Source organism: Sporosarcina sp. P1 (assembly GCF_002743155.1).
Lineage (GTDB): Bacteria > Bacillota > Bacilli > Bacillales_A > Planococcaceae > Sporosarcina > Sporosarcina ureae_B.
The window spans coordinates 288,358-346,028 of record NZ_PDYS01000002.1; the positions used below are offsets into that span (position 1 = coordinate 288,358).

The window sequence follows — 57,671 nt, forward strand, 5'->3', positions numbered from 1 at the left end:
GCAACGCTAAATCTGGTATCAAGATTCTGGGTAACGGAACACTTGATAAGAAGATCACAGTACGTGCTAACAAATTCTCCGCTTCTGCAAAAGAAGCAATTGAAAAAGCAGGCGGGCAAACAGAGGTGGTATAATGTTTCAGACAATCTCTAATTTCATGCGTGTGAAGGAGATCCGGTCTAAAATAATTTTCACCCTCCTAGTGCTCATCGTTTTCAGACTAGGGACATTTGTTCCGGTTCCAAACGTTGATGCAACTGCTTTGCAACAATCAGATAATCAGTTTATCGGATTCTTGAACACATTCGGTGGAGGAGCATTATCCAACTTCTCGATCTTTGCAATGGGGATAATGCCGTATATCACGGCATCCATCATTGTACAACTCTTGCAGATGGATGTTGTTCCAAAGTTTACTGAGTGGTCAAAACAAGGGGACGTCGGAAGACGAAAGCTTGCACAATTCACAAGATATTTCACGATTGTTCTTGCCTTTATTCAAGCACTTGCCATGTCATTTGGTTTCAACCAAACGTTTGGTGGTACACTGATTCAAGACAACAGCATATCCACTTATATCACAATTGCAATTGTATTGACTGCCGGTACAGCTTTCCTACTATGGCTTGGTGAACAAATTACTGCAAAAGGTGTTGGGAATGGTATTTCCATCATTATCTTTGCAGGGATTGTCGCCGGCATTCCGAATGCTGTTAACCAGTTGTATGTAACGCAAATTCAAGACGCTGGAGATGCACTATTTATTAGAATTGCAACGATGGTCTTGTTATTGATCGTAATCGTAGCCATTGTAGTCGGAGTTATTTACTTCCAAGAAGCATTGCGGAAAATTCCGATTCAATATGCGAAGCGTGTCTCAGGACGTAATCAATCTGTTGCAAGTCAACAAACACATTTACCTTTGAAATTGAATGCTGCAGGAGTTATCCCGGTAATCTTTGCGGTGGCATTCTTCATCACGCCACAACAAATCGCTCCATTTTTCGGTGAGAACAGTGTAACTAAAACTATTATTCGGATCTTCGATTATACGAATCCGATCGGTATGATTTTATATGTAACACTTATTGTCGCGTTTACGTATTTCTATGCATTCATTCAAGTGAATCCAGAAAATATGGCAGACAATCTGAAAAAGCAAGGGGCATATATCCCGGGAATTCGCCCAGGAGCAAACACTCAAAAGTACTTAACAAGTACTCTGTATAGGCTGACGTTCGTCGGCTCGATTTTTCTTGCCGTCGTAGCAGTTATGCCAATTTTCTTCATTAACTTGGCGAATTTGCCTGAATCCGCTCAAATCGGCGGAACGAGCTTGCTCATCGTAGTAGGGGTTGCCCTCGAATCAATGAAGCAATTAGAATCACAATTAGTGAAGAGACATTACAGAGGCTTTATGAAATAAAAAGCAATAGCCTGACCTATTGTAAACAAACGGAGGGCAAGGACGTATGAACATCGTATTAATGGGTCTGCCTGGTGCTGGTAAAGGTACACAAGCAGACAAAATTGTCGAGAAGTACGGAATCCCTCATATTTCTACAGGCGATATGTTCCGTGCTGCCATCAAAGATGGCACGGAACTTGGAGTTAAAGCGAAATCGTTCATGGATCAAGGAGCATTAGTTCCTGATGAAGTTACCATTGGTATCGTGCGTGAGCGTTTAAGCAAAACGGATTGTGACAATGGATTTCTTCTTGATGGTTTTCCTAGAACAGTACCTCAAGCTGAAGCACTAGATGCTTTACTTAAGGATTTAGGAAAAAGCATTGAGTACGTATTGGACATCGAAGTCGATACGCAAGAATTAGTTGCACGATTATCTGGGCGTCGTATTTGTAAAGTGTGTGGCACATCGTATCACTTGATCTTCAATCCTCCAGAGGTAGAAGATGTGTGTGATAAAGATGGTGGCGAACTTTACCAGCGTGCAGATGATAATCCGGATACTGTCATGAATCGTCTGGAAGTAAATATGAATCAGACAGCTCCTTTACTCGACTTTTATGGCGAAAAAGGTGTACTGACTAAAATTAATGGCCAACAGGACATTAATCTTGTATTCAAGGACTTGGATGCAATTTTGCAACAGCATAAAAAGTAATCAATCCTTTTCGGGCGCATCTTCATCATTGTTCGGAAAGTAATGGATGAAAACGAACTGCAAAAGCTTTAAGTTCCTGTTATAAGATAAATGAGAGTTTATCATTAATTCCTTGGTAGTTCTGACATGCATTCTATTGCCAATGGCAGTATAATATATAATTGGCACTGCAACGAGGGCAATAAAGGATCTCATTCGCAATTTATGCGAAACAGCGAAATGTGGCAGACGTCTTTCGAACATCACTCATGCTAACTGGACATATGTTGAAGGAAGCCTTTTGAAGGCAACTGATGCCGCTCGATGGTGAAAGCCTTTATTGGATATAGAAGGGAGACAGGATTGATGGCGAAGGACGACGTAATTGAGGTAGAAGGAACTGTTCTTGAAACGTTGCCGAATGCGATGTTTAAAGTGGAGTTAGAAAACGGACATACTGTGCTTGCACACGTGTCAGGTAAAATTCGTATGCACTTTATTCGTATTCTGCCAGGCGACAAGGTGACATTGGAACTTTCACCTTACGATTTAACACGTGGTCGTATCACATACCGTTTCAAATAAACTTTTGCACTCCCGAAATATTGAAGGAGGTTGGGTAGGATGAAAGTAAGACCATCTGTAAAACCGATCTGCGAAAAATGTAAAGTTATTCGTAGACGCGGCCGGGTAATGGTAATCTGTGAAAATCCAAAGCATAAACAAAGACAAGGCTAAAACACAAGGAGGTGCACAACTTATATGGCACGTATTGCTGGTGTAGACGTTCCGCGCGATAAGCGCGTTGTCATTTCATTGACATATATATTCGGTATTGGTAAAACAACTGCACAATCAATTTTAACTGCAGCTGATATTTCTCAAGAGACTCGCGTTCGTGATTTAACTGACGCTGAACTTGATAAGATTCGTGAACAAATTGACGGCTTGAAAGTAGAAGGAGATCTTCGACGTGAAACTTCTCTAAACATCAAGCGTTTGATGGAAATCGGTAGTAACCGTGGAATCCGTCACCGTCGTGGATTGCCTGTTCGTGGACAAAACACGAAAAACAATGCACGTACGCGTAAGGGTCCTAAACGCACAATGGCTAACAAGAAAAAATAATAGGTAAAGGAGGGTTCTTTCCAACATGGCACGTAAACAACAAACTCGTAAACGTCGTGTAAAAAAGAATATTGAGACTGGTATTGCACATATCCGTTCAACGTTCAATAACACTATCGTAACTATCACGGATAGCCACGGTAATGCACTTTCATGGTCTAGCGCTGGTGCACTTGGCTTTAGAGGTTCCCGTAAATCTACTCCGTTTGCTGCACAAATGGCTGCTGAAACTGCAGCGAAAACAGCAATGGAACATGGTTTGAAATCATTGGAAGTAACAGTTAAAGGCCCAGGTGCTGGTCGTGAAGCGGCTATCCGTTCACTACAAGCTGCAGGTCTTGAAGTTACTGCAATCAGAGACGTAACTCCAGTTCCACACAATGGTTGTCGCCCGCCAAAACGTCGTCGCGTATAATCGGTTTGAATCTATTGGATTAAGAAAGACAATTTTTGTTAATACTGTTGAAATAGACTATCTATTATCAGTGAATTCAATAAGGTTAAACCAATATAGAGACGTTTTGAGGAGGGTAAATAAATGATCGAGATTGAAAAACCAAAGATTGAAACAGTAACGATCGGTGAAGATTCACAGTTCGGTAAGTTTATTATCGAACCTTTAGAGCGTGGATATGGAAATACCTTAGGGAATTCCTTGCGCCGCATTCTCTTGTCTTCATTACCAGGAGCTGCTGTGACATCTATTCAAATCGATGGTGTACTTCATGAATTCGCTACAATTGAAGGTGTCGTCGAAGACGTATCTACAGTTATTTTGAATGTGAAGAAACTAGCACTCAAAATTTACTCAGATGATGAGAAAGTTATTGAGATCGATGTGAAAGGTGAAGGCGTCGTGACGGCTGCAGACATCACACATGATAGTGATGTTGAAGTATTAAATCCAGATCTCCCGATTGCTACTCTCGGTAAAAATGGACATTTACGTATGCGTATGTATGCTGTACGTGGACGCGGATATGTTCCTTCCGATCAAAACAAACGTGAGGATCTAGCGATTGGTGTGATTCCAATTGACTCGATTTACACTCCTGTATCACGCGTTAATTTCCAAGTTGAAAACACTCGCGTCGGACAAAGTACCAACTTTGATAAGTTGACACTCGATGTATGGACAGATGGAAGCATAGGTCCTAAAGAGGCAGTATCGCTTGGAGCTAAGATTCTTACAGAGCATTTGAATATATTCGTTGGTATGACTGACGAAGCACAAACTGCAGAAATCATGGTAGAAAAAGAAGAAGACCAAAAAGAAAAGGTTCTGGAAATGACGATTGAAGAACTTGATCTTTCTGTTCGATCTTATAACTGCTTGAAGCGTGCAGGCATCAATACGGTTTTAGAACTTGCTAACAAGTCTGAAGACGAAATGATGAAAGTGCGAAACTTAGGCCGTAAATCGCTTGAAGAAGTGAAGGCTAAATTGGATGAGCTAAACCTTGAGTTACGCTCTGAAGAGTAACTGACATATATTGAAGGAGGGTAACTTCAAATGGGATACAGAAAACTTGGACGCACAAGTTCACAACGTAAAGCAATGCTTCGCGACTTAACGACAGATCTTATTATTCACGAGCGCATCCAGACAACTGAAACACGTGCGAAAGAATTACGTAAAGTAGTTGAAAAGATGATCACTCTTGGAAAACGTGGAGATCTTCATGCACGTCGTCAAGCGGCTGAATATATTCGTCGTGAGAAGGTGACTGTTGAAAACGCAGAAGGCGAAGAAGCAACAGTGTTTGCACTTCAAAAACTTTTTGATACAGTAGCACCACGTTATGCAGATCGCCAAGGCGGTTATACACGTATAATGAAAATGGGACCTCGCCGTGGCGATGGCGCACCAGTAGTTATTATCGAACTGGTGTAATTCCAACACTTCGAGGGTGTGTCTGTCACGCACAGCACACCCTTTTATTACAAGTACGAGATTTATACGACATAAAAGCTGAGTGTTATGATCCGCGAGTAATCGACTGGTCTAGCTCTACGTACCTCATCTGAGATGTCGGCATGAGCACCCGGCATTTTCGTTTTCAAAGGCGCATTCCTTAGATGAGGTACGCGCTTTTTTTTTATACATAAGAATAATGGAGTACATAAGAATTATAGTGATTCATAACAACATCTAAGAGGAGGAATCCAGATGAAGGAAATAGCGTCGATGCACCACGTTGACTTTTCTTACGAGATTGAAGAAGAGGAATCTTCGCTTATGTCAACTAAAGCATTACATGATATATCTTTCACTTTGTATGAAGGAGAATGGCTGGCAGTTGTAGGACATAACGGTTCTGGTAAGTCGACGTTAGCCAAGCTATTGATTGGCTTGATGTTTCCTTCGTCAGGTGAAGTACATCTCTTTTCTGAACGACTATCAGAAGAAAATCTTTGGGAGACACGTTCCCGTATGGGCATTGTCTTTCAGAACCCTGATAACCAGTTTGTCGGTTCAACGGTGCAGGATGATGTAGCATTTGCACTTGAAAACAATGGCGTACCACACGACATGATGGTAAAACGTGTTCATGAGGCTCTGGAGCAGGTGAAGATGACAGAATACATCAATCATGAGCCGCATCATCTCTCAGGTGGGCAGAAGCAGCGTGTGGCGATTGCAGGTGCATTAGCTTTGCATCCTGAACTGCTTATTCTAGATGAAGCCACTTCCATGTTGGATCCCCAAGGACGTGAAGAAGTAATCGAGATCGTCAAGAAATTACGGTCTGAAATCGGACTGACTGTGTTATCCATTACGCATGACTTGGAAGAAGTGTTATTGGCAGATCGTATATTGGTTATGAATGAAGGACAAGTCTTGATGGTAGGTACACCGCAGGAAATCTTTCAACAAGGTACTGAACTTGAAAAGGTTGGACTCGATCTGCCGTTTGCTTTACGTGTTTCTGAGTTATTAAAAATAGCTGGCGTAGAGTTGGAAAGCAATCATATGACAGAAGAAGAGTTGGTGAATGAATTGTGGACATTTCACTTCAGCAAGTAGGCTACTTATACGCTAAAGATTCACCGTTTGAGAAACGTGCCTTGCAGGACGTGACAGCTACAATCCCTTCAGGTTCTTATACGTCAATCATTGGTCATACAGGATCAGGGAAATCGACATTATTGCTTCATTTGAATGGTTTGCTAAAGCCGTCTGAGGGTATTGTCAAAATAGGTGACACGATGATTACTGCACAGACTAAAGGTAAGCAGATGAAAGAAGTTCGACACCAAGTAGGGATTGTGTTTCAGTTTCCTGAACATCAGTTATTTGAAGAGACAGTTGAAAAAGATATTATGTTCGGTCCTATCAATTTTGGTGTGCCGAAAGAGGTAGCAAGGTCTCGCGCACATGAACTAGTAAAGCTTTTAGGTCTGCCTGAAGATGTGTTGCAAAAGTCTCCTTTTGAGCTATCAGGAGGTCAAATGCGGCGTGTTGCCATTGCAGGTGTCCTTGCGTTCAAACCGTCTGTCTTAGTCCTTGACGAGCCGACAGCAGGGCTAGACCCTAAAGGTCGTAAAGAAATTATGGAGTTGTTCCATCATTTGCATAAGACAGAGAGTTTAACGACTATCCTCGTTACACATAGTATGGAAGACGCCGCACGCTACAGTGATCGGATTCTGGTGATGCATGAGGGGACAGCCGTGATGGAAGGGACGCCTGAAGATATATATAGTCTGGAAGAGGAACTCCATTCATTTCGACTCAGCGTCCCGCGTTCTGTGCGTTTTCAACGTGAAGTAGAAAGGATGAGTGGACAGCGTTTTGATCGTATTGCACTTACGGAAGAAGTATTGGCGCAAGAACTAGCAAAAGCCATTGCAAGAAAAGGGGAGCGGCCATGTTAGAAAAAATGATTATTGGCCGTTTTATTCCCGGTACATCTATTGTGCATCGTATGGATCCGCGTTCCAAATTACTCTTTGTCTTTCTGTTTGTAGTAGCAGTGTTCTTGGCAAATAACTTAGTATCTTATGCCATTTTGCTTGGTTTCACGGCGTTTGTCATTGCACTTGCTAGAATCAGACCATATTTTCTAATCAACGGGTTGAAACCGGTCATCTTTTTAATCATTTTTACTCTTTTATTACATATTTTCTTCACACGCGAAGGACCCATTATATTTGAATGGAAGTTTATTAAAATTTATGAAGAAGGATTGCGAATGGGTATATTCATATCCATCCGATTTTTGGTCCTTGTTTTGATTACGACAGTATTGACGTTAACCACTTCACCGATCTCAATTACGGATGGATTGGAAACACTACTCAATCCGTTTAAAAAGCTGAAATTGCCCGTACATGAATTAGCGTTGATGATGTCCATTTCTCTACGTTTCATTCCAACTCTTATGGACGAAACAGATAAAATATTAAAGGCACAACTAGCAAGAGGATCTGATTTAAGTACCGGTTCCATCAAAGAACGGGTACAGGCAGTCATTCCTTTGCTTGTACCGCTATTTGTTAGTGCATTTAAGCGTGCAGAAGATTTGGCAATTGCAATGGAAGTGCGTGGTTACCGTGGTGGGGAAGGTCGCACAAGGTTCCGTCAGCTGTCTTGGCATATGAGGGATACTGCTGTCCTAATCGCTTTTGTGCTATTAGTAGGTGTATTGCTATTGGTAAGGAAGTGAATAAATTGAAACGAATGAAAGCGACTGTTTCGTATGACGGTACGAACTTTGCTGGCTATCAATCTCAGCCAGGCATGCGGACAGTTCAAGCAGAGATCGATAAGGCACTTGTTAAATTGCATAAAGATTCTACATCACACGCAGTAGCAAGCGGACGAACCGATGCTGGTGTTCATGCGTTAGGTCAGGTTATCCATTTTGACACACCTCTTGATTTAGGTGATCGATGGCTGATGGCATTAAATGTGCTTCTACCTAAAGACGTACGCATAACTGCGATTAAACAGGTGTCTGAAGAATTCCATGCGCGTTACGGTGCAAAAGGTAAAACGTATCGATATAAATGGTCCTATGGAGAATTACAAAGTCCATTCGAACGTAATTTTGCTGTCCATTTAGGTAGATGGAATCCGGATGTAGAACGAATGAATGCAGGTGCTGCCTATTTAATCGGCACACATGATTTCACAAGTTTCTGTTCGGCGAAGACTGCTACTTCGAATAAAGTCCGTACGATCCGAAAACTAACACTTGAACGTCATCAGGATGAACTGATTCTTGAAGTGGAAGGTGATGGATTTCTTTACAATATGGTCCGGACGATTGCGGGTGCTTTGCTGGCGGTCGGTATTGGTTGGGACGAGCCAGAAGATATCCAGAAAATTCTCGAGGCGAAAGATCGTCAAAGAGCAGGGAAGACAGCGGCAGCACACGGTTTGTACTTACTAGAAGTTACTTATTGAACTCATGGCAACTAATCCTGGTGTATTCATAAAAACGCTTGACTTTATTGACAATAAAGGGTAACATGATAAATGGTATTTCAATAACCCCACAAACAAGCCCCGGAAGTTTATTTGTGTTTAGGGATAGAGAAAACAAGGGAACAGATTTGATATTTTAGGAGGAAATACAATATGCGCACAACATTCATGGCTAAAGGTCACGAAGTCGAACGTAAATGGCTAGTTGTCGACGCTGAAGGACAAACGCTTGGTCGTCTTGCTTCAGAAGTTGCAACTCTTTTACGCGGTAAACATAAACCGACGTTTACACCACATGTTGATACAGGTGATCACGTCATCATCATCAACGCTGAAAAAATCCATTTGACAGGTAATAAATTGAAAGATAAATTATACCACCGTCACTCTGGTTACACAGGTAGCCTTAAGTCACGTACTGCTCTTGAGATGCGTACTAACTACCCTGTAAAAATGCTTGAACTTGCGATTAAAGGAATGCTTCCAAACGGTCCTCTAGGTCGTCAAACAATTAAGAAATTACATGTATACGCTGGTCCAGAGCATCAGCATATCGCACAAAAACCAGAAGCTTTCGAGCTTCGCGGTTAATTAAGAGGAGGAAACCCACTTGGCACAAGTACAATATATCGGCACTGGCCGTCGTAAAAGTTCAGTAGCTCGTGTACGTCTAATTCCTGGCGAAGGCAAAATTGTCGTCAATAATCGTGACGTAGAGGACTACGTACCATTCGAAACACTACGTGAAATCATTAAACAACCACTAGTTACAACGGAAACACTTGGAAGCTATGATATCCACGTTAACGTTAACGGTGGAGGTTACACAGGTCAAGCAGGCGCAATCCGTCACGGCGTTGCTCGTGCATTGCTTACTGTAGATCCTGATTTCCGTGCAGCACTTAAATCAGCAGGATTCCTAACACGTGACCCACGTATGAAGGAACGTAAGAAACCAGGTCTTCGCGGCGCTCGTCGTGCACCTCAGTTCTCAAAACGTTAATTTGTTTTTTCAAAAGCTCTTCTCATTATTTTATGAGAAGGGCTTTTTTACGTCTAGTATGCTGTATTTGGGGATGAACATTTACTACTAGTTGTGCAGTAAACACTGCAAGCTCTATGGGTATCGGTTTGCTAATTTATCATACTTCGCATCACTTATCATATGTGAATTTCTTTATACCAAATGACTATATGACGAGATGTGATTTAAGCATTTTAACTGCAATAAAATCTGTTTTAGTTGTACTTTTGTAAGTAGATAACTTGTCAGCTCCTTTCGTAAGCGGGAACACTTGAATCTTCACCGAGAAACTGTACAATAAATTAGTAGCAGTAACTCCAAATTACTTTCTAAAACTTTGTGATAAGGAAAGTAGACCACCCTTCATATCCAGTTGTTCAAGATATTTGAGAGACTCACGGATCACCCCCTGATGTAATGAGTCATTAACGATTCAACTGCGACTAGACCATTTAATAAACATCTCGTTACCAATTTATATGATACGAAATTAGAGCTAACTAGAAAGAAACCATTTCTTCAAATAACAATAATCATTTGTCAGAAAAGTGTTATACAGGTGACGTTTATGCTAACTTGCATTTGGGTAAACTGTGACAAGTTGTATTTTTCTATTCATACTCGTTTTAGTCCAATTGAACTGTATGAATGAATAAAAATGTGTGGAACGATTGAAAGTGTAAAGTAGGCTGACATAAGTTTTTACACTTTATAGAATATTCAACAGTTTTAATTTATTTGGAGATAAAAGTTTACTGCAATATATTATTTTAGGAGGTTGAACAATGCGATTACTACCGCGCGAAATTGATAAATTAATGATTGTTGTTGCTGCAGACGTTGCCAGAAGACGAAGGGAACGAGGGCTTAAATTGAATCATCCAGAAGCAATGGCTCTTATTACATATGAAGTGATGGAAGGTGCCAGAGATGGTAAAACAGTAGCAGAACTTATGGCTTATGGTGCGACAATTTTATCCCGTGAAGATGTAATGGATGGTATTCCAGAAATGATCGATGATATTCAAGTTGAGGCAACATTCCCGGATGGGACGAAGTTGGTCACAGTGCATAATCCGATAAGATAGATTATTTATAAAAAGAAAGGGGAAACAACGATGATACCAGGCGAATATATTTTAAAAGATGAACCGATCATCTGTAATGAAGGCGCAGAAAGTATACATGTACAAGTTATTAATCATGGTGACAGACCCATCCAAGTCGGTTCTCATTACCATTTCTATGAAGTAAATCTTGCCCTGAATTTTGATCGGGAAGTGACGTACGGTAAACGCCTCAATATACCGGCAGGTGCTGCTGTTCGTTTTGAACCGGGTGATGAAAAAGAAGTGCAGCTAATTGACTATGCTGGAGAAAGAGAAGTTTACGGATTTCATAATAAAGTAGACGGACCATTGGAAGGCGGGAATACGAAATGAGTTTTAAAATGGATAGAGAGCAATATGCTCAAATGTTCGGGCCGACAACTGGAGACTCTGTTCGACTAGCAGATACAAATTTATTCATCCAAATTGAAAAAGATTTTACTAAATACGGAGAAGAAGTTGTGTTTGGTGGTGGGAAAGTCATTCGTGATGGAATGGGGCAACATCCATTCATTACGCGCGAAGAAGATGAACGAGTCCCTGATACAGTCATTACGAATGTTATCGTTCTTGACTATACGGGGATATATAAAGCTGACCTAGCAATTCGTGACGGTAAAATTTCAGGTGTTGGTAAAGCAGGTAATCCGCTTGTTCAAGACAAAGTAGATATTATTATTGGAGCTTCCACTGAAATTATTTCGGGAGAAGGTAAGATTATTACGGCTGGTGCAATTGATACGCACGTACATTTCATTAATCCTGCGCAAGTAGATGTTGCACTTACGGCTGGGACAACCACATTAATCGGCGGTGGAGCTGGACCAGGAGATGGTTCTAGAGCTACGACTGCCACACCGGGTGCTTGGCATCTTCATTCAATGCTTAAGGCTTTAGATGGACAACCAATCAATATTGGTTTAACAGGTAAAGGGCATGCGGCTGCGGGAGCTCCCTTAGCGGAACAAATAATTGCTGGAGCGATTGGTTTGAAAGTCCATGAAGATTGGGGGGCGACACCATCCGTTCTTGATCATGCATTACGAATTGCTGATGAATATGATGTACAAGTCGCACTTCACGCGGATACATTAAATGAATCGGGATTTTTTGAAGATACGATTAAAGCGATTGATGGTCGTGGTATCCATATGTACCATACGGAAGGTGCAGGAGGCGGACATGCTCCCGATTTAATTAAATCTGCAGGTATGATGAATGTGTTGCCGGCTTCTACCAATCCGACATTGCCGTATACGATTAATACGATTGATGAGCATTTGGATATGGTCATGGTTGCCCATAACTTAAATCCATCTGTGCCAGAAGATATCGCATTTGCGGATTCACGCATCCGTAACGAAACGATTGCTGCGGAAGATGTTTTACAAGACTTGGGTGTCTTTAGTATGACAAGCTCCGATTCTCAGGCGATGGGCCGTATCGGTGAAGTTGCACTTCGTACATGGCAAGTAGCTCATAAAATGAAAAAGCAACTTGGGGTCATGGAAGGTGACAGTGAGTATTCGGATAATAATCGGGTAAAACGCTATGTCGCTAAATATACGATCAATCCTGCTATTGCTCATGGCGTATCGGAGTATATCGGTTCAATTGAAATTGGGAAAATAGCGGACCTTGTCTTGTGGGATCCGAAGTTCTTTGGAGTCAAACCGGAGATGATCTTGAAAAGTGGAATGGCGGTCTTTAGCTTAATGGGCGATGCGAATGCAACGATTCCTACACCGCAACCAATGATTTATCGCCCGATGTATGCCACGCTCGGGAAAGCACTGTCGCAAAGTTCCATTACATTTGTTTCGCAGATCGCATATGATCAAGGAATCAAAGAGAAGCTTGGACTTGAAAAAGTGGTACTCCCTGTCCGTAATATACGGAGTCTTACAAAAAAAGATATGAAGTTAAATACAGCTACGCCACATATTGAAGTAGATCCACAAACGTATGAAGTAAAAATCGATGGAAAGCATATAACATGCGACCCAGTTGACGAAGTGCCAATGGGGCAACGCTATTTCCTATTCTGAGGTGAAGAAAATGATTATAGAAGAAGTCTTAATGAACGTCAGGGATTTAGATCCAAGTGAGTATGAAAGTCGTCATAAAGAGAAAGTGTACTTAGAAAGTGCACATTTAATGAAGAGAATTCAACGCGTAGAAACCGATCATGGACGTGAAATTGGTATTCGATTAAATAGCCCGCGTGATTTGGAAGCGGGAGACATTCTGTTTATGGATGATAAGAATATTATTTTGATTGATGTCCTTTCTGATGATTTAATTATTATTAGCCCGCGGACGATGCTTGAAATGGGAACGATTGCTCATCAACTTGGAAATCGTCATTTACCTGCGCAATTTGAGGATGAAGATATGCTCGTGCAATATGATTATTTAGTTGAAGATTTGCTGCGAGAAATGGATATTCCATTCAAGAGAGAAGAGCGAAAAGTTGCAAAGGCTTTCCGTCATATTGGGCATAGCCATGACTAACCATGCATTATCCTTGTTACAGCTATGCGATTCTAGTTTTCCCATAGGCTCTTTTAGTCAATCATTCGGGCTAGAAACTTATATCCAGAACGACAAGGTTATCGATGCTAATACATTTTCTGAGTGGTTAAATGTCTATGTGCATGAACAGCTTGCATATGCAGACGGCTTAGCTGTTAGACTCGCTTATGATGCATTGGATATGAATGAACTTGATAAGATTTGGGAACTGGATCGCATATTGACTGTGCAGAATCTTGCCCGCGAATCCCGCGATGGTACACAGCGTATGGGCGATAGGATGTTAGATATTGCAGAATCCATTTACAAAATACCGGTATTATCTACCTACACGCAGAAAATTCGTGATAAACAAGCTTTTGGCCATCCCGCTATTGTTTTTACGATGATTGGACATCACTTACAAGTAGAAAAGAATACAACGATTTTATATTATTTATACTCGACGGTTGTTAGTCTCGTGCAAAACGCTGTACGGGCTATCCCGCTTGGACAAACTGCAGGACAGAAAATTATTTATACTTTTCAACAACAACTTCAGCAAACAACAGACAAAATAATGAAGTTAGATCAAGAAGAGTTTGGTATTGTATCACCAGGACTCGAGCTTTCACAAATGCAACACGAACGTGTTGGAATACGTATTTTTAGTTCATAATGAACAGAATGAAATTGATGATAAGGATGTGCTTAGAATGGGACCAATTAAAATAGGTGTCGGTGGACCAGTTGGTGCAGGAAAAACAATGCTTGTCGAAAAACTCACACGCGCTTTAGATGGCGAAGTGAGTATGGCAGTCATTACTAATGATATATATACGAAAGAAGATGCTAAATTTTTAGTAGCGAACGGTATTCTTCCTGAAGACCGTATTGTAGGTGTGGAAACAGGAGGCTGCCCACATACGGCGATTCGTGAAGATGCCTCGATGAACTTCGCAGCAATTAATGAACTGAAGGAAAAGCATCCCGACGTCGAGTTGATTTTTGTAGAGAGTGGCGGCGATAACCTAGCAGCTACGTTTAGTCCGGAACTCGTAGACTTTTCCATTTATATAATTGACGTGGCGCAAGGTGAAAAAATCCCACGTAAAGGTGGACAAGGAATGATTAAATCTGATTTGTTTATTATTAACAAAACAGATTTGGCACCATATGTCGGGGCAAGACTTGAGGTAATGGAATCTGACACGAAAATATTTAGAGGGAATAAACCGTTCTTTTTTACTAATTTAAAAGATGATCAGGGACTAGATGAAGTAGTAGAGTGGGTCAGGAAGCATGCGTTGTTAAAAGGACTAGGACAAGATGTCTGAATGGACAGGTGTTCTTGACCTCGTCATGGAAAATCGGCTAGGCCGCTCCGTGGCGAAAAGTGTCTACTTTCAAGGCGCATTTAAAGTAATGCGTCCCGTCTATTTCAATAAGAATAGTTATCCATGCTATTACTTATTGAATCCTGGCGGTGGTTATTTAGATGGTGATCGGTATCAAATGAAAGTCACACTGGGTGAACAGGCAATGCTAACGTTGACGACTCAGTCAGCGACGAAAGTATATAAAACGCCGACCAAGCAAGTATACCAAGAGACCGTCTTTCATCTGAAAAAAGACAGTTATTTAGAGTACTTACCCGATGCACTGATTGCATACGAAGATGCCAGTTGTTATCAGAAAAATAGTGTGTATATGGAAAAGGGAGCAACTTTTCTGTATTCTGATATATTGACTCCAGGTTGGTCACCGGAAGGAAGAAAATTCAGCTACGACATGCTCCGTTTGAAAACGGAGATTTATATGGAAGGTCAACTTGTTGTCTTTGATCATATTAAACTTCATCCAGCATCCCAAGACATGAATGAGTTAGGATTTATGGAAGGATATACACATTTAGGTTCGTTAATTGTCGTTGGAGAAAAAACGAGTGATGCGCTATTGGATCGATTATATGAAACGATTCAACATGAGACTGGAGAATTTGCATTTGGATTATCCAAGCTTACTGTTCCGGGCTTCACTATTCGCATATTGGCAAACTATACACAAGTTATAGAACGGATTATTTCAGTCTGCCACCACGTGATTAGCGATGAATGGAATCAACCGAAACCAAGTTTTTTAAGGAAGTACTAAAGACAGCCCGACAATTCAAAAGAGTTGTCGGGCTTTTTCTAAGAATTTTGTTAGTACTATACAAATTACTATGTATGAATAGTATTGAAGAAGATTTTATAATTCAATATGATTTGAAGTTCGCAGATTGGAGTGTGTTCGAACAACTAAGGTACCAGACAAGCGAAATAGGTAGAGTGTCATTTCCGATGATTGAAACACAGAAATTAGGGTATTATTATACATACGAGCTGCGGCATTTTATGGGCTTTGGCCTCTCCGTCAAACTAAGCAAATTATAGGAGTTTTTGGGTGTATTGGCTCCAACACTCGAGTGGATTAACAGAGGCTACAATAGATCGTTATACAAATGTATATTTGGCATTCTTTGCAAGGAACAAAGGAGTAATTGAGTAGACGACATGTAAGATGACTGTGATCACCAATTTTTTAACCGTATTTCCGAATTCCATAAAATATGTCAGAACATGAATTGATTTGACAACAAACTATTGCTGAGATATATTTGAATTTAAATTTCAGTATGATAAGGAATTTATAAGTAGCAAAAATAATGGGAAATTAAACTATGGGCTAGGTTGCTTGAATTAGTATTGTTGATGAAGTAAGATGAGCTATTTAATAAAAAAAGAATGGATACTATTTTTGGAGGTGTTTCCTGTGGTAGATGACTTTGAAGTGGAAAAAGTTTTTGAAGACAGGCAGTACGAGCGAATTCAGTTTAAGCTCATCATAGAAGGTCGCAATTACAAAGCAGACTATCATGATGGTAAAATCCAATGGCTTAATCCACACCCTAAGCAAGACGTTGGTGAAGAAGAAGTAAATGCCATAGAGGATAAAGTTTTGGAACTGTTATCCGAGCAAGGGATTAGAAATGAAGCGGATGATATTGAGATCGAACGTTCGATTAGCAATAATCAAACTCGGCCACTTCAGTTATTTAAATTGAAGATTCAAGGCGAAGAATTTAAAGGCACATTTATTAATGGCGAAGTTGAGTGGTTTCATCCTAAACCACGACGTAAACTAAAAGAAGAGCGCGTGAAAAAAATAGAAGAAGATGTTCAGAAGAAGCTAAACGAACATTTAGAATAACGAATGGACACTACATGAAATCTGCCGAAATAGATGTAGTCGATTGGAAAAGATCTATTTAAGATCTGTTGCCAATGGAAGTGTTGTATGTAGTGCAACAAGTACTCTCAATTCGTTTGACCTTTCCGACAAGATATGACTACAATGGATACACAAATGAAATAGTTGTTACCGCTAGGGGTGCTCTGTTGAGCTGAGAGAAGCATATTGCTTTAACCCTTTAACTTGATCCGGTTCATACCGGCGTAAGGAAGTGGTGCAGATGTTACGTAGCTTAGTTAAGTGCTTTGTGACGTCTCTCCGCCACTTCTGGTCAAGAAGTGGTTTTTTCATTTATTAAGAAAAAAGGGGAGAGTATACATGAAGTTCACTGAGCGTTTATTAGAGAAAACATTACCGATTTGGAGACAGAATCATAGTCATCCGTTTGTCCAAGAAATTGGAAATGGGACGTTGGATCCGGATAATTTTCGATTTTATATGGTGCAAGACTATTTATACTTAATTGATTATGCGAAAGTGTTTGCTGTAGGCACTATGAAAGCGACCGATGTAGAGATGATGGGGAAATTCGCTGCGTTGCTTAACGGCACATTAAACACAGAAATGGAGCTTCATCGTAAATATGCGGCGCGCTTTGGCATTACCGAAGAAGAGCTCGAGAATGCCAAGCCGTCTCCAATTGTCCTAGCGTATACGCACTATATGCTACATGTTAGTCAAAACGGTTCTTTAGCAGAAGTAGTCGCTGCATTATTGCCTTGTGCGTGGAGTTACTGGGAGATAGGCAAAGAGCTTGCTGCGTTACCAGGAGCGTTGGATCATCCATTGTATGGTGACTGGATTCGCATGTATTCATCGGAGGACTTTGGTGAGTTGGCTACTTGGTGCTTAGAATTAATGGATGAAACTGCAGAAGGTAAACCTGAATCGGAACTAGCGAGGCTAGAAGAGATTTTCCTTAATACGACTCGTTATGAGTATATGTTCTGGGACATGGCGTATACGAAACAGATGTGGCCTGGTGTGCAGGAAGAACAGATGATTACAAAGTAATACACAATAAACGTCCGACTAACATAGTTGGATGTTTTTTATTTAGAATCGAATGGGTAGAAACAGCGCATGCTATTTCCAAAGGAGGTGTGCGCCATCTTAGCGAAAGTAGGTTTGGCACTTGGAGTATTATGGACAAGTGGGTGGGGTACTAGTGATGCGCCAGCTGCTGCACATAGTAAAGTTGAAGTACCGGCATACGCCAAATGGTCAAGGCTTGCGATCAAGCAAACGATGCTTAAATATCCTCATGCAGATATCAAGGATTACTTGCATATCGCAACCGACTCAAAAAAAGTTACAAACCTGGAAAAATTTCAACTTTGGCTAAAAGAGGAAGAACGGGAATTCGGTGTGATAGTGACTGTCACCTATTCAACTGAAACAGGTAAATTTATTCGCATTGATTTTCAAGAAATACCTGTTCACTAAAAAAACGCCCCTATACCATATAACATGGCACAGGGGCGTTGGTTTATTCGGGATCTTTCTGATAAAAGAAATTGGGTGTCATAATGTCATTGGCAAACCGCTTGTGATAAACATGCGTGGCAGCAGGTGACAGTGGTGGGATGAGCCATACCCAGTTACCTGTCACTCTTCTTCCAACACTCCGCTCTTTCTTTTCGAACGATTTGAATTGCTTCGCTGCGGTATGATGATCAACAAGTGTGACACCTTCCTTCTCGTAGGAATGTAGAACAGCTATATTCAACTCCACAAGTGCTTTGTCTATCCAAAGAGAACGATTGGATTTTGTGTTTAGCCCCATCAGTTTGGCGACAGACGGCAAAAGATTATAACGATCCGCATCTGCAAGATTACGTGCTCCAATTTCTGTGCCCATATACCAGCCGTTAAATGGTGCCATAGGATATTCAATTCCACCGATATCAAGACGCATATTGGAAATGATCGGAACGGCATACCATTTTGTATTTAACTCGGAAATTCCTTTAATTTCGGGATGACTGATAGGTACTTCCTTTACTGATGATTTCGGTAGTTCAAAGAGTCGTGGAGATTTCCCAAACTCTTGAATGACAAGTGGTAATACATCAAAAGGTGTTTTGTTCCCTCGCCATCCCAGACGTTCACACAACTTGGTCATCTCAATGGATGCAGAGTCGCCAATGATTGTAGCTCCATCCTCGTATCCAGCATAACGAACTAATTGATGATTCCAGATCCTCAGAGGGTCTTTGTCTTGTACCCGAGGGGCGAAGACGGTAATCGTTGAACAAATATCTCCATCATTCGTTGCATAATCCACATGATGCTTCAATTTTTCAAATGCATCTTCAGCAGTAGTGACTTGTCGTTCATCAAATACTTCCAACGTTTCCCACAATAATCGTCCGATACAGTGATTACTGTTTCGCCAAGCCATTTTCGCGCCATGTGTCAGTTCGGATTGTGTATGAGTGTACGTTCCCGTTTGGATAATCTCTTCTTCAATTTCTTTGACGCGCATGAGTTGTTCCTCTTGAGAAATTCCTAGTTCATTATAACAACTATGGATAAACTGGATTGCTTCTTGGAAGAGCTCAATACGATTTACAGATAGCACCATAATCATCAACTCCATATACAGAGTGTAGCATGTGAATAATATAATGAGTCGCAATAATTTCGGCGAATTACTGACTTTTCATTTAATAGGAAAGTAAACGGCGTATCATTTCCTGACCTGCGTCTTTCGGATAGGATCGGTATAGATGACCTGATAAGCGTACCGGATCCCCGAAGAAATACCGCTCATATTGTGTTTGTCTTGTGCCGAACGAACTCATTGTCAAATCCCAAGCTAACCGAAATAGTTGCACACGTTCCAACGCGGTTTTCGTAGCACCTTGTAGGTACTTTTCGAGATCAAGTTGAATAGGAGATTGGAAATCTTTATCGGTAGGTAACGCAATCATCCCACTCGCTCCGATTAGCTGAATGATCTCACTGAAACGCGGGTAGACTTTCGGAAAAATATTGCTAGCTACTTGAAGTGGTATTGCACTTGGACACATATTTCCCCATTGATCGAGTGATGCATCGGCCTCAGATTTATCTCGTAATGCTTTCATTGTTTCGAGTCCAATAATTATCTCAGATAGTTTTTCTTGAATATGGAGATATTCGGCTACATTAATCATTTGGACGAGTTGCTCTGCTAAATTCAGCATGAACTCTGTTTTGACGATCTGTCTCGTAATGACTTGATGTGTGGCGAACGGATGGAATGAACTCATTGAAAAAAATTCTGAAGCTACTTCCTTATTGTGATGAAAGAATACACGCTCCCACGGGACGAGAACATTATCGAAAACAACTACAGCATCCATCTCTTCAAATCGCGAACTCAGTGGGTAATTAAATGTGGAATTCCCCCCTACAAATGATTCCCTACAGAGAAAACGTAAACCTTCTGTACGGGAAGGTATTGAAAAGGCGAAAGCTTCATCAGAATCCCCAAGAAATGAAGGCGTGCTGAATACCAATACCTCATCCGTCACGCCGCCCTGTGTTGCCAGTAGTTTAGCTCCTTTAATGATGAGTCCAGCTGCTGTTTTATCTACAATCTTGGCGGAGATCGGTTCATCTGACGTAGTAAAGGCAGCCTGAGATCGATTGACCTGTGGCGTGATGAAGGTGTGAGTAAAGGATAGATCTTCTTCTCGTGCTCGTTCATAAAGCGCTTGAATATGTTCTGGAAAGCAGTTTTCCTTGCCGAGCAAGTGAGCGGAAGAAGAGGCAAAGCTCATAATCACCGTATTGAGGTAATCCGGACTTCTACCAAGTAAGCCGCAAGAAAGTCTTGCCCATTCCTCTGTCATAACTCTGCGATTGCGCAAATCCGCTTTGGTTTTCGGTTGTAAGTACGAAAGTCCAATGCGCTCATTTGTGACTGGTGAAGCGTATGTCATAAGAGCCTTATGTGAAGGTGACAATTGTAAATCATACAAAGAGGCCTTTGTTTCTATAAGTCCTTTAAATGCCGGATGTTTAGAAATAGGACCTTTCAATTGTTTTCCATCGAGCCAAATCTCCGCGTTCTGCTCATCCATTCTACGCACAAACTCGTTGCCATTTATAGCACCCATACCATTCCTCCTGAATTTTCAAGTTGATATAGTATATTATGACACCTTCATGGATGATCAAAAAAGTTCTAGGTCAGAACAATAGATGATAATTTTGATACAATACAGAAGGAGTACATCGGGAATGTATTCGGATCAGCGAAAGGTGTGCATATGATGGATAAAGAATTGGTAATGAAGTATATTGTAGCGTGCACAAATCTATATGGGATAGTGCCTATTGAAAAAGTTATTGAAATTTACACTAATCAAAACGAAGAAAACATTTCACTGGATGAAGTGGAAAGTTTTTTGCGAAGTAAGCAAGTGAAAGAAAAACTAGAAGAGAGCTTCGTCTATATTCAATCAAACGAATTTGTGGCTGAAGCGACAAGCGAAGAAGCTGAGAAGGAAAACCTAAGACAAACTGCAGCTGGAAAGCCGTATTATATACCTAGAAGAGAAGAATTACTGTGTTTCATTGACGAAGAGTACGTACAAGAAACACCGGAGCAATTAAATTTGAAAAACATGTTGAAAGAAGATTTCGGTGATCAATTGAATGTAGACGTAGAAGTCTCAGAACTAGTATATAATTTGCAAGTAAGTGGTGGTGATTTCATGATGGAACTGTCCTTATTTATATCCCGTCTGGAACTGCCTATTAAAGAATCTGAGCGCTATATCCCTGCGATTGTCGAAATAGCGGACACGACTAGATTATGGGAAAACCGTGGCCATACTATGAAAGAGTTACAGCAACGCTAATTAGTTCATTTCAATAGACAATGATTGACCGAGCAAGATAGAATAAGAGTACATTACACACTTTGGAGGATGCCACTCATGACTTTAAAAGAATTAACTGCAAAAGAAGTACAAGAGCAATTGGAAAGCGGTAAAGAATTGAATATCATCGACGTGCGTGAAGATGACGAAGTAGCAGAAGGTATGATTCCAGGTGCAGAACACATTGCCCTCGGCAATCTACCTGTCGAAATGCACGAATTGAATACAGAAACACCTTACATCCTTGTATGCCGTTCAGGCGGTAGAAGCGGACGTGCACAAGAGCTTATGGCAGACGAAGGCTTTGACGTAACCAACATGGTAGGCGGTATGCTCGCATGGGAAGGCGAAACGAAATAACAAGCTAAACCAAAGCTGTCGTAAGAAGTGAAAACTTCTTACGACAGCTTTTTTGTGTACAGAGCGATGATGCTTTCAACCTATCAAATTCTATGTCTTCTCGGCATGCCTCAGTATTCAAACCTCTAATTCATCCATCTGCTACTGCGTAGACATAACCTCAAAAGTCCAAGCGTATAGTGAAAGAAAAAGGGGTGTCTGTATGAAAAAGTGGCTTGTGACAGGGTTGCTAATAATTTTCTCATTAGGTGGAGTGTTATACGGTGTCAAAGCATCTGATCGTGGATTCTTTCTGCCCTCAGAACTCGGTGGTGTAAGCATCTTAATTGATCCTGGGCATGGTGGGGAAGACGGAGGTGCTTCGGCAGGCGAACTCGTTGAAAAAGATATTACGTTAAACATCTCCCATGAAGTAAGTAAACTATTGAAGAAAAAAGGTGCAACCGTAGAAATGACGAGAGAGAAAAGCGGGGATGCAGTAGCGGAACATGCACCATCCGAGACGTTCACTTCGTTGAGAAGCAGAAAGTTCGCAGATTTGAAACTACGTGAAAGCATGGCAGTAGAATCGAAGCCTGACATGTTTATCAGCGTACACGTGAACGCAATTCCAGAAGAACGCTGGAGAGGCGCGCAAGTATTCTATCATCCAGGGGGCCATCCAGAGGGTAAGCAGCTGGCGACGTCCATCCAAAATGAACTGCGCGACCAGTTGAAAAATACAGAGCGGGAAGCTATGAAAATCACAGGGGTCTATTTGTTGAAAAAAGTACCGGTGCCAGCTGTATTGGTAGAAACAGGTTTCCTGTCCAATCCGGAAGAAAGAAAGTTATTATCAAGTAAATCCTATCAGAAAAAAGTGGCGGCAGCGATTGTAGATGGAATCGTAAAATATCAACTCGCTGAAGAGCAATAAAGCATATGACGTTTGAGTGAATAGGGAATATGATATACTAAAAGGGAGTGAATGAATCCAGTAGGGAGTGTCGAATGTGATTAATGAACAACAAGTTCGTGAACTGATTGGCGCATTGGAAGATCCGTTTTTACATAAAACATTGGCAGAAACAAATGGTATTGTGGATGTAACCATCAAACCAGAGAAAGAACATGTCAGTGTTAAAGTCGCGATTGCGAAAGTGAATACCGGAGAGCAATTGACGCTACAATCAAAAGTGGTAGAAGTATTGAAAGAAGCAGGAGCCGATTCGGTAGGTATTAGATTTGAAGAACTGCCTAAAGAAGTATTAGAACAATTTCGTGGTACAGTTACGGAAGCGGAAGCACAAGATATCTTATCGCCAGTATCCAATATTGAGTTTATTTCGATTGCATCTGGAAAAGGCGGCGTAGGGAAATCTACAGTTTCTGTCAACTTAGCAGTGGCTTTAGCCAGACGTGGCAAAAAAGTTGGTTTGATTGATGCAGATATTTATGGATTCAGTGTACCAGATATGATGGGTATTACAGCTATGCCTGAAGTCCGGGAAGATCGTATCATGCCGGTAGAACGTTTTGGCGTAAAAGTGATTTCAATGGGCTTCTTTGTTGAAGATAACGCACCTGTTGTATGGCGTGGACCTATGCTTGGGAAAGTGTTAGATCAATTCTTCCGTGACGTAGACTGGGGCGAGTTGGATTATTTGTTGCTCGACTTACCACCAGGAACAGGGGACGTAGCGCTTGATATTCACCAAATGATTCCAGCATCCAAAGAAATTGTGGTTACTACACCGCATCCAACTGCAGCATTCGTTGCAGCACGTGCGGGGGCGATGGCATTACAGACTGAACATGAGTTGCTCGGTGTTATTGAAAACATGTCTTGGTTTGCATCGGAAGTAACAGGAGAAAAAGAGTATGTCTTTGGTCAAGGCGGTGGTGTTCGTCTATCTGAAGAACTTCGTACAGAATTACTAGGACAAATACCTCTTGGTCAACCTGACTGGAACGAAACGGATTTTGCACCTTCTGTCTATGCAGAAGATCATCCGATCGGGAAAATCTATTTAGACGTTGCCGATACAGTAATCAAAAAAACGGAAAAGTAAAATGTAACAGACGAAGAAAGGATTATTTTCCTTCTTCGTCTGTTTTTTCTCCTTTACCACCATCCTTGGTGGATCCCTCTGCAGCACCTTTTCCTGCTTTCATAATCAATTCTTGCCACTTTGCTTGCATGAGAGGACTATTGATAGTGTCCTGTATAGTCTTTTCCATTTCCTTCTTGAGCGTTGCTGAATTGACGATATTCTCCATTTGTTTCATCATGTCAGGTTGACCGAAAAACTTCTCCATTTCTTTTTGAAAAGAAGCATCTCCCATCAAATCTTTCATGATATCCGCTTGTTGTTTTTTCATGCTTTTTGCGATGGATTCAGTGAATTTAGGATCTTCAAAAGCGGTTTTCCAAAAACGTTCACCTTCTTTAGAAAGCAGTACATTCTCAATGCTCTGCTTGACTTCTGGTTGTTCAAGTACTAATAACTCCCTGAACTCGGGATCAGTCATCAATTTACGGAGTGCCTTTTTTCCGTCTTCCGTCTGGATTGCATCTGTCATCATCTTTTTCATCTCATCATAGCTTGGTGCTGCTTGATGACTTCCGCTGCAACCCGTAAGGAATAGAAGGAATAGAAAAAGAACTGCGAATTTTTTCATTCCACTCAACCTTCCACTTGTATTTTCATTTATTGTTCACAATATATGAAGGAATATGCATGAATCGTTCAATGAAATAGATTTTTTTGTCGATCGTTGATACACTAGGATAGACATGATAAAAAGGGGAACAGTGCTGTGACAATACGAAATTGGGTTAAATTTTTCTTACGCGCAATGGCAATTGGCGGAGCGATTACAGCGGTTGTCGGTCTAATTGTACGTTGGGACTTTTTCTATGGATACTTACAGGCAGGCGAGATATGGCAATTTCTTGGTGCTTTTTTATGGATGATTTTCTTAGGATTTACGATGAGTGTAATTGCGCAGATGGGTTTCTTCGCCTATTTGACCGTTCATCAGTTTGGCGTGAATTTGTTCCGTACACTAACGTTGTGGAACTGGGTTCAAATGTTGATCATAGTAGTCGTGCTGTTTGATTTAGTCTTTTTCCGTTTCCAATTAACGAAAGCAGATATGAGTCGTACAGTTCTGTATATCTTCTTACTGATTACCTTGATTGCAGTATCCGTAGTGACAGCGTACTTCAAAGCACAGTGGACGAAAAAACATGCATTGATTTCTGCATTATTTTTCATGATTGTTATCACGACGCTTGAATGGTTGCCGGCACTTATGGTCACTTCAGGTAACAAAGATGAATGGGTAACTATTCTCTTATTCCCGCTGCTCGCAGTGAATGCGTATCAATTATTAGTATTGCCTAAATACAATAAACAATCCGATATTGATAAAGAAAAGTTGGATAAACGCAGAAATGATAGAAAAAAAACGAAGAAACAAGTAGGCAAATCCCAAAAAAACTGACAGGAGATTTTCTCTTGTCAGTTTTTTTATTGTGGAATTTTTTTTGTTTTTACAGTTGATTGAAATAATAGATCCTCTACGGATTGAAAAGTACGGCTAGCAAGTAGTCGCTGAATATCTGCCATGGCTACGTGTTCATTGCGAGCGTATGGAACAGCGATAATTTCTCCCTTAGTAGCCTTCGGGAGTGTACCACCAGACCACTGAGTAGTAGAGCCTAAGGCATTTATTTCTGCTTCACTTAACTCTTGCAATAATGCCAAAGGGAATTCTTCATCTGTCGTACGGAACCAAAGAGGGCGTGTGCTAAACAACTCTTCAAACGTTTGAAGTTGCTCGCTTAAAAGCTTGGGATTGCTTTCATAATGTTGACCTTCAGTACCAAGTAATGCGACAGGCATAGATCGCTGTTTAATCTGTTCTGTAATATGAGGGAAGCGTGAAGCCCAGTCACTATCAATAAACAATAAAGGATAGGGCTGCGATAATTTTCCAAGAAGTTCTTCCACTTCTTTCTCACCAAATGAAATATTAATGGTCAATGCAGAACCTTGTGTACCTTTCACTATCACTGCAGGTTGTTCAGTCAATCGGAAAACTGCCTTCAAGGTTGAAGAAGGCTTGGTCAATTGAGGAATAAAAGCCAAGAATAGTGCAGTCAATATAAAAAGGAAGAGAAGTTTTTTTATCATGCCATTCTCCTTAATTATGTGAAGTCTAAACTATTATATGAAAAACCCTTGACGTCTATGACTAAGCCCACTATAATTAAAAAAGCTTGGGTGATATAAAAAGTATCTGTTGCAAAGAGTCAGCAAGCATGCTATAATGGTTTTTGTCGTCAAGCGTACGAAACATATTATTATTCCGCAGTAGCTCAGTGGTAGAGCAATCGGCTGTTAACCGATCGGTCGTAAGTTCGAGTCTTACCTGCGGAGTCATTTTTTTATGCTTCCATAGCTCAGCAGGTAGAGTGCTTCCATGGTAAGGAAGAGGTCGCCGGTTCGAGCCCGGCTGGAAGCTCCATGAACACTTTCATGGCCCCTTGGTCAAGCGGTTAAGACACCGCCCTTTCACGGCGGTATCACGGGTTCGAATCCCGTAGGGGTCACCATTTACTTTTTTAAAGCAAAGCTTAGCACGATTTTAACACGGTGGGGTAGCGAAGTGGCTAAACGCGGCGGACTGTAAATCCGCTCCCTCCGGGTTCGGCGGTTCGAATCCGTCCCCCACCACCATGTTTATTTTACCTGTAGAAAGTATAACTAGCTATACATTGGGGTATAGCCAAGCGGTAAGGCAACGGACTTTGACTCCGTCACTCGTTGGTTCGAATCCAGCTACCCCAGCCATTTTACTGACGTACTTACAATTCAATAGTTAATATGTTAAATCCTTATTATTTTAAAATAATGAAGGTTTTTTTTGTTGTACAAACACTCAATCATATAGAATAATTGGAATTATCATGTATAATAATTTGTAACACATATAGGTAGTTTATCTTGTATGATTAATGAAAAATAACTAGATATAGGGATTGTGATATAGCAATGCAAGAATTTTTAAACGGTATGGATGTATTTGTTGAGTCTAGTAGTGAAAAGGAATTACAAAAGGTTCTTAGTGATATTTCTTATACACTAGAACAAGCAGCTATCGTCGCAATCACCGACTCAAAAGGAACGATCCAATATGCAAACGAACACTTCGAAAGACTTTCAAAATACTCAAGAAAAGAATTAATTGGTGCTAATCAACGTATTGTAAACTCAGGTCACCATGACGCAGCGTTCTTTAAAGAGATGTGGTCAACGATTGGGATGGGCAATACTTGGCGTGGCGATATATGTAATCGTGCGAAGGATGGTTCAACGTATTGGGTAGACACCACAATCGTCGCATTTTTAAATGATAAAGGAAAACCTTATCAATATATTTCAATCCGCTATGATATTACCGAGAGAAAGAAAATGGAACTAGAAATACGAAAAAATGCAGATCTTTATGAAATTATTACAGACAATGCATCTGACTATATTGCGATTATTGATCGGCAGGGGAAACTTTACTATGTCTCTCCATCATTTCAGAAGCTTCTTGGACATTCAGTGGATGAACTATATTCCAATTCATTCTTTTCCTATATTTCTAAGAAAAATCGCCAACAGGTACAAAAGAAAATTATGCAATTTGGAGGATATCAACGCCAAGCATTTAATATAGAGTACTCTTTTTTAGATAGTAAAAAAGGGTTGCATGTTATGGAAGCGAAAATTAATGAAGTGAAAGAATCAGTTGAATATGAAGATAAATTATTGGTTGTCATGCGAGATGTCACCGAACGTGTGAAATCAGACGAAAAAATCAAATATCTTGTCTACAATGACCAACTAACTTCCTTAATGAACCGAAATTCGTTTAGAGAACAGATGGCACTGGCATTTGAAAGAGCACGTACCCGCAAGCAAGTATTTGCCCTCGTTCATATAAATATTGATCGTCTGCGCTATGCTAACGATTTACTAGGGCATGAAGCAGGGGATTATTTATTGGCGATGGTTGGAGAACGGCTGAAAAAAAGAACAGGTCCTGAAAGCCTATTAGCCCGTATTGCGGGAGATGAATTTGCATTCATCATATCCGGTTTGAAAGATGAAGAAGAGTTTTATAATCATGCGGAAGATATTCGTACGTTTTTAGAACAACCAATCCAAGTTGGAAAACAAAACTACACATTGTCCATTAGTTGCGGTATTTCTATGTATCCCGAACACGCCAATCAGCCGTCTGATTTGGTCACTAAAGCTACATTGGCATTGGGGAAGGTCAAGTTACATGGTGGCGGGGCTACTGAAATGTACGAGCCGGGTACTTCAAAGATGTCTTTAGAGCGAATTTTGTTGGAAAATGAATTACGTAAAAGTGTGCAACAACAACATTTCTATCTTGAGTACCAGCCGAAAGTATTACTAGATACCGGTGAGTTGACTGGCGTAGAAGCACTTGTGCGTTGGAAACACCCCGATTTGGGTGTTATTCCGCCTAATAAGTTCATTCCACTCGCTGAGGAAACGAAAATCATTGTATCGCTTGGAGAATGGATTTTACGGGAAGTGTGTAAACGCGCACAAATAGAACGGGCAGCTGGTGGAGAATGCCGCTTTGCTGTGAATGTTTCAACAGTTCAAATGAAAGAAGAAGGCTTTGTTGACTCCGTTTTGAATATTATTAAAGAATATCGCGTACCGCCTGAGATGCTAGAGTTGGAACTGACAGAAAGCTCATTTATGGATACGATAGGCATGAAAGAATCCATTCAAAGACTTCGAAGTGAAGGGATTACGATTGCGATTGACGACTTTGGGACAGGTTATAGTACGTTTAGTTATATTAAAGAACTCCCGGCTGATACGTTAAAAATTGATATGGCATTTGTACGGGATATATTGGAGAATGAAAACAGTCAGGCTATTGTCAAAGCGATTGTGACACTTGCTGATACGGCGGGGTTGAACGTAGTGGCGGAAGGAATAGAATTACAGGAGCAGGCCAAAATGCTCTACAACTTAGGATGCCGCGAAGGACAAGGCTATTATTTCGGTCGACCCATGTCACTAGAAGATGCGAAAAGAATATGAAAATACTGTGTTGCTCAAAAATATAAAGATCAGGTGGGAGGATTGGTTATGCGCGAACTAAACATTTCAATAATTGGAGTACCCGTGGATCTTGGTCAGAGCCGCCGTGGAGTGGATATGGGACCCAGTGCGATTCGATATGCAGGAGCGGTAGAGCGTCTGCAGGCATTAGGGCATCACGTAATGGACGAAGGAAATATTTCTGTTTCTCCCATTCGTGATTTATCGTGTAATGAGGTTGGGTTGAAGAACTTAACAGAAGTGACTGAAGCGACTGAAGAGCTTGCTGCGACAGTTTCGGCTATTGTAAAAAACAAGAAGTTTCCACTCGTGCTTGGTGGAGATCATAGTATCGCAATAGGCACACTTGCAGGGTTGGCAGAACACTATAAAAACCTTGGTGTTATTTGGTACGATGCGCATGCAGATATGAATACATGCGAAACATCTCCGTCGGGAAATATCCACGGTATGCCGCTCGCGGTCAGTATGGGGCTGGGCCATGAACAATTGGTGAATGTGCATAGTGAAGGAGCAAAAATCAAGCCTGAAAATGTAGTGATTATCGGAGCGCGCTCAGTAGATCCTGGTGAACGCCAAATGATTAAAGAAAAAGGCGTAAAAGTATTTACTATGCATGAAATCGACCGTTATGGAATGTCAGTGGTCATACAGCAAACACTTGAATATTTTGCATCAAGACAAGTAGATGGTGTTCATTTGTCATTAGACTTGGACGGTTTGGATCCGTTATATACACCGGGAGTAGGAACACCGGTGCCAGGTGGAATCACATACCGTGAAAGTCATTTGGCTATGGAATTACTTGAAGATGCACATGTCATTACATCCGCGGAATTTGTTGAGGTGAACCCTGTACTTGACGAGTACAATAAGACGGCTGACGTAGCAGTCGGCTTGATGGGATCGTTATTTGGTGAAAAACTATTGTAATTTGTTGAAGTGGTTAAAGCCTACGGGTTTTAATCACTTTTTTCAATTTAAGAAATGACTATCACTGATAGCCAGAATAATGATAAAGTAGAGATGAACGTAATAAATGAAAAAAGTGAAACCAAATGATGTTTCTAACGTATATAGAGGGACAGCCGCATAAGAGCGGAGAGTGAAGCCTATTGGACGAGTTAATTAACAAACGAGTAAAAGAAGTTTTACATGGCAATCAGGAAGCTTTTGAGGAAATCGTAATCCACTTTCAGCACCGGCTATATCAAGTGTGCTACCGAATGTTGAACAATGCAGCAGAGGCAGAAGATATTGCGCAAGAAGCCTTTGTGCGTGCTTATGTAAACTTGGAAACCTATGATCAAAAGAGAAAATTTTCTACTTGGCTGTACCGTATTGCGACCAATTTGTGTATAGACCGCATTCGTAAGAAAAAACCTGATCACTACTTGGATGCTACAATTCCAGGGACGGAAGGCTTGGATATGTATTCACAAATTGCAGCGGTGCAACAATTACCGGAAGAAGAAGTAGAAAAGATGGAAATGAAGGATCGTATTCAATATGAAGTAAACAGGCTGCCCGATAAATACCGCACGATTATTATTTTACGATATATGGAAGACCTACAGTTGCAGGAAATTGCTGACATTTTGGAGATGCCACTCGGCACAGTAAAAACACGAGTACATCGAGGACGAGAAGCACTTCGGCAACAAATGGGGAGTATGTAGGAGGTTAGATTTATGGAAAAATGTCCTAAACATGTTGTCCATTATATGCATGCGTTTTTAGATGGTGAAATCACCAATGAGGAAGAACTAGTTATGAACGAACATTTGAAGTCATGTGAAGAGTGCAGAGAAACATTTGAGGAACTAGAGCAGACCGTTACTTTATTTAAGGGTGTGGATGTAGTGGAAGCACCTCCGGGCTTTGTCAATGGTGTAACTGCAAGATTGCCGAGACGGACAATCAAGAAAGGTCCGAGTAAATGGTTTCGTCAGCATCCATTTATGGTGGCGGCTGCAATGTTTTTATTGCTTATGAGTGCATCTTTCTTCTCAAGTTTTGAAAATGAACAGCAGTTTTCATTTACAAAACAGCCTAATTTGGTTGTAGAGGGGGAAACGGTTGTGGTGCCAGCAGGAGAAACGGTTGTTGGTGATCTTGTCGTGAAGAACGGAGACCTTCGGATTGAAGGAGAAGTTGATGGTGATGTCACGGTTATTAGAGGTTCTAAGTATATGGCTTCAACGGCCGTTATTACGGGATCAAGTGAAGAAATTGATGAGATCTTTGATTGGCTGTGGTATAAGATGAAGTCTTTGGCAAAAGAAATTATCCCTGCATCGAAGGAACAAAAGCTTGAAAATGAATGAGAAAATAGCTTTTCAAAGTGATGCGGCTTAAGGGCTTCCGCATCACTTTTTTGATTTTCATTCGGATGTACATGACCTTTTAGTTGGGCATGTTAGTTGGGAATTATGTTATACTAAATCTATAAGAACTTTCTTAAAAGGTAGGGGAAGCACATGCCGGGTTTGGAGCAAGCAACAACGTTAGCACCAATAGAAATACTGAAAAATATTGTGGATGTGCTTCTTGTTTGGTTCGTACTCTATAAATTAATTACCATCATTAAAGGAACAAAGGCTGTTCAATTACTAAAAGGTATATTTGTGATTCTAATCGGTCGCTATATTACAGAATGGTTCGGTTTGAAGACGCTTCAATGGATGATGGAAGAAGTACTTCGATTTGGTTTTTTGGCTGCGATCATTATATTCCAGCCTGAACTTCGCAGAGCATTAGAGCAATTGGGACGGGGCAAACTCTTTGCACGTACTGCTATGCAGGAGGAAGAAGAACGTGACCGCTTGATTGAAGCATTCGTCAAATCCGTTAGCTATATGGCGAAGCGGCGTATTGGTGCGCTAATTACAATTGAGAAGGAAACAGGTCTTAGTGAATATATCGAAACAGGTACCCCTATGAATTCACATATTACTTCCGAACTTCTTATCAATATTTTCATTCCAAACACACCATTGCATGACGGTGCGGTTATTGTGACGAAGAACCGTATTGCTGCCGCAGGTTGTTATTTACCATTGTCGGAAAGTCCGTTTATTTCCAAAGAGCTCGGTACACGACACCGTGCGGCGCTTGGAATCAGTGAGGTGACTGATTCAGTAACCATCATTGTGTCAGAAGAAACGGGTGCCATAAGTCTGGCTGCAGATGGAGAAATCAATCGGAAATTGGATATTGAGGAATTCGAAAAGCTATTACGTATTTCCTGGTTCGGTAACACAACAGGACAAACAGATACTTCTCTATGGAAGTGGGGGAAGAGAAAAAATGGATAAATTTATGGATAGCCCCTGGTTTCTTCGACTAACTGCTCTATTTTTGGCGATTATGCTGTTTTTATCAGTAAAAGCGGAGGATCAATCAAGTCGTAATACAATAGGCGATGTGTTCGATCTCTTGCAAGACGTACCGGTGGAAGTTTATTACGATACGGAAAATTTAGTAGTAACAGGAGTACCTGACATGGTCAATATGACGATTGAAGGACCCGCCCAAATTGTACAGACTACTAAACTGTTAAAAGATTTTACATTGAAATTAGATTTACAAAACTTGACACTCGGTGAACATACCGTACGTATACAAGCGGAAAATTTGTCAGATAAACTGGATGTTCGACTTGATCCATCAACAGTTAATATTAATATTGAGGAGAAGGTAACCCAGTCATTTCGTGTCGATCCTGAGATGAATACTAGATTGTTAGCAGAAGGATATGAAGTGATAAGCATGGGTGTCCACCCCTCTTCGATTAATGTTACAGGTGCGAAAAGTGTTGTGGATGCGATTAGTTTCGTAAAAGTTTCTATTACCAATGACGGTAGCCTAAATAAGTCTTTTGAGCAAAAATCACGCGTTCGCGTATTGGATCGCGACTTGAATAAGCTATCCGTTGAATTGGATCCGGAAGAAGTCACGGTGAAAGTAGATATCCAAGAATATAGTCGTGAAATTCCATTGAAATTGCAACAAAAGGGACAATCTCCAGATGGAATAACTATTGAAAGTGCAGTACCTGATGTTCAATCCATTCGCGTATATGGTCCCAAAAGCATAGTGGACGCAATTAAAGAAATCCCAGTGGAACTGGATATAGATAAAATAAATAAGTCCGGAAAAGTGGAAGTGGATATAAAAAATCCTGAAGGAATTACTAAAGTGACACCTGCTAAATTAAAAATTCAGGTGAAAGTTTCAGGTGATACTTCCGACATATCGAAAAAGACGGATGATAAGAAAGAATCATAAAGCTCGTACCAAACGTGATCTAAGATAAGATCGAAAGGAAGAATACAACATGACACAGTATTTTGGAACAGATGGCGTCAGAGGTATAGCCAACGAGGAACTAACACCTGAATTGGCATTTAAATTAGGCAGGATCGGTGGATATTTATTTACTAAAGATGTGGAAGAGAAAGCCGAAGTGCTAGTAGGAAGAGATACACGAATTTCTGGTTTAATGCTTGAAAATGCTTTAATAGCAGGCTTATTATCTGTTGGTGTGGAAGTTATGAAATTAGGCGTAATTAGTACACCAGGCGTAGCCTATTTAACACGTGTCATGAACGCACAAGCAGGTGTTATGATTTCAGCATCACATAATCCAGTTGAAGATAATGGAATTAAGTTCTTTGGAGAAACCGGCTTTAAATTAACTGACGCACAGGAAGAAGAATTCGAACAACTATTAAATGCAGAAGAAGATACATTGCCTCGTCCTGTTGGTGGAAATGTTGGAACCATAACGGAATACTTTGAAGGCGGTCAAAAGTATATTCAATATCTGAAACAAATTGTCGATGACGATTTCGAGAATATTCATGTGGCACTTGATTGTGCACATGGTGCGACATCAGTCTTGGCAACTCATGTATTTGCAGACTTGGATGCAGACTTGACTACAATGGGTGCTTCCCCAAATGGTTTGAATATTAATGATGGCGTTGGCTCCACACACCCTGAAGCACTTGCAGCACTCGTAGTAGAAAAGAGTGCAGATATCGGTTTAGCATTTGATGGCGATGGAGATCGTCTTATCGCAGTAGATGAAAAAGGAAACATTGTCGATGGCGACCAAATTATGTTTATTGTAGCTCGATATTTACATAGCAAAGGCAGATTAAAATCAGACACTATCGTCTCTACTGTGATGAGCAACCTAGGTTTCTATAAAGCTCTAGAGGAATTTGGCATGAAGAGTGTTCAAACAGCTGTAGGTGATCGGTATGTCGTAGAAGAAATGCGTAAAAATCATTATAATCTTGGTGGTGAGCAATCAGGCCACATTATCTTTATGGATTATAATACAACGGGCGATGGCTTACTGACGGCATTGCAACTTGTGAACATCATGCAGCAAACAGGTAAAAAATTATCTGAATTAGCTAGCGAAATGAAAGTGTATCCACAGAAACTTATTAATATTCGTGTAATGGATAAATATGCGGTCATGGATAATATGCGTATTGTCGGGGTTATTAACGAAGTAGAGAAAGAGATGAACGGACAGGGAAGAGTACTTGTACGTCCTTCAGGGACAGAGCCCCTCGTCCGTGTAATGGTCGAATCTGAAACAGAAGCACAATGTGCAGACTATGCAGATCGGATTTCACAAGTAGTAAAAGAAGAAATGGGTCTAGAGTAAATATGCGTTAGGGCTGGTAATAGGAAATTCTATATTACCAGCTCTTTTTTTTTATAGATGTAGAATACCGGGGAATCAGAAGTATAGAACGAAATGGGAATGCTTCCGCTGAACGGAGAGGAAAACAGTGAGTCAAAAAAAATATCAGAATATGCTTGCACAACGTACAGAGAATATCTTTGAAGAGTGGAAAGCGCGTGGTAGTTTAACGGAAAGGGAGTTGTATTATTTTCTTCATAAATTGAAGGGAACATCCGGGACAATCGGATTGCAACAGTTGTCTCTCTTTTGTGCGTCACAATTAGAGATTCTGACGTCTTCTAACGATCAGAAAATACCCGTATCTTCATTAGAAAATTTAAAGAATCGTATTCGTTCGCATTTTGATGATACTATTGCTGTGAAAAAAGAAGAATTTCAATTGCCTGATCGCTACGTTAACCGTCTTGATCAAGAAACGTTTATTTTAATCATTGATCAAGACTTGGAGTTCGTATCCTATTTAAAAGAGTTGCTCGAGAAGCTTGGAGCTCAAGTAATTATTTCATTGAATGGAAAGCGTGGAATTGAACAATTTTACTCTATGAGACCAAGTATTGTAATCATAGATGCAAAGTTGCCTGATATGACAGGCTTTGAAGTATTGGATCAAATTGCAGAACCTGCGCGGCAAAAAAATACGACTTTAGCTATCTCGAGTGAAGAAGTAACGAAAGACATTCTAATTGAAACGTATCGTAGAGGGGCTATGGATTTGCTATCTAAACCTTTTGATATGGATATCTTTTTCCCTTATTTGTTCAATCGTCAATTGCGTCAGCATGCGGTCAGTAGCAGTATGATTACAGATAGTTTGACAGGTGTTGGAAATCGACGCTACTTCGACGAGACCATCAATACATTGGCCAAAAAAGCCGATCAATCTGAAGTGATTTTCTCTCTTGTCATTATCGATTTGGATCACTTTAAACAAGTAAATGACCTGTATGGACACCCAGCAGGCGATGAAGTTCTACGAAAATTTGGCGAAATCATCAAAGAAGAAAAACGTGAAGGCGATTATGTATGCCGGTATGGCGGAGAAGAGTTTGCTTTATTATTTGATAATAGTAATGCTGAAGATACCGTGCATGCCGTTGAGAGAATTCGAGCCAAATTCAATGATACGATATTCACATCTGATGAAGAGACATTCCAAGTAACTTTCTCGGCGGGCAGTGCGACGTACGAAGGAAATACTGCCAACATGATATCCGCTGCAGATCAAGCTCTTTATGAAGCCAAGCGTTCAGGGCGAAACCAAACAGTGATTTACGATCAGAGAAAACGGGTAGTAAAACGAAAGTTAATCGTTATTATCGTTGATGATGATTCATTCATCAGACAAATCCTTGAGCAAACTTTGCTGGAGTTAAAGTCTTCGTACATTGATATTACAGTAAAGACATATGCTGACGGCCCTTCATTTCTAGAAGAAGACTGGTATAGTCCCGATGCCTATTTCATCGTATTACTTGATGGTGTGATGCCAAAAATGGACGGTCTAGAAGTATTGAGTCAGTTAAAGAGTGACCATTCCAAAACAAACGTCACAGTCTCCATGATGACGGCTAGAAAAAGTGCGAATGATATTAAGGCAGCACTTTGGCTTGGAGCAGATGACTATATAATAAAACCATTTAAACCGTCGGAAGTCCTTGGAAGAATTGATAAATTAGCAAATCGTTTATTTGATAAAAGAGAATAGAAGGAGGTGGCCACTTTGACGCATATAGGAAAAAAGGTCTTAGTTGTAGACGATGAAGATATTTTGCGCATGTTGCTCACGGACACGTTGGAATTTGAAGGGTTTCAAGTAGAAGAAGCAGTGGATGGGGTAGAAGCATTAAGTAAAATCCAAAGCCATCCATATGACGCCATTCTTTTGGATTATATGATGCCACGTATGACAGGTTTAGAATTATTAGAGCATCTACAACCGCTAAAGCTATCAACGCCTATTATTATGCTCACAGCAAAAGCACAGCAAGCAGATCAAGACGCTGCTTTAGCCAAAGGGGCCTCTTACTTCGTACCTAAACCATTTAGCCCGAATGAACTGGCTGAATTAGTTAAATCACTATTTTAATTACAGTATACAAAATAGAAGAACGTCCTTTCCGTAAAGGAAAAGACGTTCTTTTAGTTATTCTCTGGATAAAAAATCAGTCCATCAGATCGTTCTATAGTCTCTATAATAATAGAGGATAAATCGCTGAGAGGATAAGGTTTCGTCAAATATTCACTGATATGAAATTCTTCCATCAATAAAGGTTCTTTTTCCAATGAAGAGGATATAATAATTGGGATCGATTTAGTTTTAGTATGTTCTTTCATTTGGCTAATTAAATCCCAACCATTTTCACCTTCTTCTAATTTTAGATCGACAACGACTGCGGCTGGTTGCATTACTTCTATACATACAAATGCTTCGCCCACTTTGGAATGATGAATTATTGAAAATCCATTGCTTGCTAGTTCTTCTCCCAGTAACAATGAAATATTCACATCATCTTCTACTATAACCACCAAAGGTTTGTCGTAGTCAATTTTTTCATTTGGCAGCTGCTGTTTCAAAGGAAGAGAGAAGAAAATTGTCGTCCCTACATTTTCCTCAGAACTTACCCAAATTCGTCCATGATGATCTTGAATAATCTCCTTACAAATAGATAGACCGAGACCTGTACCGCCAATTTTTCTACTGTAACTATTATCAAATCTATAGAATTTCTCAAATAGATGTTTAATCGTATCGGATGGAATGCCAATCCCTTCATCCGCTATAGAAACGACAACTGTGTCCTGTTGATTTAACAGAGTAATATTCACATTTCCGCCGTCGGGTGAAAACTTAATGGCATTGCCAATTAAATTCATGAATACTTGTAAAATACGATCATAGTCCGCTCTGACCATTGATGAATATGTGAGATCCTGCATCTTTATAGTATGATCTGGTGATTGAATCAGTAAATAGTCTACCGCCATTTCAGCTACTTTAGTGATGGATATATCTTCTATCTTATAGGATTGACGCCCTGATTCCATCCGTTGCAAATCTAAGAAGTCATTGATGAGCGTAGTTAATCGGTTAGCTTCGCTGTGGATAGTTTCAAGATACCGTTTTTTACGTTGATCATCCATATCTTTATTTAGTAAAAGCTCAGAGAATCCGAGAATGCTCGATAAAGGTGTTCGCAATTCATGACTGACAGTCGACACCAATTCCGTTTTCATTTTATTGACTTCGTGTTCGTGAGTTATATCCCGATGTACGAAGATCGTACCGACTTTTTCTTCTTGAATAATAATCGGCACACTGTATACATTCATGACCCGGGACTTTTCAGAAGGTAATGAAAGTATGTATTTATTAGTAATAAATTCCGTGGATTCAGACCTGATAGCGTCATCAAAAAATGCTTTATATTGAACAGGGTCATCAATTTGTTTCAGGAAATACTCCGTCCATTCTTCTCGTGGCCAAGCCCTATGTTCTGTTTCAGGTTCCATTCCAAGTAAATTGAATAAGGCTTTATTATACTTATCATTCTCACTTGTATTTGAAACGAAACGAATGCCTTCATTGATGTTATTCAAGATATTCTGATTCAACTGACGTTCATGAATAATGAGTTCATATTGTTCAATCCGATCCACTGCGATTGCAATTCGTTTAAGCAAACCGTATAAATCTTGTTGGTCATCTTCTGTAAATGGCTTACCGATACGCGAGAGGACAGACACGACGCTTAATTCATTAGCAACATTGTAGATACCTGTAACAAAATCATAGACATATGTAATATTGTCAGCTATTCCTTTTTCATATTCCGCTTCTCTTTTGATAATGAAATAGGGCTCTGTTTCAAGTCGGATTTTTATATATTCTATTCGTTCTTGTTTAATTTCATTGAAAAACTCTTCTGAAATCCCCTTTAACGTATGAATTTCACTTTTAGGAAACCAAAGAAAACTTAAGTCGGATTGATAGACTTGATTTAAATAGCTAGAAGTTTGGTCGCATACTTCTTGCTTATCCAACGAGAACGATAAGATATGACTCAAACCGTTGTATCGTTCTAAACGGACACGGGAAAATCGAGCTTCTGATAAGGCGAATTCCATCTTCGTTTGGCGATTGAATAATTCATCTTGCTGTGTAATCAACTCTTCATTTTGTGAAAGGAGCTCCTGCTCATTCATTTGTATATGTTCCATCATTTTATGAATGGATTGTGAAAGTGCACCGATTTCATTTTCAGTCTGAATAGGTTGGAATAGGACAGTACCTTCTGTTTCATACTGATCTGCCGCGCGCGTGATATCTTCTACTGGCTTGACTACTCGGTTGACGACGCTCCAAAACATATAGATTGGAATACATAAGAAGATGATGCCGAATAATGTGATGATCAAAAAGAATGTTTTTGTTTTTTGCATCGTATTATTATATGCAATTTCCATCTTATTTTTTAATGAATCTTCGTATTCGTTAGCATATTGAATGAATCTATTAACGGCTAAGTTCGTACCACTCTTTGCTAAGTCTTGTAAACCAGCATAATCGTCCTTTTTGACATATTGAATAGCTTTTGGAAGAGTAACATTTTCATATTCCATCAAGAAATTATCGATTTCGTCAATGATTCGCTGTTCTTCTGCTGTTAATTGAAAAGATTTAAACTCACTAGAATAAGAATGAATGTCTTCAATTGATTGATAGGCAAAATTTAGTTCTTCCTCAATTTGAAAAGCATAGTAACCACGAACCCGAAAGAATAGATCTTGGATTGAATCGGATATGTTTTCAATTAATACCGACTTTTCTATTGAGGCTTGCTGTTTATTTTCTAGTTCATCCCATGAGCTACTAGCATAGAAATACATGCTAGCCATCCCGATAATCGCAATCACTATGGAAGCGATAAATACTTTTATGTATTGTTGACGAATACCTTTTTTATGCGCCATCCGATTGCCCCTCCCGACTTCCTTGTGTATTCCTATTCTATCATTTACACCTATTAATTACAGATAGAATTTTCAGTTGAAAAATAATGTTTTGACACGTGGTAGGGTGAATTGAGTGCGTGAAAATAGTAGTCAAAATAAAGTGTGTTTCAAGTAAAGATTATGGTCATTAGTGGAATTGAGAAAGACAAGCCCATAATTTGATAGGCTTGTCTTCTAGCAAGTAATTAAATATTTACTCGAAAATATATTTTAATGCTAAAACTGCTTGATCTACCGATTCCACCGTAACATGTGCTTTACGGGATAGTTCTTTTAGTGGGTGGTGATGGTTTTCCTGACGAATCAGAATGAGTGGCTTGCCGAAAGCGACTGCTGCGCTGGCATCCATTGCAGTATTCCATTGTTTGTACTGTTCACCAAATAACGCAATGACAATATCTGATTTTTTCATTAAGATTTCCGTTCGTAAGTTGTTAAGGCTTGAAGCTGCAGCATCTTTAAAAATTTTATCCGGTTGTTGTCCTAGAATCTCTTCTCCAATGTTGTCCGAGCGATCATGGTCTTCCATGGGTCCGACAAAGTCTACAGGTAATTGTAGATCTTTTGCTTGTTGTTTGACTTCTTCTCGCCAAGATGTATGAATTTCTCCAGCCAGGTATACTGTTAATCGCATGAATACACCTCCTAGTTTGATAGTCTTTATTGTACCATGCATCCTGTCTTCGTTCATCCGATGTACTAGAAGAGAAAGAGTTCATGAATATGGTACACTGAATAAAAAGAGGAGAGATGAATATATGAATGGACAAAATCGGTCAGATGTAAAACCTGGGTTACGGGTAGCGGTTATTTTAAAGAAAGATCAGCGAAGTGGCGTGAAAACAGAAGGTGTTGTCAAAGATTTATTGACTAATTCTAGCTTCCATCCACATGGGATTAAAGTGCGACTTGAAGACGGACAAGTTGGACGTGTGGCAGAAATATTAACGTAATACAAAAAGAGAGGGGGGAACCCCTCTCTTTTTGTATAAATGATTACTCTCCATCCCGATACGTAACAGCTGTACCGGTTGCGATACACATCATCATGCCTTCACGTACCATTTCGAAATCTAAGTCGACTCCAATGACAGCGTTCGCCCCCATAGCACTTGCTTTATGAGACATTTCATCAATTGCTGTTTGTCGTGCTTCGGTTAATTTGCTTTCATAAGCAGCACTGCGTCCACCTACAATATCGGTGACAGATGCAAAAATATCCCGAACGATATTTGCCCCCATGATTGTTTCCCCTGATACAATTCCGTGATACATTTCAATTGTGCGGCCTTGCAACATGTTAGTTGTCGTGTGTAACATTCGATCTCCCCCTTTTTTTATATACGTTACAATAGATAGAATGGTTTCAATATATGCGTAGAATATGCAAAGTAAGTTACTTTAAGTTGCTGTGTCAAATGGTGTAATTTCCCGGGGAATACTGCCTGAAAAAATAGTTCTATTCTACGAATCACCAAATAAAGGTTCAAAGTGTACTATCCATAAGGTAGTATAGGTATATTGATAGTAAGGAAGGAGATGATTATATGACGGAGCAAATGTACCAACTTGTTTCTATTGTCGTCTATATGATAGCCATGCTGCTAATCGGTTGGTATGCATTCAAACGCACATCGAATCTAACGGATTATATGTTAGGTGGACGGTCGCTCGGACCAGCAGTTACCGCATTAAGTGCCGGAGCTTCCGATATGTCGGGTTGGCTATTGATGGGATTGCCGGGTGCTATTTACTTGAGTGGACTGGGCGAAGCGTGGATTGCGATAGGTTTGACATTAGGTGCCTATCTAAACTGGTTATATGTTGCACCACGTTTACGTGCATATACGCAAGTTTCAAATAACTCCATCACGATTCCGAGTTTCTTGGATAACAGGTTAAAAGATACATCCCGCTTATTGAGAGTGGCTTCAGGCATTATTATTTTAGTGTTCTTCACATTCTACGTATCTTCAGGTATGGTAGCGGGCGGTAAATTCTTCCAGAGCTCATTTGGGCTAGAGTATCATACGGGTCTGATTATTGTATCGGTGGTAGTTCTGGCATATACATTGTTCGGTGGATTCTTAGCAGTTAGTTATACCGATTTTGTACAAGGTTTGATTATGTTTCTGGCACTGATTTTAGTTCCGGCGTTCGGAATTTTTATTACAGGTGGCTTCTCTGAAACGGCAGCGAGTATACGTGAAGTAGATTCCGCACTGTTTAACCTGGTGTCAGGTGTCAGTGTTGTCACAATAATCTCTTCGCTCGCATGGGGTCTAGGTTATTTTGGGCAGCCGCATATCATCGTCCGTTTCATGGCGATCAAGTCGGTGAAAGAGACGAAGAGTGCAAGACGGATTGGTATTGGTTGGATGATACTGAGTTTGTTTGGTGCGATTGCTACTGCATTAATTGGTATCGCGTATTTTCAACAAAACAACGTGGACTTGGCGGATCCAGAAACGGTCTTTATCGTTCTCGGACAGATTATTTTCCATCCGCTGATTGCAGGTATTATGCTAGCAGCGGTATTGGCAGCTATTATGAGTACGATATCGTCGCAATTGATTGTGACATCGTCTGCTTTGATTGAAGACTTATATAAAGCGGTTTTCAAAACAAACGCTACAGATAGTCACTATGTATTTTTAGGGCGTTTGGCTGTTCTGGTCGTGACGATCATCGCAATGATACTCGCTTGGCCGAATAAAGAATCCGTATTGAAATTGGTTTCATTCGCTTGGGCAGGTTTCGGCGGAGCATTTGGTCCTATTATTCTCTTATCATTATACTGGAGAAAGCTAACGGCTAAAGGGGCATTGTTCGGTATGATTATTGGTGCTGTAACGGTAGGTGTTTGGGGAAGTATCGATGTCTTGCACGATGCATTGTATGAGATTGTTCCTGGATTTGCGCTTTGCCTTATTGTTGCGGTATTAGTAAGTAAGGCAACGTATAAACGCGATACTGTTATTGAAAGAGAATACGATGACACATTGGAATTACTCAAAGAAGAAATGTGAAAAAAAGAGCTATCATTGCGCAATACGCAATGGATAGCTCTTTTTTCTCTGTCAATATAATTTATAACGCGTCCGTCACTTCGTCGCCATCAGGCAAATACTCGTATAGCCCAATTTCTTTAAGTCCTTTTTTAATCTTCGTCGTATAGCCAAGTTTTTCATTCGATAAGAAAGTGGCCTTAGAAATAATGAGTTGCTTTAACGTAGGCAAGTAGCTTGAATCGATTTGTTGCCAAAGTTGATAGGAGTCGATTAGGTCTTCTAGCGTCAAATGTTTATAATCATCACCTTCAAAATTAGATTCCGGTGAAACCTTATACCATATATCTCCATTATCGCGAATCCATTTATCTTTTTGATAGACAATGGCTCTCTGGATATTGCGTGCGGTTTGAAGATATCGCGAATCTCCAAACTCTTGGTAAGACATGAGCAAAATATTCATACCACCAAGTGCATGATTCATGGATGTATGGGTAGTGACTTTCTGTTTTATTGGGAAGTAATCTGCAATATAGTATGCATCACTGGCTACTCGATTAATATTGCCTTTTCGTTGCTGGGAAACGAGAAGGTCCGCATAATCTCGCAGTGGTTCATTCGCAGAAGGAATTCCGAACTCATCACCGATATTATAATAGAATAAAGCGATTTGTTCATTGAAACGCGTATCAATAAATGGTGCGTGAATATCATATAAGTTTTTTAGATACGTACTTGTTACTTCTGTTTCCCAGTAGTCTTTATCCTGTTTGAAGATTTTCAAATTGACGAAGGAATTATAGACCAGATTCTCATAGTAACGTCCTTTATTTTCATGATAAAGCGTCAATGCGCGATCTTCTTTTAGCATCAATAAATTACGACCGTAGTTTTGACCTGTAACGGGCATTGGTTCTGTCGAGTCAGCCAATTTATTATACGAACCTTCAGCTGTGTACCACTTATTGCGCTTCTTGTGATTCTGACTTGTTTCTCTCATCCACTTGAATAGGTCGTCTTTTGAATTAAACAATTGCTCATCGGAATCTACATACCAGTGGTCCACTATTTCTCCTGTATTAGCTTGTAGTTTATAGGAAGATAATAGCGTTTTTCCGGCTAACGTATAGGAGAAATTCTCTTGTTCTCCAATGAGTTCACGAGAGACACTTTGTTCAGCATTATCGTAGCGAAGGGATAATTGTTTGGATTGGTAGGCCTGTCCAATCATCCGTTCTTCTACAGTGCCGTCCGTCTTGATGAAGCGCAGTAAGCCTGTCGGATAAGTGGTCATATCCGCATCCGCCAAATCTATATTCTCACGCATGAGTGGATAACGATCATAGCGGTATAGATCAAACTGTGCGATATCTTGTTCTTTTTGAAGTACTTCTACCGTTATAGACCTGTCAGTAGGGTTAGTTAGTTCTGAAAATACAAATACATCTTTGTTAGGCAATTCTCGAACAGTCAATTTGATTTCAGCGCCTTCTTTTCCGACAGCATATGTATAAGCACTATCGCGTGAAAATCCATAATTGGTTTGTGTAAAGTCTTTATATTCAAATGCTTCCTCAGAGCGCAAATAAAGGGGATGAGTACTAAACGGTACACTTCCTAAATTAGTCTCAGGCACACTTTTACTATAGTGAATGGACTCTTCCGGATTGGAGAGTGTAAATTGTTTCGGTTGTTTAATACGATTGGTTTCCACTAGTATCCTGTGTAATGCTTTTGAAAAGTATGCCCTTGATACGATCGAGTCGCCGTAATGAAGAAACTCCTCCACTTGAGGAAACGTATAGACAGGAATGTTTTTTAATGTAGCTCTATCCGAACTGGAAGGCCAGCTAGTCGATAACACTTTACCGAGGTCCTCTTCCATGTCAAAAGCCGTAATCAATGCGTCCCATAGCTCTGTCTTCGTCAATGGTTCATCAAAGCCGAAAACTCCCTGTTTGCTTGGTTGGATCCATCCATTCTCGACAGCGGTCAAGGCAAAACGTCCTTTATCTGATCCCCATACAATATCTGAAAAACCGTAAGACTTATCAATGAATTTCGATCCGAAGATTTTAGATAAAGAAACAGCAGCTTGCCCCTTTGTTAGTGGAGTTTCGGGATGGAACTGCATATCGAAATTGCCCGTGATGATTTTCATTTCATCCAGCTGCATGATTTCATTTTTTGCCCAGTGATCATTGGGGACGTCTATATATTTTACATCTGTCGTTTGTGCGCTGACAGACTGAATGGAACAAATGAAAAGTAGTGCTAGTAAAACTATTGCGGTATTCCATTTTCTCACTTTCATGACCTCCAACTAAATGTCGCTTCAATACTCTAGTATACCCCAAAATAAATCATAACAACAACGGAGGAAGCAAAAGGGGACATATGTTACAATCGGAATAGAAAGATTACTATGAAAATATGAGCCGAGGAGGTTTCTACATGAATAAAGAAGAATTTTTAGAACGTTATGCAATTGATCGAAAGGGTACGAACTCGCTGAAATGGGATAAACTTGAGGAACGATTTGGTGATGCGAATTTACTTGCGGCTTGGGTAGCGGATATGGAGTTTAAGGCACCAGAGCAAGTAATAGAGGCAATGAAAGAAAAAGTGGACTTCGGAGTATTTGGTTATACATATGCGCCTGAATCTTATTATAAAGCGTTTATTAATTGGGAACGTGAACGCCATGGCTATGAAGTGAAAGAGGAATGGATGCGTTTTTCAACAGGGGTTGTGACTGCGTTATACTGGTTCGTTAATGCATTTACGAAACCAAAAGAAGCAGTGATCATTCTGTCCCCAGTTTATTATCCATTTGCCAACGCAGTGAAAGATACAGGTCGTACGCTCATAAGCAGTGAACTCATTAATACAGAGGGCGTCTACACGATCGATTTTGAAGACTTTGAAAAGCAAATAGTTGATAATGACGTGAAATTATTTATTCATTGTACACCGCATAATCCTGTAGGCCGTGTCTGGACAGCAGAGGAAGCGGAAAAACTCTTATCAATCTGTGACAGGCATGACGTCTTGGTGGTATCGGATGAAATCCATCACGATATGACGTTTGGCGATCATACACATATACCATCTGCGATTGTGGCTGGAGGAAAGTTCTCTAAACGTGTTGTTACAGTAACCGCTGCTTCGAAAACATTCAACTTGGCAGGCTTATTGACATCACAAATCATCATTGAAAATGAAGCGTTGCTGGAGCAATTCGATACGTTTGTGAAAACAGTTAATCAAACCGAAGTCAATATGCTAGGTATGACGGCTGCAGAAGCGGCTTATAATCATGGTGCAGACTGGCTTGAAGGACTACGAGAAGTCGTTAAATCAAATGAACGCTATGCGGTCGAACAATTCGCAGAGCATGCCCCTAAGTTAATCGTTACACCTTTGGAAGGAACTTACTTATTATGGATTGATTTGCGTGCACATATCCAGCCAGACGGTGTAAAAGAATTCGTTCAAGATACGTGTAGGCTAGCAATTGACTACGGAGAGTGGTTTGGGGAAAACTCGAAAGGCTTCATTCGTTTAAATCTTGGGACAAAACCGCATTATATTAAGCAAGCAGTAGATAGTATCATCGAGCATTTGCCACAATCTTAAGATATATATAAAGATCGCCGCAGTGTCAAAATATGACGCTGCGGCGATCTTTTTCATAATTATATGGTCTGGTCGCCATGTGCTGGTAGAAAATCGAGCAAAGGCTTCAGTTCATTCTCAAGGAAAGGCTTCGCTTGCAACATATTCCTAAATGCTGCATAACGATCAATTTGTTCCAGTGTTGGTTGTTTAGTAGTACGGTAGGCACGTATTAAAATGTTCTTTGGTGTATGCTCCATATCGATGAACTCCACAAGTTGTGATTCGTAGCCAACCAATGTCAGCAACTCTGCACGGATGGAGTCCGTTGCGAGTGCAGCAAAACGTTCTTTCACTAAACCGTGCTGCAACATGATGTCGAGTGCAGGAGCTTGAACTTGTGAAAACAGCTCATGCTGACAGCAAGGGACAGATAGGATGACGGAAGCTCCCCAGTTGACTGCTTTCGCTAATGCCATATCCGTTGCCACATCACATGCGTGAAGCGTGACGACCATATCGACTGCGGTATCTCCATCATATTCATTGATATCGCCTACTAGAAATTCTAGCTGATCGTATTGCAGATCACGTGCAATTTCCTGGCATTCTTCAATGACTTCTTTTTTTAGATCTAACCCCGTTACACGAATGTCGAGGCCTTTTTCAATTCGCAAGTAATGATACAGTGCGAACGTCAAATACGATTTCCCCGAACCAAAATCCAGTATGCGAATCGGACGGTCTTTCGGCAAGTGGGAAAGCGTGTCATCAATAAGTTCGACGAAACGATTAATCTGGCGGAACTTATCATGTTTTTGATTTTTAACCTTACCTTCAGGTGTTTGAACGCCGAGACGAATGAGAAATGGGTAAGGGGTTCCTTCATGTAAAGCATAATTCTTAATACGATTATGCGAATAGTCGACCGTCTTTTCGGTATTGAGGAAAATTCGTTTAATCGAAACTTTCATCTTCTTGGATATTTGGATCTGCATCGTTTCATCTGATAAATCAATATGGAATTGCTTAAAGTTTTGCAATGCATCCTGCAAAGGTTGCTTCACGTTTTCAAGTGCCACATTATCATGCTTAAGAACACGTTCATGTTGATATTCAAATTGAATGTAAAATTCACCTTTTAGTTCAAGCGGCTTTAATTTAATTCGCTTTACATCATTGGATTTCATTCGTGGCCCACTAATTGTAGCACGGATGAATGTTCCATCTTTCATGCGTCGCTGGAGTAGTTCCAGCACGTCGTCTACTGACATCGTTTGACACTCCTGTCTATCCTCAGTTCAATAGGAATCCTTGCTTTTGTAAGAATGCCTCGAGATCCGTTCTTCTTGGTGACTCAAGGAAATCTGCCATTTCTTTTGTCCACATCGCATCACGTTGATTGGAGTCACGGCTTGCATAGTATTCTTTCATGATTTCGTCATATGCTGGCAAAAGATCATGATACTTTTCTTCGTTATATGTGTTTTCATGTAGTACGGCTTCTACAGGCAAACGCGGTTTGACTTCATTGGATTCATTTGGAACACCGATGGACAATCCAAATAGAGGCACAACGCCTTTTGGCAATTCCAGTACTTGTGAAATTTCTTCCATCGCATTTCGTACACCGCCGATATAGCAAATGCCGTAGCCTTTTGATTCGGCTGCAATGACAACATTTTGCGAGAACAGAGCGACGTCGATTGCACCGACTAGCACATTCTCTGCTACTGTATAATCAATTTCCTGACCGTGTAAACGGGCAGCGTGAGATAATCGGTTATAGTCCATACAAAATACTAATACTGCGCCAGCTGTATAGAATTGACGACGATTCTTAGATAGTTCAGCCAACTGACCCCGTTTTTCAGTGTCTGTTACATACATCACAGTACATGCTTGCACGAAGTGAGAACTGGCGGCGTGTTGACCTGCTTTAATTAGTTCTATAACGGTTTCTCTTGAAATCGGTTCATCTTTATAACGTCGAACCGATGAATGAGATGTTAATAAATCGATTACCATACAATCCCTCCGCATTCGTTTTCATCAGGACATATCTCTTCCTGAAACTCTTCTTTTATCCTACACTATTCTGACCTTTCGGGAAACACTGAAGCGTGTTTTGACTGTAGTGGATCTCATGCTAAGAGAGGTAGGGATCCCCGATTGATAGGCCGGGTTTGATATGATAGAAGGAAATCATCTATTTAGGAGGGATACGTATGATGAAACTCGACCACCTTATCTATTTCACTCAGGATACTGTACAAAGCATTGTCATGGAACAACGTGCAAAAGGTAATCAGGCAGTAGCTGGCGGGCGGCATGAAAACTGGGGAACAGCCAATGCATTATTGTATGCTGACAATGTATATATCGAATGGCTGACAGTAGAAGACGAAGACAAAGCGAGAGTAGCGGCAACGGATCTTCCACTTATTGCACACTATTTTCATGATCAGCAATATGGAGATGGCTGGGCGAATGTATGCTTTTCTGTCGAAGATATGGAACAATGGAAAGATGAACTCGATAACAAAGGATTCACCACAACAAAAATTATCAATGCATCAAGAAAAACAGAAGATGGTGAGTTGGTTCGTTGGAAGATGTTGTTTATTGAACAAGACGTCTCCAATGAATTGCCATATCCATTCTTCATCGAATGGGATGAATCGGAAGCGCAGCGACAATCTCGTCTCGCTAAGACGGGTGCACGAACGATATTCCATCAACAACAAAAAGTTTCAGAATGTATTTTCCATGTGGAAGACCCATTACAAGAAGTAGGCGAATGGGCAATACTATTATCACAGAAAGTCGGCGATGTACATGATATTCGAATTGGGAACGTTATATTGCGCTTTATAGAAAAACAAGAAAAAGTACAGCGGTTGGCAGAGATTCATTTCACATCGAGCGATTAGGCAACAGAACGAAGGGTAAACTATATATAAAGATGTCGGGGGGATGCTAGCATGGATGTGTTAATTGAAAAAGCCGTAATAGTTGGCGTACATGAACAGAAGGATTTGCACTTTGAATATGCGATGGAAGAACTAAAGAATTTGGCGGAAGCAATCAATGTGGAAGTTCTAGGTGAAGTGACACAGAATTTAGAACGGAAAAATCCATCCACTTATATTGGAAAAGGTAAGATTGATGAAATCCGTGATGTATATGAGGAATCTGAAGCAAATTTACTAATCTTCAATGATGAATTATCGCCTTCCCAGTTGAGAAACTTGGAGAGAGATCTAGAATGTAAAATTATTGACCGTACTATGCTTATATTGGATATTTTTGCAAGGCGGGCACGCAATCGAGAGGCACAGATGCAAGTTGAATTAGCACAACTGCAATATACATTGCCGAGACTTGTTGGACTTCGAGCTTCACTTAGCAGGCAAGGTGGCGGAACAGGAGGCGGCTTACAGAATAAAGGAGCCGGTGAAACGAAGCTTGAGCTCGATCGTCGGAAAATTGAAGATCAGATCGCTAAACTTCGCAGAGAACTTGAGCATGTAAGTGATCAACGTGAAACACAGCGAAAACAGCGTGTCAGAAGCGGTATACCTGTTGTATCCATTGTAGGTTACACAAACGCTGGGAAATCCACGTTGATGAATCGATTGCTACAATATACGGATGTAGATGAATCCAAAGAAGTTAGTGAAAAAGACATGCTATTCGCAACGCTCGAAACCGCTGTAAGAAAAATCAAACTACAAGATAAAAAAGAATTTATTTTAACAGATACTGTAGGGTTCGTTTCTAAACTCCCTCACCATCTTGTCCAAGCATTTCGTTCGACATTAGAAGAAGCCAAGAATGCAGACTTACTGTTGCATGTTGTGGATGTTTCCGACGAAGAACATGGTCATATGATGGATGTTACCAATGAAACATTAGGAGATATTGGTGTGAAAAGTATCCCTACTATCAATATATATAACAAATCGGACTTGACCGAAATCGTCTATCCGCGTGTAAAAGATCAGAGTATTTGGATGTCCGCCGGCGAAAATAAAGGGATCCCTGAATTGTTAAATTTGATCCAACAAAACTTATTCAGGCAATATATCACGTGTAAATTAATGATCCCATACGACCGTGGAGAAATCGTTTCCCATCTCAACGAAAATGCTTCGATCAAAGATACGGCTTACGAAGAAGAAGGCACATTGATGACTGTGGAAATGCCCGAAAGTGAATGTGAACGTCTACAAGAATTTATTCTGAAGTGATTAAATAAAAAAGGGCTACATGCACAATGCATGTAGCCAAATCCTTTTATCTTTATAAGAAGAGAAAGGGGGTGGGATGCTTCTAGTTTGCCCGATTTACAAAATTCTAAACCTCTTGATGGAATTCAAAGAAAAATACTTGGTACACTCACTTGAAGTATTCAAATTTTTTTATGCTTCTATAAAAATGGGGTTTGTCAATTGCCAGTGTGGATCTGAAGGTTTTTCTTTAATCAATCGTACAACTAAGCGGGAACAATATAAGGAGCGATGGACTGTATGAAAAAATGGACAACAATTCTTACAGCAGGAACACTAGCAGTTGTTTTAAGTGCCTGTGGTCAAACTGCTGAACCTCAAAAAAATCCTAGTACAGATGAAGAAGAAGTGGTCGTAAATAGTGAACTGACAGCCGGTGAAGTAATGGAAAAAGCGAATGCTACAGCTGAAACGCAGCAAAGTATGCATTCGGATATGGAAATTATGCAAACGTTGGAAATGGGTGATGAGAAGCAAGACATTCATTCGACGATTGATATGGATATGATTCTTGAACCACTTGCTATGCGCCAAACGATGAATATGCAAGTAGGCGATGAAGAAATGGCAATAGAACAATATATGACAGAAGAAGGCTTCTTCATGAAAGACCCACAATCAGGCGGTTGGATAAAATTACCGGATGAATTGTATAAAGAAGCTGCCGGTCAAATGATGGGAGTGACTGAATCACCAGTGGACTTCACCATGTATAAGGATTACACAGAAGATTTTACATTTGAAGAGACCGACGATGAATACGTTCTGACATTGGTAGGTTCCGGTGAAAAGTTTAGTGAGCTCATGAAAGAATTGTTAGAGAAGAACATGCCACCAGAAGCAGATGAAGCCATGTTGGAAGAAACAGATATGAAAGTTGAAAAAGTTGACCTACAATTCACTATAGATAAAAAGACATTCTTCACAAAAGACTTTGACATGGATATGACTATGACAATGGATGAGCAAGGTCAGCAAGTTAAAGTCACACAGAATATTAAAGGTACGATGACAAAGATCAATGAGATTGATGAAATCAAAGTCCCGAAAGAAATAATAGATAGTGCCCAAGAAATGGATCAGCAGTAAATGAAAAAGCCGTTTTCCGTGTTATACGGAAAACGGCTTTTTCGTATGAATTCATAAGATTGAATAAGAGGTTAACAGATTCTGTAATGAGTAGAATTTTAAAAGTATTGATAACGATTTTCATTTAGATATTGACATCATATGTTAAACGCGGTAATGTTGTTCTTGAGCGAATGATAATCATTTTCATTTAAGTGAGAGATGCTCAAATATTCGATATCGGAGTTCTTCATGAAGAAACGTTACTTAATTACAGCAGTTATACTTTTATCATTTCTTTCGCTGTTTGTCGGCGCAAGCCGAATCACACCAGCGGACCTATTGGACTGGCGTTCAGAAGCAACAGAAATATTCTTGATTAGTCGAGTTCCTCGATTAGTCGCGATATTACTCGCTGGCGCAGGGATGAGTATTGCAGGTTTGATTATGCAACAACTGAGCCGCAATAAATTTGTATCTCCCACCACAGCAGGAACGTTGGATGCGACTAAACTGGGAATCTTGGTATCTATGTTGATATTTACCAACGCAACATTATTAGAAAAAATGGCGGTTTCGTTCACATTCGCCTTGCTTGGCACTTTCTTGTTTATGCAAATTCTCGACCGTATTAAATTTAAAGACGCGATCTTCATTCCGCTTGTTGGATTGATGTTCGGAAATATTTTATCTTCCATCGCCACATTTTTTGCATATAAAGCAAACGTGATCCAGAATATGTCTGCTTGGCTTCAAGGAGATTTTTCCATGATCATGAAAGGCCGTTATGAGCTTTTGTATATTAGTATACCTGTGTTGATCATTACATATTTATATGCGAATCAATTTACAGTGGCGGGTATGGGGGAAGACTTTTCCAAGAACTTAGGACTCGCTTATAAGAGTATCGTCAATATTGGGTTGATCTTAGTTGCGTTAATTACGACAACCGTTGTATTGACAGTGGGACTGATTCCTTTCCTAGGGTTAATCATTCCGAACATTGTCTCGATTTTTAAAGGAGACCATCTACAAAAGACGTTGCCGCATACTGCATTGCTAGGCGCAATCTTCCTTCTTATCTGTGACATTCTAGGCAGGGTTATTATCTTCCCTTATGAAATCTCGATCAGTTTAATGGTCGGTGTCATCGGAAGCGCAATCTTCCTGTTCTTGTTGTTTAGGGGGAAAGCCTATGCGTAACTCAACGAAGCTACTAATTTTATTAGCATTTTCATTAGTATTTTGCGGCTTGTATCTATTTGAAGGTTTGAACGGTAGTTATGACTATGCACTTCCTAGAAGAGCGGTCAAAGAGGTGGCGATGATTTTAACAGGTGTGGCAGTGGCATATTCCACGGTTATTTTCCAGACGATCACGCATAACCGCATTTTAACACCAAGCATCATGGGATTGGATTCACTCTATATCTTGCTGCAAACCGTTCTTATTTTCTTTTTCGGTTCGACTTCATTTGTACTGATCAACCAGCAATTTAACTTCATGCTGTCGGTCGGTGCGATGATAATATTCGCTTTGTTGCTCTATCACTTCTTATTCGGTAAAGGGAACCGACCAATCTATTTCTTATTGCTAGTCGGTATCATTGTCGGTACATTCTTCGGAAGTATTTCGACATTCCTGCAAGTGATGATTGATCCGAATGAATTTTTGCGTGTGCAAGATAAGATGTTTGCGAGTTTCAACAATATCAACGGGGATCTCGTGTGGTGGGCATTAGCGATATTGGTTATCACACTTCTTATTGGTTGGCGCTATATCAATGAACTCGATGTTTTATCATTGGGACGGGATACGGCAATCAATCTGGGTGTGCCGTATCAGTCGGTCGTCAAGATCATGTTGATTTTATCGGCAGTACTGATTGCGGTGTCCACGGCACTTGTAGGTCCGATTACATTCTTCGGATTGATCGTAGCCAACTTGTCTTACCAATTCTTCAACACGTTTAAGCATTCGGTGTTGATTGCCGGTGCTGCGTTGATGAGTGTCATTGCATTAGTTGGTGGACAATGGATCGTTGAACGTCTATTTTCTTTCTCGACCACACTCAGTGTGATCATTAACTTTGTCGGTGGCATTTACTTTATCTACTTATTATTAAAGGAGAGTCGATCTTCATGATCCAAGTTCGTGAGTTAACGAAGTTTTATGGGAAAAAAGCAGTCGTCGAAAAGGTCAGTGTAAATATTCACCGTGGAAAAATCACGTCATTCATTGGACCGAACGGGGCTGGTAAATCTACTCTTCTCTCGATGGTAAGTCGATTAATGGATGCTGACACGGGCGAAGTATTGCTCGATAAAAGCAAAGTGAAAGATATGAAATCCAATGACTTCGCTAAGCGCGTCGCGATTTTAAAGCAATCCAACTTCATGAATGTCAAACTTACCATCCGTGAACTTGTTTCATTCGGCCGTTTCCCGCACTGTAAGGGCCGTCTTCAGGAAGAAGATGACCGGATGGTGGATCAGGCGTTGGAGTATATGGGCCTGACTGACATGCAAGAAGCGTATTTGGATGAATTATCTGGCGGTCAGCGTCAGCGGGCTTTCATTGCAATGACGATTGCACAAGACACCGATTATATTTTACTCGATGAGCCACTGAATAACCTGGACATGAAACACTCTGTGCAAATCATGAAAATCTTGCGTCAGCTTGTCAATGATCTCGGCAAAACTGTGGTCATCGTCTTGCATGACATCAACTTTGCCTCTGTCTATTCAGACCGAATTGTTGCGTTGAAAAACGGAAGAATCGTCAAAGACGGAGTAACGAATGATATTATTACCTCTGAGTCATTACGCGAAATTTATGACATGGAAATTCCGATTCAACAAATGAAAGATTGCCGAATTTGTGTGTATTTTAACTCTTAAAATAAACTTTAAAAAGTGAGGAATTATACTGAAATGAAGAAACTTACCCTATCCTTATTCGCATTGATCTTAATGCTAGCACTGGCTGCTTGTGGCGGCGCAAAAGACGAAGAAAAACCTGCAGACAATGCTACACCTGAAGATAAGCCAGCTGAAGAAAGCACAGAAGTAACCATTACACATGAACTTGGTGAAACAACACTTGAAAAGAACCCTGAAAAGGTAGTAGTTTTTGACTTCGGAACATTAGATACATTGGATGAACTAGGAATTGAAGTAGCAGGACTTCCACAATCAAACGTCCCCGGTTATCTTTCTAAATATGAAGACAAAAAGTATGAAAATCTAGGTAGTTTGAAAGAGCCAGACTTTGAAGCAATCAATGCAATGAAGCCAGATGTGATCTTCATCTCTGGACGTCAAACAGACTTATATGATCAGCTATCTGAAATTGCTCCAACAATCTACATGGGCGTTGATACGTCTAACTACATGGAATCTTTCAAAGAGAACATGGGTAAAATTGCTACAATCTTCGATAAAGAAGATGAAATGAAAACTGAATTAGCAGACGTAGATGCAAGCATTGAAGAAATCAAAACTAAAACTGAAGGTATCGATAGCAAAGCATTGATCATCCTAGCAACTGAAGGAAAAGTCAGTGCATACGGCCCAAGCTCACGATTTGGACTAGTTCATGACGTATTCGGATTTGAACCTGCTGACGAGAACATCGAAGTTTCTACTCATGGACAAAATATCACGTTTGAATATATCTTAGAAACAAACCCAGACATTCTCTTCATCATCGACCGCGACGCAGCAATTGGTAACGGCGCAACAGCGAAAGATTCTGTCGAAAACGATCTTGTAAAGAAAACAAACGCATTCAAGAATGACAAAATGGTTTATTTGAACGGTGAATATTGGTACCTATCTGGTGGCGGTCTTCAATCGATCAAAGAAATGATCAAAGAAGTAGAGGTTGGACTATAAGAATGAATGAAATCCCAGGAGACTCTGTCTTCTGGGGTTTTTTCTCTTCATGATCATCTTTTTAGCCGTAATTTATCAGGCCGCGCTCATTAAACTATGACAAGCGCTCAATCGCGTTCGCTATCCGCTCAAAGCCGCATTCGTTCCGCTCAATCACGTTCGCTACCCGCTCATACCCACAGCCGTCCCGCTCTATAACTACCCACAGCCAATCACATCCAGAAATCCCCAGAAAACAAAACTAGTCAAATACAAACAAAAAATGCTATAATGACACCTGTAAAGACATATAAAGATTGCACAATAGAAAGGTAGAAGACCTGTGAAAAAGAAGGAAATCTCACGAAATAAATTACTGGGTATCGCAGGTACTGGTTGGATGTTCGATGCGATGGACGTTGGAATTCTATCATTCGTCATTGCTGCACTAGCCGTAGAGTGGAATCTAACTTCGACTGAGATGGGCTGGATAGGTAGCATTAATTCCATCGGTATGGCGATAGGTGCATTCGGATTCGGTTTATTAGCCGATCGGATTGGACGTAAGCAAGTATTTATGATGACATTGGTTTTGTTTTCAGTTGCGAGCGGCTTATCCGCTTTGACGACAACGTTATGGGCGTTCTTAGCTTTACGTTTCTTAGTAGGAGCTGGGTTAGGTGGGGAGTTGCCTGTTGCTTCTACATTAGTTTCGGAAAGCGTATCCGCAAAAGAGCGGGGACGTGTAGTGGTGTTGCTTGAAAGTTTTTGGGCAGCGGGTTGGCTCTTAGCGGCTTTAATAGCCTATTTCATTATTCCGGAGTTCGGTTGGAGAGTGGCACTGATCATCACGGCACTACCGGCATTTTATGCGATTTACTTACGACGTAATTTACCCGACTCTAAGAAGTTTGAAGAGCAAGGAAAGATATCACAAACGACAGGACAGAAACTAAAGCAATTACTGGCACCGGCATTTAGAAGACGGACGCTTATGCTGTGGATCGTATGGTTTGCCGTGGTCTTCTCGTATTACGGTATGTTCCTTTGGCTACCAAGCGTCATGGTGATCAAAGGCTTCAGTTTAATCAAAAGCTTTGGCTATGTATTATTGATGACCCTGGCACAGTTACCAGGTTACTTCAGTGCCGCGTGGCTAATTGAACGCATGGGGCGCAAGTTCGTCCTTGCTACTTATTTATTCGGAACGGCACTCAGTGCTTTAGCTTTCGGTAATGCGGAGACATTGACTACGTTGATGGTTGCTGGTGCGTTTCTATCCTTCTTTAACTTGGGTGCATGGGGAGCTCTTTATGCATATTCACCGGAACAATATCCTACCGCTATTCGAGCGACAGGCTCTGGGGTTGCGGCGGCAGTTGGGCGTGTGGGAGGTATTTTCGGACCACTTCTCGTTGGATCACTGTTAACAGCTGGATATGGCTTCGGAATCATCTTTGGTATTTTCTGCGCAGCAATTATGATAGGTGTATTAGCTGTTATTTTCCTAGGAACAGAAACAAAACAAACTGAGTTAACATAGTATAAGATAAGTCGTTTTCATTTTACATAAATGGGAGCGGCTTTTTCGATGGTTAACATTTTTTATTCGGTAGCGAAACCTTTATAATTGTAGAAAGGAGTGAATGCAATGTTTCGTGTACCAGATGAAATTGCGCGTATAGCTTTAGAACGCAGCGAAGGATTTCCAGTAGAAGGCTTTGTCCACGGAGAAGGTCCGCAATCACCAACACTCTTACTAATTGGTGAAGCACCGGGTGAACACGAAGCGATTCATGGTGTTCCGTTCATTGGTCGTGCAGGTGATGAATTGATGAAATCTCTTGCATCAATAGGGTTAACACGTGAAGATGTCTATATGACGAGTTCGTTCCGCAGTAGACCTTACAAATGGGGGACGAGGAAAGAACGGGATGGTAGTTTGACGGAACGTAAGTATAATCGTCCACCCACACAAAAGGAGCAATTGGCTCATGCACGAGTCCTTGATTTTGAAGTTGCCAATCTTCAACCAAAGCTCATTGTCACACTGGGGAATATTG

At 40.5% G+C, this 57,671-nt stretch carries 61 protein-coding genes, 5 tRNA genes and 1 riboswitch (2 of these 67 only partly in view); of the genes, 56 read left to right on the plus strand and 10 right to left on the minus strand.

Features of this window, described 5'->3' with window-relative positions:
* The 25 genes from rplO to CSV73_RS04425 form a co-directional block, all read left to right on the plus strand.
* On the plus strand, positions 1 to 134 hold the final stretch of the coding sequence (rplO, locus tag CSV73_RS04300; RefSeq protein WP_083034249.1) for a 50S ribosomal protein L15. The gene continues 307 nt to the left of window position 1, outside the view; the window shows 134 of its 441 coding nt (coding positions 308–441); its start codon lies off the left edge, out of view; the stop codon is at positions 132 to 134.
* Positions 134 to 1,426, plus strand: coding sequence for a preprotein translocase subunit SecY (gene secY, locus CSV73_RS04305; RefSeq protein WP_085132005.1), 1,293 nt, complete (start codon positions 134 to 136; stop codon positions 1,424 to 1,426). Before rplO ends, secY begins: the two co-directional genes overlap by 1 nt.
* 46 nt (positions 1,427 to 1,472) lie before the next feature.
* Positions 1,473 to 2,126 carry an adenylate kinase gene (locus tag CSV73_RS04310; protein ID WP_085132004.1) on the plus strand — a complete coding sequence of 218 codons (654 nt, stop codon included), beginning with the start codon at positions 1,473 to 1,475 and terminating at the stop codon, positions 2,124 to 2,126.
* A 345-nt stretch (positions 2,127 to 2,471) separates the two neighbouring features.
* The gene (gene infA / locus CSV73_RS04315; protein WP_029053257.1) at positions 2,472 to 2,690 is read left to right on the plus strand and encodes a translation initiation factor IF-1; all 219 of its coding nucleotides are present in this window, start codon (positions 2,472 to 2,474) and stop codon (positions 2,688 to 2,690) included.
* 39 nt (positions 2,691 to 2,729) lie between these two features.
* Positions 2,730 to 2,843: a 50S ribosomal protein L36 gene (gene rpmJ / locus CSV73_RS04320; protein WP_076758849.1), complete on the plus strand. Its 114-nt coding sequence runs from the start codon at positions 2,730 to 2,732 to the stop codon at positions 2,841 to 2,843.
* A 24-nt stretch (positions 2,844 to 2,867) separates the two neighbouring features.
* A complete protein-coding gene (gene rpsM / locus CSV73_RS04325) occupies positions 2,868 to 3,233 on the plus strand; it encodes a 30S ribosomal protein S13 (protein WP_029053256.1) in 366 nt (121 codons plus the stop codon).
* A gap of 25 nt (positions 3,234 to 3,258) precedes the next feature.
* Positions 3,259 to 3,648: a 30S ribosomal protein S11 gene (gene rpsK / locus CSV73_RS04330; protein ID WP_009499031.1), complete on the plus strand. Its 390-nt coding sequence runs from the start codon at positions 3,259 to 3,261 to the stop codon at positions 3,646 to 3,648.
* A 123-nt stretch (positions 3,649 to 3,771) separates the two neighbouring features.
* Positions 3,772 to 4,716: a DNA-directed RNA polymerase subunit alpha gene (locus CSV73_RS04335; protein WP_029053255.1), complete on the plus strand. Its 945-nt coding sequence runs from the start codon at positions 3,772 to 3,774 to the stop codon at positions 4,714 to 4,716.
* A gap of 30 nt (positions 4,717 to 4,746) precedes the next feature.
* A complete protein-coding gene (gene rplQ / locus CSV73_RS04340; protein WP_085132002.1) occupies positions 4,747 to 5,127 on the plus strand; it encodes a 50S ribosomal protein L17 in 381 nt (126 codons plus the stop codon).
* Between the two features lie 276 nt (positions 5,128 to 5,403).
* Complete coding sequence (locus tag CSV73_RS04345; protein WP_099626725.1) at positions 5,404 to 6,261, plus strand: energy-coupling factor ABC transporter ATP-binding protein; 858 nt, start codon at positions 5,404 to 5,406, stop codon at positions 6,259 to 6,261.
* Positions 6,237 to 7,112, plus strand: a complete 876-nt coding sequence (locus tag CSV73_RS04350; protein WP_085132000.1) for an energy-coupling factor ABC transporter ATP-binding protein — start codon at positions 6,237 to 6,239, stop codon at positions 7,110 to 7,112. The genes CSV73_RS04345 and CSV73_RS04350 overlap by 25 nt, the downstream gene beginning before the upstream one ends.
* Complete coding sequence (locus tag CSV73_RS04355; protein WP_099626726.1) at positions 7,106 to 7,903, plus strand: energy-coupling factor transporter transmembrane component T family protein; 798 nt, start codon at positions 7,106 to 7,108, stop codon at positions 7,901 to 7,903. The genes CSV73_RS04350 and CSV73_RS04355 overlap by 7 nt, the downstream gene beginning before the upstream one ends.
* Before the next feature lie 14 nt (positions 7,904 to 7,917).
* Positions 7,918 to 8,646 carry a tRNA pseudouridine(38-40) synthase TruA gene (gene truA, locus CSV73_RS04360; protein ID WP_369802572.1) on the plus strand — a complete coding sequence of 243 codons (729 nt, stop codon included), beginning with the start codon at positions 7,918 to 7,920 and terminating at the stop codon, positions 8,644 to 8,646.
* Positions 8,647 to 8,820: 174 nt separating this feature from the next.
* Complete coding sequence (gene rplM, locus CSV73_RS04365; protein WP_085131998.1) at positions 8,821 to 9,258, plus strand: 50S ribosomal protein L13; 438 nt, start codon at positions 8,821 to 8,823, stop codon at positions 9,256 to 9,258.
* A 19-nt stretch (positions 9,259 to 9,277) separates the two neighbouring features.
* On the plus strand, positions 9,278 to 9,670 hold the full coding sequence (gene rpsI, locus CSV73_RS04370; RefSeq protein WP_085131997.1) for a 30S ribosomal protein S9: 393 nt from the start codon (positions 9,278 to 9,280) through the stop codon (positions 9,668 to 9,670).
* A gap of 806 nt (positions 9,671 to 10,476) precedes the next feature.
* The gene (locus CSV73_RS04375) at positions 10,477 to 10,779 is read left to right on the plus strand and encodes an urease subunit gamma (RefSeq protein WP_085131996.1); all 303 of its coding nucleotides are present in this window, start codon (positions 10,477 to 10,479) and stop codon (positions 10,777 to 10,779) included.
* 30 nt (positions 10,780 to 10,809) lie between these two features.
* The gene (locus CSV73_RS04380) at positions 10,810 to 11,133 is read left to right on the plus strand and encodes an urease subunit beta (RefSeq protein WP_085131995.1); all 324 of its coding nucleotides are present in this window, start codon (positions 10,810 to 10,812) and stop codon (positions 11,131 to 11,133) included.
* Positions 11,130 to 12,848 carry an urease subunit alpha gene (gene ureC, locus CSV73_RS04385; RefSeq protein WP_099626728.1) on the plus strand — a complete coding sequence of 573 codons (1,719 nt, stop codon included), beginning with the start codon at positions 11,130 to 11,132 and terminating at the stop codon, positions 12,846 to 12,848. Before CSV73_RS04380 ends, ureC begins: the two co-directional genes overlap by 4 nt.
* Before the next feature lie 10 nt (positions 12,849 to 12,858).
* A complete protein-coding gene (ureE, locus tag CSV73_RS04390) occupies positions 12,859 to 13,314 on the plus strand; it encodes an urease accessory protein UreE (protein ID WP_099626729.1) in 456 nt (151 codons plus the stop codon).
* Complete coding sequence (locus CSV73_RS04395) at positions 13,307 to 13,993, plus strand: urease accessory protein UreF (RefSeq protein ID WP_085131992.1); 687 nt, start codon at positions 13,307 to 13,309, stop codon at positions 13,991 to 13,993. The genes ureE and CSV73_RS04395 overlap by 8 nt, the downstream gene beginning before the upstream one ends.
* 37 nt (positions 13,994 to 14,030) lie before the next feature.
* Positions 14,031 to 14,651: an urease accessory protein UreG gene (gene ureG, locus CSV73_RS04400; RefSeq protein ID WP_085131991.1), complete on the plus strand. Its 621-nt coding sequence runs from the start codon at positions 14,031 to 14,033 to the stop codon at positions 14,649 to 14,651.
* On the plus strand, positions 14,644 to 15,468 hold the full coding sequence (locus CSV73_RS04405) for an urease accessory protein UreD (RefSeq protein WP_099626730.1): 825 nt from the start codon (positions 14,644 to 14,646) through the stop codon (positions 15,466 to 15,468). Before ureG ends, CSV73_RS04405 begins: the two co-directional genes overlap by 8 nt.
* Positions 15,469 to 16,128: 660 nt before the next feature.
* Entirely contained in the window at positions 16,129 to 16,566 is a 438-nt protein-coding gene (locus tag CSV73_RS04415; protein WP_232319233.1) for a YheE family protein, read from the plus strand.
* Between the two features lie 166 nt (positions 16,567 to 16,732).
* Positions 16,733 to 16,835: riboswitch (TPP riboswitch) on the plus strand.
* 91 nt (positions 16,836 to 16,926) lie between these two features.
* Positions 16,927 to 17,622 (plus strand): thiaminase II, encoded by a 696-nt coding sequence (gene tenA / locus CSV73_RS04420; RefSeq protein WP_085131987.1) that lies wholly within the window; start codon positions 16,927 to 16,929, stop codon positions 17,620 to 17,622.
* Between the two features lie 69 nt (positions 17,623 to 17,691).
* Positions 17,692 to 18,054, plus strand: coding sequence for a DUF3889 domain-containing protein (locus tag CSV73_RS04425; RefSeq protein ID WP_099626731.1), 363 nt, complete (start codon positions 17,692 to 17,694; stop codon positions 18,052 to 18,054).
* Positions 18,055 to 18,097: 43 nt separating this feature from the next.
* Here CSV73_RS04425 and CSV73_RS04430 read toward each other — a convergent pair whose 3' ends face one another.
* Positions 18,098 to 19,195: a nitric oxide synthase oxygenase gene (locus CSV73_RS04430; protein ID WP_199092937.1), complete on the minus strand. Its 1,098-nt coding sequence runs from the start codon at positions 19,193 to 19,195 to the stop codon at positions 18,098 to 18,100.
* Positions 19,196 to 19,277: 82 nt separating this feature from the next.
* Positions 19,278 to 20,717: a 4-hydroxyphenylacetate 3-monooxygenase, oxygenase component gene (gene hpaB, locus CSV73_RS04435; RefSeq protein WP_085131984.1), complete on the minus strand. Its 1,440-nt coding sequence runs from the start codon at positions 20,715 to 20,717 to the stop codon at positions 19,278 to 19,280.
* Positions 20,718 to 20,873: 156 nt separating this feature from the next.
* Here hpaB and CSV73_RS04440 point away from each other — a divergent pair, with 156 nt between their 5' ends.
* From CSV73_RS04440 to CSV73_RS04455, 4 genes are all read left to right on the plus strand, one after another.
* Complete coding sequence (locus CSV73_RS04440; RefSeq protein ID WP_099626733.1) at positions 20,874 to 21,464, plus strand: hypothetical protein; 591 nt, start codon at positions 20,874 to 20,876, stop codon at positions 21,462 to 21,464.
* Between the two features lie 78 nt (positions 21,465 to 21,542).
* Positions 21,543 to 21,845: a rhodanese-like domain-containing protein gene (locus CSV73_RS04445; protein WP_085131982.1), complete on the plus strand. Its 303-nt coding sequence runs from the start codon at positions 21,543 to 21,545 to the stop codon at positions 21,843 to 21,845.
* Positions 21,846 to 22,047: 202 nt separating this feature from the next.
* The gene (locus CSV73_RS04450) at positions 22,048 to 22,761 is read left to right on the plus strand and encodes an N-acetylmuramoyl-L-alanine amidase (RefSeq protein WP_099626734.1); all 714 of its coding nucleotides are present in this window, start codon (positions 22,048 to 22,050) and stop codon (positions 22,759 to 22,761) included.
* Between the two features lie 76 nt (positions 22,762 to 22,837).
* Positions 22,838 to 23,896, plus strand: a complete 1,059-nt coding sequence (locus CSV73_RS04455) for an Mrp/NBP35 family ATP-binding protein (RefSeq protein WP_085131980.1) — start codon at positions 22,838 to 22,840, stop codon at positions 23,894 to 23,896.
* A 22-nt stretch (positions 23,897 to 23,918) separates the two neighbouring features.
* Here the strand turns inward: CSV73_RS04455 and gerD are convergent, their stop codons facing one another.
* Entirely contained in the window at positions 23,919 to 24,506 is a 588-nt protein-coding gene (gene gerD / locus CSV73_RS04460; protein ID WP_085131979.1) for a spore germination lipoprotein GerD, read from the minus strand.
* Between the two features lie 138 nt (positions 24,507 to 24,644).
* Here gerD and CSV73_RS04465 point away from each other — a divergent pair, with 138 nt between their 5' ends.
* Positions 24,645 to 25,334, plus strand: a complete 690-nt coding sequence (locus tag CSV73_RS04465) for a KinB-signaling pathway activation protein (RefSeq protein WP_099626735.1) — start codon at positions 24,645 to 24,647, stop codon at positions 25,332 to 25,334.
* Between the two features lie 26 nt (positions 25,335 to 25,360).
* Here CSV73_RS04465 and CSV73_RS04470 read toward each other — a convergent pair whose 3' ends face one another.
* Positions 25,361 to 26,026 carry a polysaccharide deacetylase family protein gene (locus CSV73_RS04470; protein ID WP_099626736.1) on the minus strand — a complete coding sequence of 222 codons (666 nt, stop codon included), beginning with the start codon at positions 26,024 to 26,026 and terminating at the stop codon, positions 25,361 to 25,363.
* A 174-nt stretch (positions 26,027 to 26,200) separates the two neighbouring features.
* Between CSV73_RS04470 and CSV73_RS04475 the strand changes: the two genes are divergently transcribed.
* The 14 genes from CSV73_RS04475 to CSV73_RS04540 all read left to right on the plus strand — a co-directional run bounded on the left by CSV73_RS04475 (position 26,201) and on the right by CSV73_RS04540 (position 36,813).
* Positions 26,201 to 26,272 (plus strand) — tRNA-Asn (locus CSV73_RS04475).
* Positions 26,273 to 26,284: 12 nt separating this feature from the next.
* Positions 26,285 to 26,360: transfer RNA gene (locus tag CSV73_RS04480), tRNA-Thr, on the plus strand.
* Positions 26,361 to 26,373: 13 nt separating this feature from the next.
* Positions 26,374 to 26,448: transfer RNA gene (locus tag CSV73_RS04485), tRNA-Glu, on the plus strand.
* A gap of 39 nt (positions 26,449 to 26,487) precedes the next feature.
* A tRNA-Tyr gene (locus tag CSV73_RS04490) sits at positions 26,488 to 26,572 on the plus strand.
* A gap of 39 nt (positions 26,573 to 26,611) precedes the next feature.
* A tRNA-Gln gene (locus CSV73_RS04495) sits at positions 26,612 to 26,686 on the plus strand.
* A 201-nt stretch (positions 26,687 to 26,887) separates the two neighbouring features.
* Positions 26,888 to 28,975, plus strand: a complete 2,088-nt coding sequence (locus tag CSV73_RS04500) for a sensor domain-containing protein (protein ID WP_085131976.1) — start codon at positions 26,888 to 26,890, stop codon at positions 28,973 to 28,975.
* A gap of 48 nt (positions 28,976 to 29,023) precedes the next feature.
* On the plus strand, positions 29,024 to 29,929 hold the full coding sequence (gene rocF / locus CSV73_RS04505) for an arginase (RefSeq protein WP_099626737.1): 906 nt from the start codon (positions 29,024 to 29,026) through the stop codon (positions 29,927 to 29,929).
* A gap of 182 nt (positions 29,930 to 30,111) precedes the next feature.
* Positions 30,112 to 30,675 (plus strand): RNA polymerase sigma factor SigW, encoded by a 564-nt coding sequence (gene sigW, locus CSV73_RS04510; RefSeq protein WP_085131974.1) that lies wholly within the window; start codon positions 30,112 to 30,114, stop codon positions 30,673 to 30,675.
* A gap of 12 nt (positions 30,676 to 30,687) precedes the next feature.
* A complete protein-coding gene (locus tag CSV73_RS04515) occupies positions 30,688 to 31,323 on the plus strand; it encodes an anti-sigma factor family protein (protein WP_085131973.1) in 636 nt (211 codons plus the stop codon).
* Between the two features lie 153 nt (positions 31,324 to 31,476).
* Entirely contained in the window at positions 31,477 to 32,313 is an 837-nt protein-coding gene (gene cdaA / locus CSV73_RS04520; RefSeq protein WP_085131972.1) for a diadenylate cyclase CdaA, read from the plus strand.
* Entirely contained in the window at positions 32,306 to 33,286 is a 981-nt protein-coding gene (locus CSV73_RS04525) for a CdaR family protein (RefSeq protein ID WP_099626738.1), read from the plus strand. Before cdaA ends, CSV73_RS04525 begins: the two co-directional genes overlap by 8 nt.
* Positions 33,287 to 33,335: 49 nt before the next feature.
* On the plus strand, positions 33,336 to 34,685 hold the full coding sequence (glmM, locus tag CSV73_RS04530; RefSeq protein ID WP_085131970.1) for a phosphoglucosamine mutase: 1,350 nt from the start codon (positions 33,336 to 33,338) through the stop codon (positions 34,683 to 34,685).
* A gap of 127 nt (positions 34,686 to 34,812) precedes the next feature.
* The gene (locus tag CSV73_RS04535) at positions 34,813 to 36,432 is read left to right on the plus strand and encodes a diguanylate cyclase (protein WP_085131969.1); all 1,620 of its coding nucleotides are present in this window, start codon (positions 34,813 to 34,815) and stop codon (positions 36,430 to 36,432) included.
* Between the two features lie 15 nt (positions 36,433 to 36,447).
* Positions 36,448 to 36,813, plus strand: a complete 366-nt coding sequence (locus CSV73_RS04540) for a response regulator transcription factor (protein ID WP_085131968.1) — start codon at positions 36,448 to 36,450, stop codon at positions 36,811 to 36,813.
* 53 nt (positions 36,814 to 36,866) lie between these two features.
* On the opposite strand, the gene CSV73_RS04545 is transcribed toward CSV73_RS04540, so the two are convergent.
* A complete protein-coding gene (locus CSV73_RS04545; RefSeq protein ID WP_099626739.1) occupies positions 36,867 to 39,698 on the minus strand; it encodes an ATP-binding protein in 2,832 nt (943 codons plus the stop codon).
* 235 nt (positions 39,699 to 39,933) lie between these two features.
* A complete protein-coding gene (locus CSV73_RS04550; RefSeq protein ID WP_085131965.1) occupies positions 39,934 to 40,374 on the minus strand; it encodes a YtoQ family protein in 441 nt (146 codons plus the stop codon).
* A 124-nt stretch (positions 40,375 to 40,498) separates the two neighbouring features.
* On the opposite strand from CSV73_RS04550, the gene CSV73_RS04555 reads away from it, so the two are divergent.
* A complete protein-coding gene (locus CSV73_RS04555; RefSeq protein ID WP_085131964.1) occupies positions 40,499 to 40,693 on the plus strand; it encodes a YwbE family protein in 195 nt (64 codons plus the stop codon).
* A gap of 43 nt (positions 40,694 to 40,736) precedes the next feature.
* On the opposite strand, the gene CSV73_RS04560 is transcribed toward CSV73_RS04555, so the two are convergent.
* The gene (locus CSV73_RS04560; RefSeq protein ID WP_085131963.1) at positions 40,737 to 41,060 is read right to left on the minus strand and encodes a YbjQ family protein; all 324 of its coding nucleotides are present in this window, start codon (positions 41,058 to 41,060) and stop codon (positions 40,737 to 40,739) included.
* A gap of 227 nt (positions 41,061 to 41,287) precedes the next feature.
* Here CSV73_RS04560 and putP point away from each other — a divergent pair, with 227 nt between their 5' ends.
* Positions 41,288 to 42,769, plus strand: coding sequence for a sodium/proline symporter PutP (gene putP, locus CSV73_RS04565; RefSeq protein ID WP_099626740.1), 1,482 nt, complete (start codon positions 41,288 to 41,290; stop codon positions 42,767 to 42,769).
* A 61-nt stretch (positions 42,770 to 42,830) separates the two neighbouring features.
* On the opposite strand, the gene CSV73_RS04570 is transcribed toward putP, so the two are convergent.
* The gene (locus tag CSV73_RS04570; RefSeq protein WP_158232278.1) at positions 42,831 to 45,059 is read right to left on the minus strand and encodes an S-layer homology domain-containing protein; all 2,229 of its coding nucleotides are present in this window, start codon (positions 45,057 to 45,059) and stop codon (positions 42,831 to 42,833) included.
* Positions 45,060 to 45,205: 146 nt separating this feature from the next.
* Between CSV73_RS04570 and CSV73_RS04575 the strand changes: the two genes are divergently transcribed.
* On the plus strand, positions 45,206 to 46,390 hold the full coding sequence (locus CSV73_RS04575; protein WP_099626742.1) for a MalY/PatB family protein: 1,185 nt from the start codon (positions 45,206 to 45,208) through the stop codon (positions 46,388 to 46,390).
* 59 nt (positions 46,391 to 46,449) lie between these two features.
* Here the strand turns inward: CSV73_RS04575 and CSV73_RS04580 are convergent, their stop codons facing one another.
* Positions 46,450 to 47,643 carry a class I SAM-dependent methyltransferase gene (locus CSV73_RS04580; RefSeq protein ID WP_099626743.1) on the minus strand — a complete coding sequence of 398 codons (1,194 nt, stop codon included), beginning with the start codon at positions 47,641 to 47,643 and terminating at the stop codon, positions 46,450 to 46,452.
* Positions 47,644 to 47,665: 22 nt separating this feature from the next.
* On the minus strand, positions 47,666 to 48,397 hold the full coding sequence (gene nfsA, locus CSV73_RS04585) for an oxygen-insensitive NADPH nitroreductase (RefSeq protein WP_085131958.1): 732 nt from the start codon (positions 48,395 to 48,397) through the stop codon (positions 47,666 to 47,668).
* 200 nt (positions 48,398 to 48,597) lie between these two features.
* Between nfsA and CSV73_RS04590 the strand changes: the two genes are divergently transcribed.
* The 9 genes from CSV73_RS04590 to CSV73_RS04635 form a co-directional block, all read left to right on the plus strand.
* Positions 48,598 to 49,302 (plus strand): VOC family protein, encoded by a 705-nt coding sequence (locus CSV73_RS04590; RefSeq protein WP_099626744.1) that lies wholly within the window; start codon positions 48,598 to 48,600, stop codon positions 49,300 to 49,302.
* Between the two features lie 51 nt (positions 49,303 to 49,353).
* Positions 49,354 to 50,622, plus strand: a complete 1,269-nt coding sequence (gene hflX / locus CSV73_RS04595) for a GTPase HflX (protein ID WP_099626745.1) — start codon at positions 49,354 to 49,356, stop codon at positions 50,620 to 50,622.
* A 279-nt stretch (positions 50,623 to 50,901) separates the two neighbouring features.
* Entirely contained in the window at positions 50,902 to 51,750 is an 849-nt protein-coding gene (locus CSV73_RS04605) for a DUF6612 family protein (protein ID WP_099626747.1), read from the plus strand.
* Positions 51,751 to 51,981: 231 nt separating this feature from the next.
* A complete protein-coding gene (locus tag CSV73_RS04610; RefSeq protein WP_099626748.1) occupies positions 51,982 to 52,932 on the plus strand; it encodes an ABC transporter permease in 951 nt (316 codons plus the stop codon).
* Positions 52,925 to 53,875, plus strand: coding sequence for an iron chelate uptake ABC transporter family permease subunit (locus CSV73_RS04615; RefSeq protein WP_099626749.1), 951 nt, complete (start codon positions 52,925 to 52,927; stop codon positions 53,873 to 53,875). Before CSV73_RS04610 ends, CSV73_RS04615 begins: the two co-directional genes overlap by 8 nt.
* Positions 53,872 to 54,633 (plus strand): iron ABC transporter ATP-binding protein, encoded by a 762-nt coding sequence (locus CSV73_RS04620; protein ID WP_085131952.1) that lies wholly within the window; start codon positions 53,872 to 53,874, stop codon positions 54,631 to 54,633. Before CSV73_RS04615 ends, CSV73_RS04620 begins: the two co-directional genes overlap by 4 nt.
* Before the next feature lie 33 nt (positions 54,634 to 54,666).
* Positions 54,667 to 55,629 (plus strand): siderophore ABC transporter substrate-binding protein, encoded by a 963-nt coding sequence (locus CSV73_RS04625; RefSeq protein ID WP_099626750.1) that lies wholly within the window; start codon positions 54,667 to 54,669, stop codon positions 55,627 to 55,629.
* A 379-nt stretch (positions 55,630 to 56,008) separates the two neighbouring features.
* Positions 56,009 to 57,151 carry an MFS transporter gene (locus CSV73_RS04630; RefSeq protein WP_198166116.1) on the plus strand — a complete coding sequence of 381 codons (1,143 nt, stop codon included), beginning with the start codon at positions 56,009 to 56,011 and terminating at the stop codon, positions 57,149 to 57,151.
* A 108-nt stretch (positions 57,152 to 57,259) separates the two neighbouring features.
* Positions 57,260 to 57,671 carry the 5' portion of a uracil-DNA glycosylase gene (locus tag CSV73_RS04635; RefSeq protein WP_099626751.1) on the plus strand. Its footprint extends 251 nt past the window's final position, so the window shows 412 of its 663 coding nt (coding positions 1–412); it begins with the start codon at positions 57,260 to 57,262; its stop codon lies beyond the right edge, outside the window.

Excerpts from the sequence above, each read along its gene's own strand:
- secY (WP_085132005.1), top strand. The coding sequence starts at position 134 with ATGTTTCAGACAATCTCTAATTTCATGCGTGTGAAGGAGATCCGGTCT.
- CSV73_RS04310 (WP_085132004.1), top strand. The coding sequence starts at position 1,473 with ATGAACATCGTATTAATGGGTCTGCCTGGTGCTGGTAAAGGTACACAA.
- infA (WP_029053257.1), top strand. The coding sequence starts at position 2,472 with ATGGCGAAGGACGACGTAATTGAGGTAGAAGGAACTGTTCTTGAAACG.
- rpmJ (WP_076758849.1), top strand. The coding sequence starts at position 2,730 with ATGAAAGTAAGACCATCTGTAAAACCGATCTGCGAAAAATGTAAAGTT.
- rpsM (WP_029053256.1), top strand. The coding sequence starts at position 2,868 with ATGGCACGTATTGCTGGTGTAGACGTTCCGCGCGATAAGCGCGTTGTC.
- rpsK (WP_009499031.1), top strand. The coding sequence starts at position 3,259 with ATGGCACGTAAACAACAAACTCGTAAACGTCGTGTAAAAAAGAATATT.
- CSV73_RS04335 (WP_029053255.1), top strand. The coding sequence starts at position 3,772 with ATGATCGAGATTGAAAAACCAAAGATTGAAACAGTAACGATCGGTGAA.
- rplQ (WP_085132002.1), top strand. The coding sequence starts at position 4,747 with ATGGGATACAGAAAACTTGGACGCACAAGTTCACAACGTAAAGCAATG.
- CSV73_RS04345 (WP_099626725.1), top strand. The coding sequence starts at position 5,404 with ATGAAGGAAATAGCGTCGATGCACCACGTTGACTTTTCTTACGAGATT.
- CSV73_RS04355 (WP_099626726.1), top strand. The coding sequence starts at position 7,106 with ATGTTAGAAAAAATGATTATTGGCCGTTTTATTCCCGGTACATCTATT.
- truA (WP_369802572.1), top strand. The coding sequence starts at position 7,918 with ATGAAAGCGACTGTTTCGTATGACGGTACGAACTTTGCTGGCTATCAA.
- rplM (WP_085131998.1), top strand. The coding sequence starts at position 8,821 with ATGCGCACAACATTCATGGCTAAAGGTCACGAAGTCGAACGTAAATGG.
- CSV73_RS04375 (WP_085131996.1), top strand. The coding sequence starts at position 10,477 with ATGCGATTACTACCGCGCGAAATTGATAAATTAATGATTGTTGTTGCT.
- CSV73_RS04380 (WP_085131995.1), top strand. The coding sequence starts at position 10,810 with ATGATACCAGGCGAATATATTTTAAAAGATGAACCGATCATCTGTAAT.
- ureC (WP_099626728.1), top strand. The coding sequence starts at position 11,130 with ATGAGTTTTAAAATGGATAGAGAGCAATATGCTCAAATGTTCGGGCCG.
- ureE (WP_099626729.1), top strand. The coding sequence starts at position 12,859 with ATGATTATAGAAGAAGTCTTAATGAACGTCAGGGATTTAGATCCAAGT.
- CSV73_RS04395 (WP_085131992.1), top strand. The coding sequence starts at position 13,307 with ATGACTAACCATGCATTATCCTTGTTACAGCTATGCGATTCTAGTTTT.
- ureG (WP_085131991.1), top strand. The coding sequence starts at position 14,031 with ATGGGACCAATTAAAATAGGTGTCGGTGGACCAGTTGGTGCAGGAAAA.
- CSV73_RS04405 (WP_099626730.1), top strand. The coding sequence starts at position 14,644 with ATGTCTGAATGGACAGGTGTTCTTGACCTCGTCATGGAAAATCGGCTA.
- tenA (WP_085131987.1), top strand. The coding sequence starts at position 16,927 with ATGAAGTTCACTGAGCGTTTATTAGAGAAAACATTACCGATTTGGAGA.
- CSV73_RS04425 (WP_099626731.1), top strand. The coding sequence starts at position 17,692 with ATGCTATTTCCAAAGGAGGTGTGCGCCATCTTAGCGAAAGTAGGTTTG.
- CSV73_RS04430 (WP_199092937.1), bottom strand. The coding sequence starts at position 19,195 with ATGGTGCTATCTGTAAATCGTATTGAGCTCTTCCAAGAAGCAATCCAG.
- hpaB (WP_085131984.1), bottom strand. The coding sequence starts at position 20,717 with ATGGGTGCTATAAATGGCAACGAGTTTGTGCGTAGAATGGATGAGCAG.
- CSV73_RS04440 (WP_099626733.1), top strand. The coding sequence starts at position 20,874 with ATGGATAAAGAATTGGTAATGAAGTATATTGTAGCGTGCACAAATCTA.
- CSV73_RS04445 (WP_085131982.1), top strand. The coding sequence starts at position 21,543 with ATGACTTTAAAAGAATTAACTGCAAAAGAAGTACAAGAGCAATTGGAA.
- CSV73_RS04450 (WP_099626734.1), top strand. The coding sequence starts at position 22,048 with ATGAAAAAGTGGCTTGTGACAGGGTTGCTAATAATTTTCTCATTAGGT.
- gerD (WP_085131979.1), bottom strand. The coding sequence starts at position 24,506 with ATGAAAAAATTCGCAGTTCTTTTTCTATTCCTTCTATTCCTTACGGGT.
- CSV73_RS04470 (WP_099626736.1), bottom strand. The coding sequence starts at position 26,026 with ATGATAAAAAAACTTCTCTTCCTTTTTATATTGACTGCACTATTCTTG.
- CSV73_RS04500 (WP_085131976.1), top strand. The coding sequence starts at position 26,888 with ATGCAAGAATTTTTAAACGGTATGGATGTATTTGTTGAGTCTAGTAGT.
- rocF (WP_099626737.1), top strand. The coding sequence starts at position 29,024 with ATGCGCGAACTAAACATTTCAATAATTGGAGTACCCGTGGATCTTGGT.
- CSV73_RS04515 (WP_085131973.1), top strand. The coding sequence starts at position 30,688 with ATGGAAAAATGTCCTAAACATGTTGTCCATTATATGCATGCGTTTTTA.
- cdaA (WP_085131972.1), top strand. The coding sequence starts at position 31,477 with ATGCCGGGTTTGGAGCAAGCAACAACGTTAGCACCAATAGAAATACTG.
- CSV73_RS04525 (WP_099626738.1), top strand. The coding sequence starts at position 32,306 with ATGGATAAATTTATGGATAGCCCCTGGTTTCTTCGACTAACTGCTCTA.
- glmM (WP_085131970.1), top strand. The coding sequence starts at position 33,336 with ATGACACAGTATTTTGGAACAGATGGCGTCAGAGGTATAGCCAACGAG.
- CSV73_RS04545 (WP_099626739.1), bottom strand. The coding sequence starts at position 39,698 with ATGGCGCATAAAAAAGGTATTCGTCAACAATACATAAAAGTATTTATC.
- CSV73_RS04550 (WP_085131965.1), bottom strand. The coding sequence starts at position 40,374 with ATGCGATTAACAGTATACCTGGCTGGAGAAATTCATACATCTTGGCGA.
- CSV73_RS04555 (WP_085131964.1), top strand. The coding sequence starts at position 40,499 with ATGAATGGACAAAATCGGTCAGATGTAAAACCTGGGTTACGGGTAGCG.
- CSV73_RS04560 (WP_085131963.1), bottom strand. The coding sequence starts at position 41,060 with ATGTTACACACGACAACTAACATGTTGCAAGGCCGCACAATTGAAATG.
- putP (WP_099626740.1), top strand. The coding sequence starts at position 41,288 with ATGACGGAGCAAATGTACCAACTTGTTTCTATTGTCGTCTATATGATA.
- CSV73_RS04575 (WP_099626742.1), top strand. The coding sequence starts at position 45,206 with ATGAATAAAGAAGAATTTTTAGAACGTTATGCAATTGATCGAAAGGGT.
- CSV73_RS04580 (WP_099626743.1), bottom strand. The coding sequence starts at position 47,643 with ATGTCAGTAGACGACGTGCTGGAACTACTCCAGCGACGCATGAAAGAT.
- nfsA (WP_085131958.1), bottom strand. The coding sequence starts at position 48,397 with ATGGTAATCGATTTATTAACATCTCATTCATCGGTTCGACGTTATAAA.
- CSV73_RS04590 (WP_099626744.1), top strand. The coding sequence starts at position 48,598 with ATGATGAAACTCGACCACCTTATCTATTTCACTCAGGATACTGTACAA.
- hflX (WP_099626745.1), top strand. The coding sequence starts at position 49,354 with ATGGATGTGTTAATTGAAAAAGCCGTAATAGTTGGCGTACATGAACAG.
- CSV73_RS04605 (WP_099626747.1), top strand. The coding sequence starts at position 50,902 with ATGAAAAAATGGACAACAATTCTTACAGCAGGAACACTAGCAGTTGTT.
- CSV73_RS04610 (WP_099626748.1), top strand. The coding sequence starts at position 51,982 with ATGAAGAAACGTTACTTAATTACAGCAGTTATACTTTTATCATTTCTT.
- CSV73_RS04615 (WP_099626749.1), top strand. The coding sequence starts at position 52,925 with ATGCGTAACTCAACGAAGCTACTAATTTTATTAGCATTTTCATTAGTA.
- CSV73_RS04620 (WP_085131952.1), top strand. The coding sequence starts at position 53,872 with ATGATCCAAGTTCGTGAGTTAACGAAGTTTTATGGGAAAAAAGCAGTC.
- CSV73_RS04625 (WP_099626750.1), top strand. The coding sequence starts at position 54,667 with ATGAAGAAACTTACCCTATCCTTATTCGCATTGATCTTAATGCTAGCA.
- CSV73_RS04630 (WP_198166116.1), top strand. The coding sequence starts at position 56,009 with ATGTTCGATGCGATGGACGTTGGAATTCTATCATTCGTCATTGCTGCA.